Genomic DNA, 57,671 nt, shown 5'->3' on the forward strand with positions numbered 1-57,671 from the left:
CGGTTCTGATGTGGCGCTTTGGCACGCTTTGCGCAGGGCCGTATTTTCTCCAGGCGCGCTGGGTCAGGCGCCTGCTGCCGATACAGAGTCACATCCGGCACAGGTGGAATCTTGAACGCTGACTCGGCACCGCGTCCACCACAACCGGCTCCTGGTGCGGCCGGCAACAGCGATGCCATGCTGGTCGAGCGGGCGGTTACCGGCGATCAGGGCGCTTTCGAGCTGCTCGTCATCAAGTACCAACGCCGCATACAGCGCCTGATTGGCCGCATGGTGCGTGACGTCGATCTGGTCGAAGACATCGCGCAGGAGACCTTTATCCGGGCCTATCGGGCACTGCACCAGTTTCGCGGCGATGCGCAGTTCTACACCTGGCTGTACCGCATTGCGGCCAATACGGCCAAAAAATTCCTGCTTGAACTCAAGCGCGACCCCACCGTATCGGAGAACGCTTTCACAGCCGAGGACGACGGCGATGAAACTTTTTTGAGCAGAAATGAACCAATAGCAGATGAAACACCCGAGTCGCTGCTGGCGGCCAAGGAAATTGCAGCGGCGGTGAATATGGCGTTGGAGGCTTTGCCAGAGGATTTGCGGCAGGCGCTGACCTTGCGAGAAATTGAAGGATTGAGCTATGAAGACATCTCGGAAGCGATGGATTGCCCCATCGGCACTGTTCGGTCACGGATTTTCCGCGCCCGCGAGGCGATCTCGGCAAAGGTGAAACCGATGCTGGCACAACAGACCGACAAGCGCTGGTAACAACCTCAATGAAACTTGGCAAGACTGGAAAGACAATGCAGGAAACTGACAGAAATCGGGAGCTTGTCTCGGCGCTGGCCGACGGGCAGTTACGTGGCGAAGAGTTCGTCAGCACGGTCGAGTGGCTAGGTCAGGATGAAGAGGCCCGTTTAAGCTGGCAAGCCTATCACCTGGTGGGTGATGTGCTGCGGTCTGGGGAAACGATGGCCAGCGCGCGTGATGCGGCTTTCTTGCGTGGTCTGAAGCATCGTTTGCGGTACGAGCTGCCGCTTGCCCCCAATCTTGAGGCGGCCAATGGAGTGGCTGCCTATCCCCTGTCGGCTGACGCCGCTGCCCTGAAGCGTGCGGAGCACAGAGTGGCAAACGATGCCAGTTCCCGCTGGAAGTTGCTGGCCGGGGTGGCGTCACTAGTGGCCGTGGCGGTTATCGGGTGGCAGGTAGCGGGTGGCTTTGACGATCGGCGCGGCACGCCACAACTGGCCCAGGTGCCCATGCAGTCCGGCCAGCCCGAAGTCGCGTTGCCGCAGACCTTGACGGCGCAGGGAGAGCCGGCGCAGGTCATGCTGCGTGATCCGCAGCTGGATGCCTTGTTGGCGGCGCATCGGCAGTCTGCCGGCACCTCGGCACTTCAGATGTCGGCCGGTTTTCTGCGCAATGCCACGTTTGAGGGAGCAAGCCGTTGAGACTGCCCGAGGCCTTCGCGAGCAAGCTGTTTGTCGGTTTCGCCCTGGGGGCGCTGACCGTGGTTTTGAGTCCATCGGTGAGGGCACAAGCCAGATCGTCAGCCGGGGCCGGCGCAGTCATTGACGGCACGCTGGCGGATCGCAGCGTGAACCAGTGGTTGGTGCGCATGCACGAGGCGTCGCGCCGACGTGCTTACGTGGGTACTTTCGTGGTGTCGGCGGGAGGCAATCTGTCGAGTTCCCGCATTTGGCATGTCTGTGACGGCGAGCAACAGATGGAACGGGTCGAGTCGCTCACCGGCGCGCCACGCTCCACTTTCCGACTCAACGATCAGGTAATGACCTTTTTATCCGAGAGTCGGGTGGTGGTGGCCGAAAAACGCGAATCGCTGGCGCCGTTTCCGAATTTTCTGCAGTCAAACGAGGCGTCGGTGGCGGAGTTTTACCTCGTCAAAGCGTTCGGTACGGAACGTGTCGCAGGCTTTCAGGCAGATGTGTTGCAACTGCGGCCCAAAGACAATCTACGCTTTGGCTACCGGGTCTGGACCGAAAAAAAAACCGGCTTGGTGGTCAAGTTGCAGACCCTGGACGCGGACGGGCAAGTGCTGGAGCAGGCCGCGTTTTCGGAGTTGCAGCTTGACGCGCCGGTCAGCATGCTGAACCTGACCCAGATGATGGCCAAGACCGACGGCTATCAGCTGGAGAAGCCCGAAATCGTGAAAACAGTTGCTGCCGGGGAGGGTTGGGTTCTCCGGAATGCGGTGCCCGGCTTCAAGCCGATGAGTTGCTACAAGCGGGCCGTTGCCGCCACCGGCGAAGCCCGCCACGAGAACACTTTGCAATGGATTTTCTCTGATGGACTGGCGTCGGTATCCCTTTTCGTCGAGAGCTTTGATCCCCGGCGCCATGGGCAGCCAGGCGCATTGGCAATTGGCGCCACCCACACCCTGACGCGGCGCATGGGGGACTGGTGGCTGACGGTGATCGGGGAAGTGCCAGCGCAAACCTTGCTGGCTTTCGCCCAGGGTCTTGAGCGCATCAAATGAAACCTTATGTTCTGAATTGGTTTTGCATTTATTTTTTTATGGAAAGGTCGAAGATGATTCAACTCGATTGGAAGCAAGTTCGTAGCAGTGTTCTCGCGGGCGCCTTGGCCATAACGGCAGCGGTCGCCTTGTTGCCGCCGGCACCGGCGCTGGCCCAGACGCGTACCTTGCCGGACTTTACGGATCTGGTGGAGCAGGTTGGTCCTTCGGTGGTGAATATCCGCACGCTTGAAAAAGTGTCTCCCAGGGGCGGACCCGACGGTGCCGGACAGGATGAGATGTTCGAGTTCTTCCGTCGTTTTGGCTTGCCGATTCCGAATATGCCGCGCCAGTCGCCGCATCCGAGGCGGTCGCCGCCGCAAGAGGAAGATCAGCCGCGTGGCGTCGGCTCCGGTTTCGTGCTCTCGCCGGACGGTCTCATCATGACCAACGCGCACGTTGTCGATGGCGCCGATGAAGTGATGGTGACCCTGACCGACAAGCGCGAGTTCAAAGCCAAGATCGTGGGTGCCGACAAGCGCAGCGATATTGCGCTGGTCAAGATCGAAGCCACCGGCCTACCGGCGGTCAAGGTCGGTGACGTCAGTCGGCTCAAGGTTGGCGAATGGGTCATGGCCATCGGCTCTCCATTCGGTCTGGAAAACACTGTGACGGCCGGCATCGTGAGTGCCAAGCAGCGCGACACCGGCGACTACCTGCCTTTCATCCAGACTGACGTGGCGATCAACCCCGGCAACTCGGGCGGTCCCTTGATCAATATGCGAGGCGAAGTGGTGGGTGTCAACAGCCAGATCTATTCCCGCTCCGGCGGCTCCATGGGCATCTCTTTTGCCATTCCGATGGACGAGGCGGTTCGCGTCAGTGAACAGCTGCGGGCAACCGGCCGTGTGTCGCGCGGGCGTATCGGTGTGCAGATCGATCAGGTCACCAAGGAGGTGGCGGAATCGATTGGACTTGGCAAGCCGCAAGGTGCGCTGGTGCGCGCTGTCGAGGCCGGCTCGCCGGCTGAGAAAGCAGGCGTTGAAGCCGGTGACATCATCATCAAGTTTGAAGGAAAAGTGGTCGAGAAGTCCAGCGATCTGCCGCGCATGGTGGGTGGAACCAAGCCCGGTACCCGCAGTTCGCTGACCGTGTTTCGGCGTGGCGGCGCCAAGGAACTGCTGGTCACCATCGCCGAGATTGATGCCGACAAGCCGGTCAAGAAGGCGGCCGACAAGGAAGATAAACCCAAGGCTTCAAGCGCCGGGCAATTGCTGGGCCTGGCTGTCAGCGAGTTGACCGAAGCGCTCAAGAAAGAGCTCAAGATCAAGGGTGGCGTGAAGGTCGACGCCGCTACCGACGCCGCGGCTCGCGCCGGTTTGCGCGAAGGCGACGTGATCACTCAGATCGGCAACCTGGAGCTTTCCAATGTCAGGGAGTTTGAATCGGCGGTCTCAAAACTCGACAAAAACAAAGCCGTCAACGTGTTGTTCCGGCGTGGAGAATGGGCCCAATATGCGGTGATCAGGCCGACCCGCTAAATGTCAAGCGGCGCCGAAAAACACTGAGTCCGACTCAGGATTGACCGTCAAGAGACAGGTAAAAAAATATATTTTTGCCTGTCTTTTTTGCTTTCTTAATGTGTGTGTCTACTAACTTTTAATCATGACACTTGTTGTTTTGGTTAGAATAGACAGTGTTCACCGAGGATTACCGGCATATTGAAGTCGTCGCAGTCCACGATACGAGATGATTTGGATCGATTCACAGGCGGTCCACAGTTCACCCACAAGTTGTCCAGATAGTCGTTCCCGAATTTTGTTAATAAGTTGTGTATAAATTTCTTGTTGCTGTACTGCAACGACTGGTCATCCAGGTTTTCGGGGCTGTACCTTGCCATCTTTTTGCCTACAATGAAGTTCCAACCTTCGCAGTTGCCAATGATTGTTGGTTCAGGGCGCGTCAGCATTCGACGCGCCCTTTTTTCTTGGCCCTCCTCGTTTTAATTCAATCACTTAAGTGTTCTCGTTGATGAATCACATCAGAAATTTTTCCATCATTGCGCACATTGATCATGGCAAATCGACACTTGCGGATCGTTTGATTCAGCGCTGCGGCGGCTTGCAGGAACGTGAGATGCAAGCGCAGGTGCTGGACTCAATGGATATCGAGAAAGAGCGTGGGATAACCATCAAGGCGCAGACTGCGGCGCTGCAATACAAGGCGCGCGATGGACAGATTTACAACCTCAATCTGATCGACACACCGGGGCACGTCGACTTCTCTTATGAGGTGAGCCGTTCACTCTCTGCCTGCGAAGGCGCTTTGCTGGTGGTCGACGCCAGCCAGGGTGTGGAGGCGCAAACGGTGGCCAACTGCTACACCGCGCTCGAGTTGGGTGTCGAGGTGGTGCCGGTTTTGAACAAGATGGATTTGCCCAACGCGGATCCGGATAACGCCAAAGTTGAAATCGAAGATGTGATCGGCATCGATGCCACGCACGCGATTGCCTGCTCGGCCAAGACCGGCATGGGTATCGATGACATCCTGGAAGCCGTGGTGGCCAGAATACCCGCGCCCAGGGGCAACCCCGCGGGGCCACTGCGTGCCATGATCGTCGATAGCTGGTTCGACAATTACGTTGGCGTCGTGATGCTGGTGCGTGTCGTTGATGGGCGCCTGGCCAAGGGAGAGCGCATCAAGTTGATGGCCACCGATACGACCTACAACGCCGACGGCCTGGGCGTGTTCACGCCCGCCAACGAGTCGCGCGAAGCCCTCGAAGCCGGGGAGGTCGGCTACATCATTGCCGGCATTCGCGAATTGCAGGCGGCCAAGGTGGGGGACACCATCACCTTGATCAAACCCGGCACCGGTGGTGCCGCGTTCACGGCGACCGAGCCGCTGCCCGGTTTCAAGGAAATCCAGCCGCAGGTGTTTGCCGGTCTGTATCCGACCGAGGCGAATCAGTACGAAGGCCTGCGCGACAGCCTGGAGAAGCTCAAGCTCAACGATTCATCGTTGCAGTATGTGCCCGAGGTGTCGCAGGCCTTGGGTTTTGGTTTCCGCTGCGGCTTCCTGGGTTTGTTGCACATGGAGATTGTCCAGGAGCGTCTGGAGCGCGAGTTCGACCAGGACCTGATTACCACGGCGCCCAGCGTGGAGTACCAGGTCGTGCAGGTCGACGGCACCGTGAAGATGGTCGAGAACCCGTCCAAGATGCCGGACCAGGGCCGTCTTGATGAAGTGCGCGAGCCCATCGTCACGGTCCATCTGTACATGCCGCAAGACTATGTCGGCGCGGTCATGACCCTGGCCAACCAGAAGCGTGGCGTGCAGATGAACATGGCGTACCACGGCCGCCAGGTGATGCTGACCTACGAGATGCCGCTGGCCGAAATCGTGATGGACTTCTTTGACAAGTTGAAATCGGTCTCGCGCGGCTATGCGTCCATGGATTACGAGTTCAAGGAATACCGCACGGCGGATGTCGTGAAGGTGGATATTTTGCTGAACGGAGAAAAAGTGGATGCCTTGTCGATCATCGTTCACCGTTCGCAGGCGCAATACCGCGGGCGGGCCGTGGTTGCCAAGATGCGCGAGATCATTTCCCGCCAGATGTACGACGTTGCGATTCAAGCGGCCATCGGCGCCAACATCATCGCCCGTGAGACAATCAAAGCGCTGCGCAAAAACGTCATCGCCAAGTGCTATGGCGGCGACATTACGCGTAAACGCAAGCTGCTGGACAAGCAAAAACAAGGCAAGAAGCGCATGAAACAAATTGGTTCGGTTGAAGTGCCGCAAGAGGCATTCTTGGCAATTTTGCAGGTGGAAGACTGATGCAAGTTCTGACCTCTCTCATTCTGGCAGCCTTCGCCGGCTATATCGGTGCCTGGTATTTTGGCGTGGTCGAAGGCAACTTCGCGCTCCTGTTATTTTTGGCAAGCGTTGTAACCGGTATTTACTGGTTTCTGGAACGCTTTTACTTCTTGCCGGGACGTCAAAAAGCCGCCGCGCTGCTTGAATCGCAGACGCTGGAGCGCCGGCAAGAACTGGGCAAGATGGGCATCAGCCAGGTCGATGACAATGTCGCCGACGCCAGGGCGCGCATTCTGGCACAGCCCTGGTGGCTGGACTGGACCGCCGGCCTGTTTCCGGTCATCGTTGCCGTGTTTTTTCTGCGCTCGTTTCTGGTTGAACCCTTCAAGATTCCCTCCGGCTCCATGATTCCCACGCTGCTGGTGGGCGATCTGATTCTGGTCAACAAGTTTCACTATGGCCTGCGCTTGCCAGTGATCAACACCAAGATCACCGAAGGCAACAAGCCCCAGCGCGGCGACGTGATGGTATTCCGCTACCCGCCCAAACCCAGCCTGGATTACATCAAGCGGGTGGTCGGCACACCCGGTGACGAAGTAGCCTACCTCAACAAGCGCCTGACCATCAATGGCAAGGCAATCGAGACGGTGGCGGTTCCGGAGTTCTTTGATGAAGACGTGATGCGCTACTTCAAACAGTATCAGGAGACTTTGGGCCAGCACAAGCATCGCCTGCTCAACGACGATGACCGTCCGGCCTTTGTTCCGGGCGCGGACGACTTTGTTTTCAAGCAAAACTGCCGCTATAGTATTGAAGGCGTGGTGTGCAAGGTGCCCGAAGGTCACTACTTCATGATGGGCGATAACCGCGATAATTCGCTGGACTCTCGCTATTGGGGTTTTGTGCCGGACAAAAACATTGTTGGCAAGGCTTTCTGGGTCTGGATGAACTTCAGCAACTTGAAGCGCATCGGGTCTTTCGATTGAAGTTGCTATGCGATTGGGAAACTTTGTGGGACAAATGGTGGCACCGTCGCGCGGGCAGCCACTGTCTCTCGACTGATTTGGAGAATGTATGACGATTCAGTTCAGGTCCAGGCAGCGTGGCTTGTCTTTTTTGGGGCTTTTGGTGATCGGCGGTTTGCTGGCGGTGAGCGGCGTCATCATCGCGGAAATTGTGCCCACGGCGATTGAATACCAGGCGATTCTCAAAGCCGCTGACAAGGCCAAGGAAGGTACCTCGGTGGCTGAAGTGCGCAGTATTTTTGACAAGGCGGCCGCTGTCGACAACATCAAATCCATTACCGGCAGAGATATCGAGGTGACCAAGGAAAACGACAAAATCGTCGTCAATTTCGCCTATCAGCGCGAAATTCACTTGGCCGGTCCCGGGTACCTGACTCTCAAATACAGCGGACGCTCGAAATAGTGCGCCCCGGCAGAGGTATGGGCACGTGAAGGACGGTCTGGCGGCGCTGCAAGGCCGTTTGCAGCATGAATTTTCGAATCCCGGTCTGTTGACCCGCGCGGTGACGCACCGCAGTTTCTCGCAGGATCACAACGAGCGCCTGGAGTTCCTGGGTGATTCGGTGTTGAACCTGGCGGTGGCCGACTTGCTTTTTCAGCGCCTGAGCGCGCTGCCCGAGGGTGATTTGTCGCGGGTCCGTGCCAACCTTGTGAAGCAGGACACGCTGCATCTGCTGGCGCTTGAGTTGGGTTTGCCCGAGGTCATTCGTCTGGGCGAAGGCGAGGCCCGCTCAGGTGGTCAAAAAAGACCTTCCATTCTGGCCGACGGCCTGGAGGCCATCATCGGCGCAGTCTATCTGGACGCCGGTTTTGCAGCAGCGCAAAACCTGGTTCATCGTCTCTTCAAAGCCGTCGAAATCAATCCGGAGATGCCGGCTATCGGCAAGGACCCGAAGACCGAGCTGCAGGAGTGGCTGCAGGCGCGCAAAATGAGCTTGCCGCTGTACCGGGTGATTGGCACGCTGGGGGCGGCGCACAAGCAGACATTTGATGTCGAATGCGAGATTCTGGAGCTCAATTTTTCGGAGCGCGGGATTGGTGGTTCGCGCCGTGCGGGCGAGCAAGCCGCGGCAAGTGCCATGCTGCAAACCATCAAGGCCAAAGTCAAGACATGAGCCCCCCGTTTTTCATTTCGCACGGCGCACTGCCCTTGGGGACGCGCATTTTTCCTGGCAGCAATCCGGCGACAAAATATGACTACTGAAAAAAAGACAACGGCTTCAGCGCAGGCGACCGGGCCGGAAGGGCAGAATGACCTGGAAAGCATGCTCAAAGACCTGCGTGGAGCGGCCCCGGCGGGGTCGCCCGTTGCCGGCCAGCGCTGTGGCCTGATCGCCATCGTCGGCAAACCCAATGTTGGCAAATCGACCTTGCTCAACGCCCTGGTGGGCCAGAAAATCAGCATCACTTCAAGCAAGGCGCAAACCACGCGGCACCGCATTACCGGTATCCACAGCCAGGGCGCCAGCCAGTTTGTGTTTGTCGACACGCCAGGATTTCAGACCCGCCACCAGAACGCACTGAACCGTTCGCTCAACAAAACGGTGCTCGGCGCGGTGGGCGATGTGGACCTGATCCTGTTTGTCGTGGAGGCCGGCATGTTCAACCAGGCCGATGCCAAGGTGCTGGACCTTTTGAGCAAGGATATTCCCACCCTGTTAGTGGCCAACAAGCTCGATCAGGTGACACGCCGGGCCGACATTGCGCCCTGGTTGCAGGAGATGCAGCAGCGCCGCGCCTTTGCCGAGTTCGTCCCGATGTCGGCCAAGAACGCCAAGGACATTCAACGTCTGCTGGGCATTTGCGAGCGTTTCCTGCCGGAGCAGGCCTGGTGGTACGCCGAGGACGAGTTGACCGACCGCAGCGAGAAATTCCTGGCCAGCGAGACTGTGCGCGAAAAACTGTTCCGCCTGACCGGCGACGAACTGCCGTACACCTCGACCGTGGTGATCGACAAGTTCGAGGAAGAGCCAGGTCGTGGCAAGCAAAAACGGCTGCTCAAGATCGCCGCCACCATCGTGGTCGAGCGCGACACCCACAAAGCCATGGTGATTGGCGACAAGGGCGAGCGCATCAAGCGCATTGGCACTGAAACCCGGGTCGAGCTGGAAAGACTGCTGGACGCCAAGGTCTTCATCGAGTTGTGGGTCAAGGTACGCTCCGGTTGGGCCGACGACGAAGCGCGGGTACGCAGCTTTGGTTACCAGTAAGCGCATCTCTGACGAACCCTCCTACGTCCTGCACCGCTACGACTGGAGCGAGTCGAGCCTGATCCTGGAAGTGTTCACGCGCCACCACGGCCGCATTGCGTTGGTGGCCAAGGGCGCCAAGCGGCCCAGTTCCAGTTTTCGCCCGATTCTGCTGCCGCTGCAGCCGCTGCACCTGTCTTTCGGCGGTGATGCCGAGATTCGCACCCTCAAAGGCGCGGAGTGGCAGGGCGGTCATGTGATGCCCTGCGGCGAGGCGCTGATGTCGGGCTACTATCTGAACGAGCTGTTGCTGACCCTGCTGGCGCGCGACGATCCGCACCCGCGGCTGTTCGATGTGTATGCCATTGTGGTGCAGGTGATTGCCTCCGAGCATGGCGAGGCTCTCCAGTCCGCGCTGCGCGCCTTTGAACTGCTGCTGCTGCGCGAGATTGGCTTGCTGCCCCTGCTGGACGCCCAGACCATGACCTTGCTGGGGCTGGACCAGCAGGCGCGCTACAGCCTGGTGCCCGAGGGTGGCTTGCGCCAGACCAATGCGGCGGACCGCGCCAGCCTCAGCGGCGCCCAGTGGGTGGCGCTGCAACAGTCGCTGCTCAACACAGCGCCCTTCACCGCCACCTTGCGCGCCTGCTCGGAGGTGATGGCCGAACTCAAGCCGCAATTGCGCACGCTGCTGAATTACCATTGCGGGGTGACAAACTTGCGCACCCGGCAAATGATGATTGACCTGCAATCCTTATGAATACAACCGCTCTCTCTGTGAACCTGAATAAAGTGGCGCTGGTGCGCAATACGCGCCATCTGGGTATTCCCAGCGTCACCCGTGCCGCCACTTTGTGCCTGCAAGCCGGAGCCCACGGCATCACGGTGCACCCGCGCCCGGACGAGCGCCATATCCGCGCCGGCGACGTGCGCGAGCTGGCCGCACTGCTGCAAGCCTGGCCGGAGCGCGAGTTCAATGTCGAGGGCAACCCCCTGCACAATCTGATGGACTGCGTGCGCGACCTGCGCTCACGCAAGCTGCCGGTGCACCAGGTCACTTTTGTGCCCGACAGCGAGGGCCAGTTCACCAGCGACCACGGCTGGAATTTTCCGGCCGATGCCGACCGTCTGCGTCCGCTGATTGTGCGGGCCAAGGAACTGGGCCTGCGCGTCAGCCTGTTCATGGACGCCGACCCGGCGGCCATGGCGGCGGCCAAAGCGGTCGGTGCCGACCGCGTCGAGCTCTACACCGAACCCTATGCCGCCGCCTGGGGCGGCGCCCAGCAGCAGACCCAATTGGCACGCTTTGCCGCCGCCGCGCAAGCCGCGCTGGACGCCGGTCTGGGTGTCAATGCCGGTCACGATCTGAACCGCGACAACCTGGCCCAGTTCATCCGACAGGTACCGGGTGTCGCCGAGGTCTCCATCGGCCACGCCCTGATCGCCGACGCGCTGGAACTGGGCTACTGCGCCACCGTACAGGATTACCTGCGCTGCATTCATGAAGGGCGGTCGTGCCGTTCCTGAACCGGGGCCGTCAGGGCATTGCATGATTTACGGCATCGGTACCGACATCTGCGACGTGCGCCGCATTCGTGCCAGTCTGGCGCGACACGGCGAGCGCTTCGCGGCGAAGATCCTGAGCGAGGCCGAGTTCGCCACCTGGAGCGCCCGCAGCGCGCGTTGGCCCGAGCGTGGCGTGCGCTACCTGGCGACCCGCTTCAGCGCCAAGGAAGCCTTCAGCAAGGCCATTGGCCTTGGCATGCGCCAACCCATGAGTTGGCGCCTGTGCGAGATCGGCAAGCTGGCCAGCGGCAAACCGGTCGTCGTGCTGCATGGCGCGCTCAAAGAATGGTTTGAATCCCGTGGCCTGACCGCGCTGGTCAGCGTGACCGACGAAACCGATTACGCCGCCAGTTTCTGCGTGGTAGAAACCACGGGCAGTGGCTCCAGCGTTCATCAAAGCAGCGCAGCAAATTTTTGACAACATCCCATTGCGTTCCTATCGAGACCCCCATGACACAACATGCGCCCCTGATCATCGACATCGCCGCCCTCGGTCTGAGCAAAATCGACCGCCAGCGCCTCAAGCACCCCCTGGTGGGCGGCGTCATCCTGTTTGCCCGCAACTGGCAGGATCGCGCGCAACTGACGCAACTCTGCCGCGACATCAAGAAGCTGCGGCACGACCTGCTGATTTGCGTTGACCACGAAGGCGGCCGGGTACAGCGCTTCAAGACCGACGGCTTCACCCATCTGCCGCCGATGCGGGCCTTGGGTGAGCGCTGGCTGCACGATGGCAAAGGCGCTGCCGGCAGTGCCGCGCTGGAGGCCTGCAACATGGCCACCGCCTGCGGCTTCGTGCTGGGGTCCGAGCTGCGGGCTTGTGGTGTCGATTTGAGCTTCACGCCGGTGCTCGATCTTGATTTTGGTGCCAGCGGCGTCATCGGAGACCGTTCCTTTGGCCGCGACCCGCGTGTCGTCAGCCTGCTGGCTAAGAGCCTGATGCACGGTCTGCTGCAAAGCGGCATGGCCAATTGCGGCAAACACTTTCCGGGGCACGGCTTCGTCAAAGCCGATTCGCACACCGATATTCCGGTCGACCGGCGCAGCCTGAAAGCGATTCTGGCCGATGATGCCGCGCCCTATGGCTGGCTCAACACCAGCCTGTCCAGCGTCATGCCGGCGCACGTGATCTACCCCAAGGTTGACACTCGGCCGGCCGGTTTTTCGTCGCGCTGGCTGAACGACATCCTGCGCGGCCAGCTGGGCTTTGGTGGAGCCATTTTCAGCGACGACCTGTCGATGGCCGGCGCGCGTTCGATTGATGGACAACAACTCAGCTACACGCAGGCGGCGGTCATGGCGTTGAGCGCCGGCTGCGACATGGTGTTGCTGTGCAACCAGACGCTGGCCAGCAGCGCGGGCGGCGGCCATGCCGTGGACGCGCTGATCGACGGGCTGACCGAGGCCCAGCTCAAAGGCCAGTGGCAGCCCCAGGAGGGCAGCGAGGAGCGCCGTCGCGCGCTGCTGCCGCGCATTCAAACCCCGCACTGGGATGCCTTGATGGTGCAGCCGGACTACATGCACGCGCTCGATCTGGTGCCCTGATCCGACACTGGGTGCCGTCAGCTGTATGAAATACAGACCTGCAAGTAGTGGCCTGGTTTACTCCACCGAGAGTGGGCGCATGTGTCCGCGCTGCCGCCAGCCGGTGGCCGGTTGCCGTTGCAGCGCTACGCCGGCCGGTCCACCATCGGACGGTGTGGTGCGGGTATCGATCGAGACCAAGGGCCGCGCCGGCGAGGGTGTGACCCTGGTGCGGGGCGTCGCGCTGGAGGCGCAGGCCCTGGCGGCTCTGGGCAAGCAACTCAAGGCCGCCTGCGGTGCCGGCGGCACGGTGAAAGACGGCGTGATTGAAGTCCAGGGCGATCACCGCGACCGCGTTATCGAGGTGCTGAAAATACAGGGCTTCGTCGTCAAGCGGGCCGGTGGCTGAGCGGCGACAGCACGACGACCCCGGCGCCAGGGCAGCCGCCGCAATCTGTATCGGCCTGGCCAGAGGAGTCTTGCCTTTGGCCGCGTCCATCGTCAAAATGCCGACATGAACCGCCGCCTCCGTAGCCGACTCGCCATTCTTGCGCTATTGACGCTGCTCGCGCTGGCCGGATGCACGACGGCACCCTCGATGCGCGGCGGTCCGGCGTCGATCGATGCGGCCATCACTCCGTCGCGACTCTCGCCCGAACAGGCGATGGACATCACCATGTATGCCGTGGGTCTTGTCGGTACCCCCTATCGATATGGGGGCAACACACCCGACTCGGGGTTTGACTGCAGCGGTTTGATTGGCTACGTCTACCAGTCGCGGGCCGGGTTGGCGCCACCTCGTACCGTCTCGCGAATGCATGCTTGGGGCCTGCCTGTCAGTACTGAAAACGTGCGCTCGGGCGACCTGGTTCTGTTTGCCCAACAAAATGAAGTGACCCATGCCGGCATTTATGTTGGCAGCGGCCGTTTCGTTCATGCCCCCTCAACGGGCGGCGAAGTTCGGCTCGACCAATTGAACTCAAAATACTGGGCCAGTCAGCAAGTGGCTTTCCGGCGACCTTGATGCCGTGATCAGCACGCCTGCTCGTAGCTTGGGCGGTCGTGATGCGGCGCTATCGGCCGGTCGAGGAACAAGGCCGTTCAACAGGCAATTGTCAGAGCATTTGATAGCGGGCCACGCCAGCCGCGTCAAGCTCGCACCGCACCTCGCCACGATGCAGCAGATAGTTCAGGCAGGCCAGACTCTCACCGGTGGCCAGGTTCAGCAGGCCGTCGTCGGTCGGGTCGATACTGCGGCCAAACAGGGCCGCAAACACGTCGACGGCGCGCCTGGGTTCTCTCAGCGTCTTGCGCAAGCGCTCCAGTGTGCGCTCCTGCGACGTGGCCAGATAGTCCAGCCGGGCGTGCAAGCCGCGAAAGCAGTCGTTGTGCGATGGCAAGACCAGCACATCATCAGGCACCTCACGTTTGAGCTTGGCCAGGGACGCCAGCCATTGCTGCATCGGGTCGGCGTCGGGCTCGGTCGGGTGGACCGACACGTTGGAAGAGATACGCGGTAAAACCTGGTCGCCCGAAATAAGCAACTTCAGGTCGGCGCAATACAGGCAGGCGTGCTCCGGCGAATGGCCAGTGCCGACAATGACGCGCCAGCTATGGGCGCCAATCCTGATTTCTTCGCCATCCTTGATGCGGCGATAGCTTTCCGGCAAGGCGTGAATATATTTGCCAAAGTTGCCGAAGCGGGTCTGGTATTTTTCGATGGCCTCATTGCTCCAACCGGCCTTGCGGTAGAACATGACGCCATCCTCTGGCGCCGGGCGGCCGGTGTCGGCCGTCAGCACGCGGCAGTTCAGGTATTCCAGTTGCGTCATCCACAGACGGCAATTGAATTTGCGCGTCAACCAGCCCGCCATGCCGATATGGTCCGGGTGCATGTGGGTAGCCAGGATTCTGGTCAGCGGACGTTGCTCTGTCGTGCTGGAAAATATCTGGCGCCATGCCGCCAGGGTTTCGTCGGTTCTGATGCCGGTGTCCACCACGGCCCAGCCGTCGTCATCTTCAAGACCCCAGACATTGATGTGATTGAGCACAAAGGGAAGGGGCATGCGCATCCAGACCACACCGGGCGCGATCTCGATCACCTGGCCCATTCCGGGCGGCGCCTCGAACGGATAGATGAGTGCTGGTTTTTCCAGCCGCTCTCTTGGAAGCGGTGTTTCGGTCATGTTGGGCGGCCTTCGCAGGAATCGGTCAGGAACATGATAGTGCTTCCCCGGACCGGTAGTGGATGGCGCATCGAACGGGACGGTCGCTGCCGGCAACGGGCCGTGGCCGGCCTGGCACGGGGCTGGGCCGAAAAAAAAGAACCCTTCGCGGGGAAGGGCTCAGACTGGTTGGCGGAGAGACAGGGATTCGAACCCTGGATACGTTTGACCGTATACTGGATTTCGAGTCCAGCGCATTCGACCACTCTGCCATCTCTCCGGTGTCAAACAGGTGAAATTATACCAGCCGACCGACCCGCGTCGGGCCGCCTGATGTCGTGCGACACGGTCTGAAGGCACTGTAAATAAACTCGTATAGGGGGAGAACAAGCGATGAATCGAATGTTGCGCGCCGGTCTGTATTTCCTGCTCTTTGCCTTGCCGCTGTGGGCGGCCGCGCAGTCGCTGCCGATGCGCTTGCCCGATGGTGTTGCGCCCTTGTCGTACCGGCTGGCCTTGACGCTCGATCCGGCGCGATCCACGCACAGCGGCAAGGTGTCGATTGCGCTGGACATCAAAGCCGCGACCCGCACCATCCGCTTGAACGCCAGCGACATTGTGGTGACTTCCGCTGTGCTGAAGAGGGCTGGCAAGACCTACGCCGCCAGGGCCCGGGTGGCCGACAGCAACTTGCTCGATCTGGTGTTTGCCGCGCCGGTGCCGGCCGGGCCGGGCGAATTGACGCTGGCGTTCCGGGGCCGCCTCGATGACAAAGGCAGCCAGGGTTTGTTCCGGCAAAAAGAGGGCGCCGACTGGTACGTCTTCACCCAGTTTGAAGCGACCGATGCACGCCGCGCTTTTCCGGTGTTCGACGAGCCGCGCTGGAAAGTGCCGTGGACCTTGTCCTTGACCATTCCGGCCAAGCTGACGGCTGTGGCCAATACCGCGGTGGCCAGGGAAGTGGCGTTGGCCCATGGCCTGAAACGGGTTGAATTCCTGACCACGCCGCCCTTGCCCAGCTACCTGGTGGCGTTCGGTGTCGGGCCGTTCGACATCCTGGACGCTGGCCGGGTCGGTGCCACGCCGCTGCGCTTCATCACGCCGCGCGGACGCGCTGCCGAGGCGCGCTACGCCGCCCGCATGACGCCGCCCATCCTGGCCCAACTGGAGGCCTACTTCGGCATTGCCTATCCCTATGGCAAGCTGGACGTCATGGCGCTGCCGATCACCCTCAATTTCGGCGCCATGGAAAACCCGGGCCTGGTGACTTTTGCCGCGCGCTTACTGCTCGCCAGGGAAGCCGAGGAAACTGCCAATTTCAAACGCAGCTTTGTCGAAATACAGGCGCATGAATTGGCCCATCAATGGTTTGGCGACTACGTCACCATGGCCTGGTGGGATGACCTCTGGCTCAACGAATCCTTTGCCTCCTGGATGGGCGACAAGATCACGGCCCAGGTGATGCCCGAATGGCGTTTCGAGACCGGCACGCAAGAGGCCAGGGCCGAGGCCATGGCGGCCGATCGACTGCTGTCGGCGCGGCGTATCCAGCAACCGGTGAACGACCCAGAGTCGCTGGAGAGTGCTTTTGACAGCATCACTTACAGCAAGGGGCAAGCCACTCTGGCCATGTTTGAAAACTGGCTGGGGGACTCTCCATTCCAGGCCGGCGTGCAGCGTTACATGGCCCGGCACGCCTGGGGCAGCGCCACCGGCGACGACTTTGATGCAGCGCTGGCCGCCGGGCAGCCGGAACTCGCGGCGGCCTTCCGGAGTTTTACCGGGCAGCCCGGCATCCCGCGCCTGAGCGTCACGCTGGTCTGCCAGGACAAGCCGCTGCTGAGACTATCGCAATCGCGCTTTTTGCCTAGCAGCCTGTCGGGCTTGGAGCGCGGGATGCGTTGGAGCCAAACGGGGAGGGATGCTAGGCGCAGCGCGCAGCCAATGGCGGGCCCATTGGCAAGCGTTGCAACGCCGCAGACGCCCCGTTTGGCTCCAACCCAACGGGCCGGGGGTGAATTCGGCGCTTCGCGTCGTTGCGCCGACTCGCTTGGGACCCGCCCAAGCTTCGTCGACGCGCCTAGCGCTGCATCCGAATGCACCCCCGTCGCACCCACGTTCCAAGCCCGACAGGCTGCTCGCGGCTCGGCGGCAGCGCCGGCAGCGCTGTGGCAGATCCCCGTGACGGTGCGCACGCCGGCGGGGCGGACACGCATCCTGCTCAAGGAGGCCACCGGCAGCCTGCCCTTGCCCGACACCGCCTGCCCGGCCTGGGTCGAGGCCAACGCCGATGGCGTGGGCTATTACCGTCCGGTCTATGGCCCGGGGCAGTTACTCAAACTCATGATGGATGCCGATCTGAGCGTCAGCGAAATTCTGGCCGATCTGGACGATGCGCAAGCCCTGACCGAGTCCGGCGATCTGCCGGTGGCCGACGCCCTGGCGTTGGCGCTGCGCTATACCGGCCATGCGCGCCGCGAGGTGCTGGAGGCGGCCCTGGGCATCATCGCCAAGATGGAGCCCCTGATTGCGCCTGACCAGCGTGCCGCCTATGCCGCGCTATGGCAGCGTGCTTTTGGCGAACGGGCGCACGCATTGGGCTTGACCGGAAAGAGCAGCGACTCGGACGATGACCGCCTGATCCGGGCGCGCTGGCTGGGGCGCCTGGTCGAGGCCGGGCAGGATGGCGGCTTGCGCGCGCAAGCGCGCGAACTGACGCAGGCCTGGCTGAAGGACCGCGGCGCGCTGGAGGTGGCCAGCCGCGGCCTGGTGTTGCGCAGCGCGGCCATCGATGGCGACCGCGCCCTTTTTGATGCCTTGGTGCAGGCCGCCCGAGCCAGCAAAGATCGATCCGAGCGGCGCGACATCTATGGCGCGCTGGCCCGCTTTGTGGCACCCGAGCTGGCGTTGGCGGCGCATCAGTTGTGGTTGTCGCCGCTGCACGACATTCGGGAGCTGTTGCCGGCTGGTCGGGAGCACCAGGGCGGCGCTGCGCTGCGCGAGGGCTTGTTAGCCTTCGTCAGCGCCAATTTCGACGCCATTGCAGCGCGCTTGCCCAAGGAGTCGGTGGGCCGCTTTCCGAACTATTTTGCCAACTTCTGCGCGGCAGACAAGGCGCTGGCCGTGGAGCAGTTCTTCGCGCCCCGGCTGGGCTCCTACCCCGGCGGCAGCAACAGCCTGGCGCAGTCACTGGAGCGCATCCGCTTGTGCGCGGTCTACCGCGATGCACAGCGCGACAGCCTGACCGGTTTTTTGACGCAGCGCTGACGCGCCGAGGTCCGTTTGCTACTCGCTGGCGACCAGTTGCCGCAAGGCGGTGGCGATGTCTTCTGCGCTGACGCCGGCCACCTCTTGCAACGCGGGCTTGAGCCCGCCTAGCGCCGGGGCACCTTGTTCGCGCAGCAGCGCCATGGCACCGGCAGCGTCCTGGGGCGAATCGAAACCGGCACTTTGCAGCAGCAGGCGGCCGCCCGGCTCCAGCAGCTTGAAATAAAACTTGCCGTCGCGCTCACGGTATTGCTTGAAGGCCGGCAGTGCCGCCTTGCTGGTCTTGGTCGCCTTGGTTGCCGTGGTCGACGTGCGCAGGTCGCGCAGGCCGACGGCGCGGCGCAACTCGGCCGTGAAGGGCCTGGCCAGTTGGCGCGCCTTGTCGGCACCGGCCAGCAGGATCTGTTCCATCTGGGCGGGTGCCGCCATCAGCGCCGTGTAGTGCTCGCGCATGGGCGCTATTTCGCGGTCTATGCGTTCAAACAGCAACTGCTTGGCATCGGCCCAGCCGATGCCATCGGCGTAGGCTTGCCGCAAGGCGGCGGTTTCCTCGGCGCTGGCAAAAGCCTGGTAGATCTGGAACAGGGCCGAGCCTTCGGTTTCCTTCGGCTCGCCGGGCGCCCGCGAGTCGGTCAGGACGCCGGCGATCAGCTTGCGCAATTGCGCGCGCGGCGCAAACAGCGGAATGTGGTTGTCGTAGCTTTTGCTCATCTTGCGGCCGTCGAGCCCCGGCAGGGTGGCTACGTTTTCTTCGATGGCGGCTTCCGGCAGGGTGAAGTGTTCGCCATAAAGATGGTTGAAGCGCTGGGCGATGTCGCGCGCCATCTCGATGTGCTGCACCTGGTCGCGTCCCACCGGCACATGGTGCGCGTTGAACATCAAAATGTCGGCCGCCATCAGCACCGGGTACATGAACAGGCCGGCGCTGACGTTGGCATCCGGTTCCTGCTGCGCCGCCGTGTTCTGGTCCACCGCCGCCTTGTAGGCGTGAGCCCGGTTGAGCAAGCCCTTGGAAGTCACACAGGTCAACAACCAGGTCAGCTCGGTGATTTCCGGAATATCGGATTGACGGTAAAAGGTGACGCGCTCCGGGTCGAGCCCGGCGGCCAGCCAGCTGGCCGCGATTTCCAGCGTCGAGCGCTGGATGCGCGCCGGCTCGTCGACCTTGATCAGCGCGTGGTAGTCCGCCAGAAAATAAAAACTTTCCACCTCCGGGCGCCGGCTGGCCTGCACCGAGGGGCGGATGGAGCCGACGTAATTACCCAGATGGGGTGTGCCGGACGGAGTGATGCCGGTCAGAAAACGCTTGCAATTCATGGAGAAAAAAACTTTGCGGGTGATGCGTGAGTACTAGCCAAAGAGCATGGCAACGGGGGTCAACAAAAGGTCCAGCAGACCATAGGTCAGCGCCATCAGGGGGCGCATCCACAAGCTGCTGACGACGCCCGCGATGACCAGACCCATGACGATGAAGAAGCCCCAGGGCTCGACGCGGGAAACAAATTCGGCTTGCCGGTAAGGCAGCAAACCGACCAGGATGCGGCCGCCGTCCAGCGGCGGCAAGGGAAACAGGTTGAAGGCGAACATCACCACGTTGACCAGCACGCCGCCCTGGGCCATCTGGAGAAAGAAGGGCTCCGACACGCCGCTCCCCTTGAGCACAAACAGCAGCACGCCCCACAGCAGGGCCTGGATGAAATTGGCGGCCGGTCCGGCCAGCGCCACCCAGATCATGTCGCGTTTCGGGTTGCGCAGGTTGCCGAAGCGTACCGGCACCGGCTTGGCGTAGCCGAACAGGAAGGCGCCGGAGGTGGCAAAGTACAGCAGCAGCGGCATCAGAATGGTGCCCATCGGGTCGATGTGCTTGAGCGGGTTGAGCGTGACGCGCCCCAGCACGTAGGCGGTGTTGTCGCCGAAATGCCGGGCCACGTAACCGTGCGCGGCCTCGTGCACGGTAATGGCAAACAGTACCGGCAAGGCATAAAGGGCGATGGTTTGAATCAGGTGTGCAATGTCCATCAGGCTATTGTCTCAGAGGGTTGAAAGCCCGAGGGCCGCCAAGGCACCGCGCCCCTGCCGAAGCACCACCGGCTCTTCGCCGCTCAGGTCCACCACGGTGGTCGGTTCCCGGGCACAGGCACCGGCGTCGATGACGGCGGCAATCTGGTTCTTGTAGCGCTCCAGAATGATTTGCGCGTCGTTCAGCGGCTCGGTTTCGCCCGGCGCGATCAAAGTGGTCGCCAGCAAAGGCCCGTGGTGCAGCGCCAGCAGCGCCTGCAACACCTTGTGCTCCGGGACCCGCATGCCGATGGTGCGCCGGGCCGGGTGGCTGACGCGCCGCGGCACTTCCTTGCTGGCCTCCAGAATGAAGGTGTAGGGGCCTGGCGTGGCAGACTTGATGAGCCGGTACTGCCGGTTGTCGACCCGCGCGTAGTTGGCCAGTTCGCTCAGGTCGCGGCACAACAAGGACAACTGGTGTTTGTCGTCGATGCCGCGGATGCGGCGCAACTTGTCGACCGCCGCCTTGTCGTCCAGATGGCACACCAGGGCGTAACTGGAGTCGGTCGGTACCGCCAGGATATCGCCTTTTTCCAGCAAGGCGACGGCTTGCTTGAGCAGGCGCGTTTGCGGGTTGTCGGGGTGAACTTCAAAGAACTGGGCCATGGCCGTATTGTCGGCGAATCCCGGGGCGCTCAGCGGTCGGCCGGGTCGGTCCCGGCGCGCAGCGGCTTGGCCACTTGATGCGCCGGCAGCAGGGCGTTGCCAACGCCGCTGGCCGCAATCACGGCAATGCCCAGCCAGGCCAGTGCGTCCGGCACATGGCTGAAGAACAGCCAGCCCGACAGCGTGGCAAAAGCGATCTGGGTGTAGAGGTAAGGCGTCAGCACCGGCGCCGAGGCCCGCATGAAGGCGCGGATCAGCATCAGGTGGCCAAAAGTCCCCAGGAAGCCGATCAGCACAAACCAGGGCCAATGCGCCAGCAAGGCGGTCCAGCTCCAGCTGAACAGCACGATCGGGCTCATCGCCAGCATGCCCACCAGACCGGTGTAGAAGTGGGTGGTATAGGGGTTTTCTTCAGCGCTCAAGCGGCTGGTGAGAACCTGAAACCAGGCATAAGTGGTGACCAGCAAGACCGGAAACAGCAGGGCCCAACTGAACACCTGGCCGCCCGGACGCACCACCAGCAGGACGCCGCCCAGCCCGGTCGCCATCAGCAGCCAGCGTTGTTGCGAGACGTGATTTTTCAGGACCCAGGCGGCCAGCCCCGTGGCCACCAGCGGCGACAGCATCACCATGGCGGTGAACTCGCCCACCGGCAGGTATTGCAGACCGAAAAACGAGCAGGCGCTGGTGATCAGCAGCAACACCCCGCGCAAGGTCTGAAAGCGTGGATTGGCGGTTTTAAGCAGACCGAGTTTTTGCACCGGAAAGCGCAGGACAAAAGTCAGCACCGCCTGAAACGCATAGCGAAACCACAACAGCATCAGTACCGGTGCCAGCGCCACGGCGTATTTGGTGGCGGTGTCGAGCGCGGCAAAAGCCAGCGTGGCCAGCACAATGAGCAAAATGCCGCCGCCTTGGCGGCTACGCCAGAAGGACATCGGAACTCAGTGCCCGATGGCGGCCAGTGCCGCCGGGATCGGGTGGGGCCGGTTCTGGATCCGGTCCGCCAGCAGTTCCCACACCGGCGTCAATTGCGCCGGCAGGGGGGGCAGCGTGCCAAGCTCGGTGTGGCTCTCGTCGGGGCTGTGAAAGTCGCTGCCGCGGGAGGCCGCCAGGCCGAATTCGCGGGCCGTGTCGGCGTAGCTGAGGTACTCGGCGGCGCTGTGACTGCCAGTCACCACTTCGACGCCTTCTCCGCCGTGGCTTTTGAATTCGGTGAACAGGGCAAATTCCTCGTTGGCGCTGAACTTGTAGCGCGCCGGGTGCGCCAGCACCGCCACGCCGCCGGCACCTTTGATCCAGCTCAGCGCATCCTTCAGGCTGGCCCAGCGGTGTTCCACAAAGCCGGGTTTGCCTTCGGTCAGGTACTTGCGGAACACCTCATTGGTGTCGCGACAGACGCCGCGTTCCACCAGAAAACGGGCAAAGTGGGTGCGCGAGATCAAATCGTGGTTGCCGGCATACTTCAAAGCGCCTTCATAGGCGCCCTGGATGCCGACCTTGGCCAGTTGCGCCGACATGGCCATGGCGCGCTGCCCGCGGCCGCCCCGGGTCTGCACCAGTCCGCGCCGCAACACCGGGTCTTGCGGATCGAAACCCAGGCCCACGATGTGCACCGTCTGGTGAATGAAGGTGACCGAAATCTCGACGCCGCTGAGGTATTGCAGCCCGACCTCCTGGGCTGCCGCCAGGGCGCGCTGCTGGCCGCCTATTTCATCATGGTCGGTCAGAGCCCACAGCTCGACGCCATGGGCCTTGGCGCGTGCCGCCAGCGCTTCGGGAGTCAGGGTGCCATCGGAGATGGTGGAGTGGCAATGGAGATCGGCATTGAGGGGGGTCACAAGTCCATTTTAGGCTTTTGCGTTTTTCTGTTGACTGCGACGGGTCTTTATCGAACTACAACTCGGCCGCCTCAATCAAGAATCGGACCCGGCGCATCCCGTTCCAGGCATCGGCATCGAGCCGGAACGCCAGTTTGACGCGCGCCGGCAGCGGCTCGGTATGGCCAAACCAGATGCCGTCCACCGGCTGGCCCTGGTGCTTGAGTTTGAGCGCCAGGTGCTTCTCGCCGACCAGGCGCTGCGACACCACTTCCAACTCCTCGCTGAAGGTCGGTGGCGCAAAGCCCTGGCCCCATACCTCCTTGTGCAGCACGTCCACCAGTTCGACCCGGCGGTACTCGGTTTTCAGGGGGCCATCGGTGGCCAGGCGGCGCATCAGCGTGGCGGCGTCCAGCCACTCCTGCGCCACCCCACTCAGGCCCTGCGCAAAAGTGGTGAAATCCTCACTCGCAATGGTGCAGCCGGCGGCCATCGCGTGGCCACCAAAACGCAGCAACACGCCGGGATGGCGCTTGGCCACCAGGTCCAGCGCGTCGCGCAGGTGAAAGCCGGCGATCGAGCGCCCCGAGCCCTTGAGTTCGTGTTCGTGACCCGGTGCGCCGCTGCGGGCAAAGACGAAGGCCGGGCGGTGCAGCTTGTCCTTGATGCGCGACGCCACGATGCCCACCACGCCTTCATGAAAATCGGGATCGAAGACGCAGATCGCCGACGGCGGCTCCGCTTCCTCCTGAAACAAGGACTCGGCAATGGCCAGGGCCTGCTCCCGCATGCCGCCTTCGATCTCGCGCCGGTCGCGGTTGATGCCGTCCAGTGTTTGCGCCAGTTCGGCGGCGCGCGCCGCATCGTCGGTGAGCAGGCATTCGATGCCCAGCGTCATGTCCGACAGGCGCCCGGCGGCGTTGATGCGCGGCCCCAGCGCAAAGCCGAAGTCGAAGGTGGTGGCGGCCTTGGCTTGCCGCCCGGCCGCAACAAAGAGCGCCGCCAGTCCGACGGGCATGGCCAACTCGCGCACTCTCTTCAAACCTTGCGCGACCAGTCGGCGGTTGTTGGCATCGAGCTTCACCACATCGGCCACGGTGCCCAGTGCGACCAGTGGCAGCAGCGCATCCAGTTTGGGTTGTGTGGCTGCATCGAATTGGCCGCGCCGCCGCAGCTCCGCGCGCAGTGCCAGCAGCACGTAAAACATGACGCCGACACCGGCGATGGACTTGCTCTCGAAATTGCACAGCGGCTGGTTCGGGTTGACGATGACGTCGGCATCCGGCAGTCGGACCACGCCGTCCACGCTGGCGGGCAGGTGGTGATCCGTCACCAGCACCTGCAAGCCCAGGGCGCGCGCCGTCGCCACGCCGTCAAAGCTGGCGATGCCGTTGTCGACCGTGATCAGCAGATCGGCGCCGCTGTCCTTGACGCGCTGCGAGATCGGTGGTGTCAGGCCGTAGCCATCGACCACGCGGTCCGGCACGATGTAGCTCAGGTGTTTAGCGCCCAGCAGACGCAGGCCGCGCAGGCCCACGGCGCAGGCGGTGGCGCCGTCGCAGTCGTAGTCGGCGACGATGCAGATTTTTTTGTCCAGGCCAATGGCGTCGGCCAGCAGAGCGGCAGCGGCGCGGTTGCCCAGCAAGGTGTCGGGTGGGAGCAGCCGGGCCAGGCCGGCGTCAAGTTCCTCGGCGCTGTTGACGCCGCGTGCCGCATAGAGCTGGGCCAGCAGCGGGTGGACGCCGGCCTGTTCCAGCGCCCAGGCGCTGCGCGGCGGAATGTCGCGGGTGATCAGCTTCATAGTTGTTCCAGCACGGTGGCTGCCGGCGGGTTGCCGAACAGCTGCTTCAGTCGTGTCAGCCGGCTCGTTTGCGTTGGCCCAAAAGTCTGCGCGTGGCGCTCGCCGCAAAGTGTCAACTGCACGCTGTCCCCTTGCGCCAGCGCCTTCAGCAGCGTGGCGCATTCGGTGGCGTCCAGTGCCGTCCAGGCTTGCGCCCAGGCCGCCCAGTCTTCGTTCAGGGCGGCCTCGCGCAAGCTGTTCACCACCTGCGGCGCCGGGTCGGCGGCGGCTGGCTGGGGCGGCTGTGGCAGGGCTCCGGTGCCGCTCAGCCAGAACGAGTTGACGGGCACCGCGCCACGGGCCGCGCGGGCATCGTTGACCGGGTGGTTGTAGAGCAGCATCTGCATTTCGCTTTGCAGACGCAGCAGCTTGGCGGCGTTGCTGGTCGGGGGCAGCCAGCCGGCCACCTGGCGCCCGGCCACGCGGTCCAGCGATGCGCTGGCCAGCCCGTCGAATAGCTCGCCGTGGGCCAGCCAGGTGCTGGCTTGCTGGTAGTGCAGGCTGATGCCGTCTTCTTCAAAGTAGGGTTGCATGGCGGCCAGCAGCGCCTGCGACTCCGGCTCGGGAAAGTCCGGCAGGATGGAGCCGCTCATGACCACGTGCTTGCTGCCGACTTGCCAGTGGCACGGCGTGATGAAGCCCCAGGCGCCGCCGGCGCTCCGGCTTTGCCTGGCATCCAATGCTGCCCAGGCAATCATGCCGTCGGCCACCGGCAGGCCCAGGGCTCGGGCCAGCGCACGCTCATGCGGTGGCGACAGGCTGAACAGATCGCCCTGGTCCAGCGGCCCGGGTGCCAGGCGCGCCAGCAGTTTTTCAAGCTGTGGCAGCTTGAGGCTGCGCAGGGCCGTGGCGCAGCCCTCGGAACTGCAAAAAGCAAACGGAATCAGGAGGTGCATGGGCTGATTGTGCGGGATGCCACAATGGCGCCTGTTTCCAACCCTTGCGTTCATGCAAATTCCTTACGAACTTATTCTTGGCTGGCGCTACACGCGGGCCGGTCGGGCGACCCGGCGCAATGGCTTCATCTCGTTTATTTCGGGCGTTTCCATGCTGGGTATCGCGCTGGGCGTGGCGGCACTGATCATTGTTCTGTCGGTGATGAATGGTTTTCAGAAAGAGGTGCGCGACCGCATGCTGGGCGTGGTCTCGCACATCGAGATTTTCGCGCCCAGCGGCGCCGCCTTGCCGGATCTGGCGCGCACACTGGCCGAAGTGCGGGCCAATCCCGAGGTGCTGGGTGCCGCGCCTTTCATCGCCTCCCAGGCCTTGTTGGCAAGAGGCGAGGACATGAAGGGCACCATGGTCCGGGGCATTGACCCGGCGCTGGAGCCCAGCGTGACCGACCTCGCCGTGGAGTTGAAAAACTCCGCCCTGATGCGCCTGGTTCCGGGTGAGTTCGGCGTTGTGCTGGGTGGCGAACTGGCGCGCTCTTTGGGCGTGCGCCGGGGCGACAAGGTCACGCTGGTGTCACCCAGCGGGCAGGTCACGCCGGCCGGTGTGGTGCCGCGCCTGAAACAAATGACGGTGGTGGGAACTTTCGATTCGGGCCACTACGAGTACGACTCGGCGCTGGTGCTGATGCACATGGACGATGCGGCGAAGATTTTCCGCCTGGAAGGCCCGACCGGCGTGCGGGTCAAACTGAAAGACCTGCACCAGGCGCGTGAGGTCGGCGCGCAGCTGGCACGCAGCCTGAGCGGCGACCTGGTGGTGCGCGACTGGACGCGCCAGAACCGTACCTGGTTTGCCGCGGTGCAGGTGGAAAAACGCATGATGTTCATCATCCTGACGCTGATCGTGGCGGTGGCGGCCTTCAACCTGGTGTCTACGCTGGTGATGACGGTGACCGACAAGCGCGCCGACATCGCTATTCTGCGCACCCTGGGGGCCAGCCCGCACTCCATCATGGGCGTTTTTGTGGTGCAGGGCGCCATGGTGGGCGTTATCGGCACCTTCGCCGGTCTGGCGCTGGGCCTGGGGGTGGCGTTCAACATCGACGTCATCGTGCCGGCGCTGGAGCAATTGTTCCACGCCAGCTTTTTGCCTAAAGACATTTACCTGATCAGCCGCATGCCCAGCGAGCCGCAGCAGGCCGATATCGTGCCGATTGCCGTCATCTCGCTGGTGCTGGCGTTTCTGGCCACGCTGTACCCCAGCTGGCGCGCCAGTCAGGTGAACCCGGCGGAGGCGCTGCGCTATGAGTGACATGACCCCCACGCTTGTCGCTGCGCGTACTTCGCTGCCCCCCGAGGGGGCGCACTTCGCCTTGGGGCGGCCCGGCGGCGAAGCCGTTGTTCTAAGCGCCCGCGCGCTGACCAAGCGTTTTACCGAAGGCCGTCTCGATGTCACGGTGCTGCAAGGCGTGGACTTGGACGTGCGCGCCGGCGAGACGCTGGCCATTGTCGGTGCCTCGGGGTCCGGCAAAAGCACCTTGTTGCATCTGCTGGGTGGCTTGGACGCACCGACCAGCGGCGTGGTGCAACTCAACGGGCAAGACCTGGCCGGGCAGAGCGCCGCCGCGCAGGGCCGCTTGCGCAACCAGTACCTCGGTTTTGTTTACCAGTTCCATCACCTGCTGCCCGAATTCAGCGCGCTGGACAACGTTGCCATGCCCTTGTGGATTCGGCGCCAGGCGCGCCACGACGCGGCGCAAACCGCGGCACAGATGCTGGCCAGCGTCGGGCTGCAGGATCGCTTGCAGCATCGCCCGGCCGAACTCTCCGGCGGCGAGCGCCAGCGCGTGGCCATCGCCCGCGCCCTGGTGACGCGGCCGGCTTGCGTGCTGGCCGACGAACCCACCGGCAACCTGGACCGCGGCAGCGCCAACGGCGTCTTCGAGTTGATGCTGGAACTGGCGCGCACGCAAGGCACCGCCTTCATCGTCGTCACCCATGACGAGACTTTGGCGGCCCGTTGCGGCCGGCAATTGCGGCTGGTGCAAGGCAAATTGTCGGCGCCGGCAAGCATTGTCATTAGAAAATAACAGGCTTCTGATTGGGCTGATTGCAAGCAAAACCTGTTTCATGCTAACCTCATTTCAGTTCCGGGTGGGGCTGATCCGCATCGGCGCAATTGACCCAGCCTGAACTGGAATTTGCCGGGAGGCATAGGAGGAGGCTATGAGTTCAAAAAAGTCAGCCACCATCCTCGTTGTCGATGACGAGGAGCGCAACGTCAAGTTGCTGGAGACCCTGCTGAAGGCAGAGGGCTACCGCACCGTTACCGCTGGCAACGGGCGCGCCGCCCTGGCGCTGGCAACCGCCAATCCTCCCGATCTGATCCTGCTCGACATCATGATGCCCGACATGGACGGCTTCGAGACCGCGTCCCAGCTCAAGGCCGATCCGCGCACCCGGGCGGTGCCCATCATTGCGGTGACCTCGCTCGATGACCGCCAGTCCAAGCTGCGCACGCTGGAAGCTGGCGCGGAGGAATTCCTGACCAAGCCGATCGATCGGGCCGACCTCCAGGTTCGCGTGCGCAACCTTCTGCGGCTCAAGGAATATGGCGATTTCCTCGCCCACCACAACCGCATTCTCGAAGAACAGGTCCGGCAACGCACGGACCAACTCAACGACGCTTATCGGGAAACCATCTTCTCGCTGGTGCGCGCGGCGGAGCACAAGGACGAGGACACCGGCCGTCATGTGCAACGCATCAGCCATTACTGCAGTGAACTGGCCCATGCCCTGGAGATGCCAGCCGAATTCCACGACGTCATCTTCCTGGCCAGCACCATGCACGATGTCGGAAAGATCGGTATTCCAGACCACATATTGCTCAAGCCGGGCCCACTCACCGAGCAGGAGTGGCGCGTCATGCGAACGCACAGCGCCCTGGGCGCCAAGATTCTTTCCAATAGCAGTTCGCCCTACATTCAAATGGGCTGCGACATCGCGCTCAATCACCATGAACGCTGGGACGGCAGTGGTTACCCCAATGGCATCAGGGGCGAGGCAATTCCGCTCGCGGCGCGCATCATGCAGATCGCGGATGTCTACGACGCGCTGCGCAGCCGGCGTCCTTACAAGCCCGCGTTCGACCACACGCGCGCGGTCGACATCATCAGCCAGGGCGACGGACGGGTACAGCCGGGACACTTTGACCCGCAAGTGCTGACCTGCTTTGTGCAGCGGGCGGACCGGTTTGCCGTCATTTACGACCGGCTGCTCGATACATGAGCTGGCCCGAGCCCCCGCGCGGCCGGCTCTGCTGGCGATTTTCTGACCACCAGGAAGAGGCATGATGGACAGCAGCTCGCTCTTCCTGTCCACTTATGGCCCCGGGCGCGGCGCCCGTCGCGCAGCGCTGACCGTCTTCCTGGCCTCGCTGGCCGTGTTCCTCGCCGCGGCGCCGTTTGCAAAAGTCCCGCTGCCGCAGATGCCGGCCTTTCTGCCGATCTATCAATCCGCTCTTGTGGTCTGCGAGGCGATCACGGCGGTGCTGCTGTTCGGCCAGTATGGCATCCTGCGCTCCAGGGCGCTGCCGGTACTGGCTTGCGGCTACCTGTTCAGTGCGGCGATGGCCGTGGCCCACGCCCTGAGTTTTCCCGGTCTCTTCGCGCCCGCCGGCCTGCTCGGCGCCGGGACGCAGTCCACCGCGTGGATCTACTTCCTCTGGCACGGCGGATTTCCCCTGTTCGTCATCGGCTATGCGCTGCTCAAGGACGACCTTGGCGCGCCCGCCGTACCCAACGACCACCTGCTGCTGGCCGTGCTGCCTTATGTGATTGCGGTGCTTGCCGTGGCCGGCGGATTGACGCTTCTGGCCACCACCGAAGACGCCTTGCCCGTGATCATGGCGGGCAACCTGGATGCCCCGGCGAAGGTTGTCGTTGCCGCGGTGGTATGGATGTTCAGCGTCGTCGCCCTGGCTGTCCTGTGGTGGCGGCGACCCCACTCGGTGCTCGATCTTTGGCTGATGGTGGTGATGTGCGTCTGGATCTTCGATAGCGCGCTGGCCGCCGTTCTGAACCATGGCCGTTACGATCTCGGCTGGTACGCGGGTCGCATTTACGGCCTGCTGGCGGCCAGCTTCGTGCTGATGGTGTTGCTGCTGGAAAACGGCAAGCTCTACGCCCGACTGGCCCGCTCCCATGACCGGGAGCGCAGCAAGACCAACGACCTGCGGCGACTCACGGCCCAGCTTGAATCGGTCAACGAGCAACTGGCCGAAAAGAATCAGAAGCTGGAGGAGGTGAGTCGGCTGAAGTCCGAATTTCTGGCCAACATGTCGCATGAACTGCGCACCCCGCTGAACGCCATCATCGGCTTTTCCGAGGTGCTCAAGGATGGGCTGGTGGGCGAGCTCACGGCACAGCAGCAGGAGTTTGTCCGGGACATCTTCACCAGCGGCCAGCACCTGCTGTCCCTGATCAACGACATTCTCGATCTGTCCAAGATTGAGGCTGGCAAGATGACGCTGGACCTGGACCCGCTGGACCTGGATGGCATGCTGGCAAACAGCCTCGCTATCGTCAAGGAAAAGGCCGCGAACCAATCCATCGCGCTGCAACTCGATGTCGCCGGGCCACTGGGCACGCTGCTGCTGGACATGCGCAAGACCAAGCAGATTGTTTTCAATCTGTTGTCCAACGGCGTGAAGTTCGCCGCCAAGAACGGCCGGGTGATTCTGCGGGCGCGCAAGGTGGAACGCTCCGCCATCGAAACCTGGGCATCAGAGCAGCCGACCAGTCTGCGCCTGCCCCTGCCACCCAGCGCCTTCACGGAGTTCCTGGAAATCGCGGTGCTGGACACCGGGCTGGGCATCGCCGCCGAGGATTTGCCACGCCTTTTTCAGTCTTTTTCGCAGCTCGATTCTTCGCTGTCGCGCGTCACGGAAGGCACCGGACTGGGGCTGGCACTGGTCCAGAAACTGACCCACCTGCACGGCGGTACCGTTGCCTTGGCCAGCACACCGGGACAGGGCTCCAGCTTCACCGTCTGGCTGCCGTGGCGCAAGGTAGACGCGGTGACCGGCGGCGCGGATGAAACGGTGCCGCTGCCAGCACCGCCCGGCCCCAGCCGGCAACTGGCGCTGGTGATCGAAGACAACGAACGCGCCGCTGAGCTGATCCGTCTGCAACTGGAGCCCGAAGGCTTCGAGATCGTGCGCGCCGCCAGCGCGAAGCAGGGGCTCGAATTACTGATGCAGCGGGAACCGGCGGTCATCCTGCTGGACGTCGTGTTGCCTGACATGGACGGCTGGGATCTGCTGGCGCGGCTCAAGCAGCCGGGCTCGGCCGCGCTCCATATTCCGGTCGTCATCGTCTCGATCATCGCGGACCCGCGCAAGGGGTTCTTTCTGGGCGCCAGTGCCGTGCTGCAGAAGCCCGTGGCGCGTGATGAACTGATCAATTCTCTGCAGCGTCTCGGGCTGGCAAAGACCAGCCGTGCCCTCAAGGTATTGGTGGTCGACGACGATCCGAAGGCGGTGGAGCTGCTGTCAGCCTACCTGGCCGAACCGGGTTACACGGTGTTGCAGGCCTATGGTGGCAAGGAGGGTATTGCCATGGCGCGGCGCGAACGGCCCGATCTGCTGGTACTCGACCTGTTGATGCCGGAGGTCAACGGTTTCGATGTCGTCGAGGCCCTCAAGAGCAGTCCGGAAACGGCCGCTATCCCCGTCGTCGTGGTGACCGCCAAGACCCTCATGGAGGAAGACCACGCGGCCTTGAACGGCTCTGTCGCGGCCATCCTGGAGAAGGCCAGTTTCAACCACGCGCACTTCATCAACGAAGTTCAGCGCGTGCTGAAAACCAGTCACGGGGCGCGCCCATGACGGCGCGGGTGCTGGTGGTGGAAGACACTCCCGCCAACCTGAAACTGGTGAATATGTTGCTCGACAGGGCGGGCTACCAGGTGCTGCTGGCGGTCAATGCCCTTGACGGCATGGTGCTGGCCCGCGAACACCTGCCGAATCTGATCCTGATGGACATTCAGTTGCCCGGCATGGATGGTCTCACGGCGACCCGCCTGCTGAAGGAATCGGTAGCGACACGCCACATCAAGATCGTCGCGCTCACGGCTTTTGCCATGAAGGGCGATGAGGAAAGGGTGATCGCTGCCGGCTGCGACGGTTACATCGCCAAGCCGATCCAGTATCAGAGCTTTCTCGCCGAGGTGGAACGCATATTGGCGTCCGTGCCGGCGCCAACAGCGTCTTCGAGTTGATGCTGGAACTGGCGTGCACCCAAGGCACCGCGTTCATCGTCATCACCCATGACGAAACGCTGGCGGCGCGCTGTGGGCGGCAGTTGCGGCTGGTGCGGGGGAAATTGCCGGCGTTGGATTGAGGCGCTGCGGCGTTCGGTCATTGAACATCCCGTATTGCCGTCGAGTGCCAAAAGTCGGGGGTGATTACCGCCATTGAATGAATGGCGTTAGCACTATCGGTTCATCAGCAATAGCGGTGGGCGTTGGCAGTAACAATCTTCGTTAGCATTCAGTCGTGAATAGTGATGTTGAAATCAAACTCAAGCGACGCCTGATAGCAATGGTGCTGTCGTCCCATGAGCTGATGGCAGCACTAAGAGCAGTACGCGACCTTGAGCTGGTTTCCTGGTGTATCGGAGCTGGTGCGGTGCGTTCCATGGTGTGGGACAGACTGCATGGATATGCAGTTCCCACTTCCCTGGACGACATCGATGTTGTCTATTTCGAAGATTCAGTCGGACCGGAGCGCGATGCTGAACTAGAGAGACGCCTTCGCCTTGCCATGCCCAATTTGGTATGGGAGGTCACCAACCAAGCGACTGTTCACTGCTGGTTTCAAGAGCAGTTTTCGCAGGAAGTCGCGCCGCTGAAATCCCTTGAAGAGGGTGTCGCAACTTGGCCTGAATACGCTACCTGCGTTGGCGTTACGCTTAACCATGATGACTCGGTCGGTATTACTGCTCCGCATGGACTTGGAGACTTATTTGGATTGCTCGTGCGTCACAACCCGGTCCGTGCTGGCAAAGATATTTATTGGCAGCGTGTCGTCACAAAGCGATTCCGTGAGCGGTGGCCGCTGGTTTCCATCATTCCGGTGTAGACGCCCCACCTTAAAACACCCGGCCAAATGAATCTCCCCTCTTTCGCCCGGCGAGGCGAGAGAGGGGCAGGGGGTATGAGGAAAATGGAAGAGAAGACGAGGAAAAGTTTTACCTCCCAGCCTTGTTCCGCGACGCAGCCGTGGCGGCGCCAGGCAACAGCGTCAGTCCCCCTGCGAAGTGACCAGAATCAACCCTCATAGGGGCAGGGAAACTGGCCACGGCAACACGGGTTGAAGCATAGAATGGGCAGCGTGAGAGCCGGGTGTACTTGGCCATCGAGACTGATGGCCCTCTGCAGTTGAAAACAATATGCACAACCTCGATTTCCGCACGCTGAGTTTTCTCGCCATGGTCAGCAGCTTGCTGCCGGCGGCGGGCCTGCAACTGGTCAAGAAGCGGACCGGCGCCAAGGCCCCCGGCCTGCCAGAGTGGATCTCGGGCCTGAGCGCCGCCGGCGCCGCTTACGCCCTGCTGGCCCTGCGCGGCACGGTTCCCGATCTGCTCTCCGGCGTTGCCGCGGACACGCTGCTGATCGTGGGCGGGGCCTGGTTGTACCTGGGCAATGGGAGTTTCCGGGGGCGCCGGGATGAGTTCCCCTGGTACTGGGTGGTGGTGGTCGCCGCTGCCGTGCTGCTGGGCTATTTCAGTTACGGGGCACCCAGCCCGTCGGCGCGCAGCGTTACTTTGTCGGTGGCGCTGGCGGCAGTCTTGCTTCCCAGCGCCGTCGTGCTGCTGCGTGCGGGAGACGGTGGCGACCGGCTGCTGCGCGGCTTCGTTGCCGCGGCTTTTTTGGCCGGCGCGCTGTTCATGGGCGCGTGCGCCGTCATCACGCTTTTTCTGCCCTTGCCGGGGCAGGATTCGATGCAGATGGCGAGCACGGTCCAGACGCTGTCCCTGGTCTTCGGAATCGGCCTGAACATGGTCCTTGGCGTCGCTTTGCCGCTGCTGGTGTCCGGAAGAATGCAGCACCAAATGGAAATCCTGGAGCGCGCCGTCAATAGCTCCAACGACGCCATCTTCGTGCACGACCACACGCTGCGTTTCATCTACGTCAACGAAACCGCCTGCCGCTCCCTTGGCTATGGCCGGGAGGAACTGCTGACCATGTACCCGCCCGACATCGACCCCGGTGTGACGCACCAGATAGCCGAGGAAATGAAGCAGGCGATGTTGAACAAGCGCGCCGTCCACAAGTTCGAAACCCGGCATCGCAGCAAGGATGGGCGGGTGTTCCCGGTGGAACTCAGCGGTTCCATGTTCGAATACGAGGGCGATATCTTTGGCGTTTCGATTGTCCGTGACATCACCGAACGCAATGCCACCGAGGCGCAATTGCGCAAGCTCTCGCTGGCGGTGGAACAAAGCCCGGAGAGCATCGTCATCACCGACGTCGACGCCAGGATTGAATATGTGAACGAGGCCTTTGTCCAGAACACGGGTTATTGCCGTGAAGAAACCATCGGCCAGAACTCGCGCTTCCTGCACTCGGGCAAGACCCCGCCGGAAACCTATGCCTCGCTGTGGGATGCGCTGACCCATCAGAAACCCTGGCAGGGCGAGTTCCATAACCGGCGCAAGGACGGCAGCGAGTACATCGAATTGGCCAGCGTGATGCCGATCCGTCAGCCCGATGGCGTCATCAGCCACTACCTGGCGGTCAAGGAGGACATCACCGAGAAGAAGCGGCTGGGGCAGGAATTGAACCGCCACCAGCATCACCTTGAGGAACTGGTGGTCAGCCGCACAACGCAGTTGGCCGAGGCACGGGAACGCGCCGATACCGCCAACCTCGCCAAGAGTGCCTTCCTGGCCAACATGAGCCACGAGATCCGCACGCCCATGAACGCCATCATCGGGCTCACCCATCTGCTGCGTCGCTCCGACCCGACCCCGACACAGGTCGAGCGACTGGCCCAGATCGATAGCGCCGCAAATCACCTGCTGTCAGTCATCAACGACATCCTGGATCTCTCCAAGATCGATTCCGGACGACTTGAACTGGAGCAGTCGGACTTTCATCTGGCTAGCGTGCTGGACCATGTGCACTCCCTGGTCGCCGATCATGCCAAGGCCAAGGGGCTGGCGATCACGGTGGACCCCGATGCCGTGCCGGTCTGGCTGCGCGGTGACCCGACGCGCTTGCGCCAGGCCTTGCTGAACTACGCCAGCAACGCCATCAAATTCACCGAGGCGGGCTCCGTTGCCTTGCGGGCCTGCCTGGTGCAAGACACAGGCGATGAAATTCATGTGCGCTTCGAGGTTCAGGACACCGGCATTGGTATTCAAGCAGAGCAACTTGGCAAACTGTTCCAGGCGTTCGAGCAGGCCGATGTCTCGACCACGCGCCGCTATGGCGGTACCGGTTTGGGACTGGCCATCACACGGCGACTGGCCTTGCTGATGGGGGGCGACGCCGGCGTCGCCAGCGAACCCGGGCGCGGCAGCACGTTCTGGTTCACCGCCCGACTCGGGCGCGGCCACGGCGTCATGCCGTCCATCCCGGATGCGGGCTGCGGCAACGCCGAAGCCGACTTGCGTCAGCATCACGCCGGTGCCCGCCTGCTGCTGGCGGAGGACAACGCGGTCAACCGGGAAGTGGCGCTGGAACTGCTGCACGGGGTCGGCATGGCCGTGGATTGGGCCGGCAATGGCCGTGAGGCGCTGGACCAGGCGCGCGTCGCCGCCTACGACCTGATCCTGATGGATATGCAGATGCCCGAAATGGACGGCGTGACGGCTACCCGTGCCATTCGCGCCCTGCCGGGCTGTGCGACAACGCCCGTTGTGGCCATGACGGCCAACGCTTTTGACGAGGACCGGCGCAAGTGCGAGGCGGCCGGCATGAACGATTTCATCGCCAAGCCGGTCGATCCGAAAGCCCTCTTTGCCATCTTGCTGAAGTGGCTGCCGCCGGCGCAACCGCCGACCCGGCCAGCGATGACGCAGACGTCGGCAGACAGTCATCCGTTATCGCTGGATCGGCTGGCCGGCGTTGCCGGACTGGATTACCAGCTTGGGCTGCAAAGGTCCCTGGGCAACAGCCGAATCTATGCCAATGTGTTGGCCGTGTTCTGCGAGAGTCATGCGCCAGACGCAACACGCCTCGCCGCCAGTCTGGCGGCCCATGACCTGCTTGCCATCGGGCAGCTGGCGCACGCGCTGAAGGGCTCGGCCGGCATGGTTGGGGCCATGCGGGTATCGAAAATCGCCGACGCCATCCAGACGGCATGCAACCGGAACGAAGGGCTGGAAGCGGTGGCCGGCCGGTGCGCCGAGCTGATCAAGGAACTGCCCGCCCTGATCGACGGCATCCGCCAGGCCGGCGTGGTTGGAACGGCACCGCCCCTGGCCGGCGACAAGGTGCGCCAGGGCAAAGTGCTGGCGCGCCTGGAGAGTCTGCTTGAAGCAGGCGATATGGAAGCGGTTGACCTGGTGCGCGGCGAGGTGCCGCTGTTGCATGCCACGTTGGGCGAGGCGGGCGACAGGTTGCTGCGCTGTGTCAACGCTTACGATTACGAAGAGGCGTTGGTCCTGCTGCGTGCCGCGCTACCGGTTGTTCCTAAGTAGTCCCGGTAACTGCTTTACCACCCGCGCCTGAAGGCTGTCTTTGCGGCTCTTGAGCGGGTCGCGGTCGCGCTGCTGACCGAGCTTAATCATCAAATCCTTGGCGCTTTGTCTGGCGTGCAATCAGTAGTTGGTGTGCGTCCTGGAAATCAGGGGTGTCCAAACCTTCGGTGAACCAGCGGCAAATGGTAGACAGCAGGGTCGGGCGCTTTTTGCCCTGGCTGCGCAACAAGCCCGCCAGACTGGTGGCAGCGCGTAATTCCAGCGATTTCGCGCCCTGTTGCTGGCTGATGGCCAGCGCCTGGCGGAAACAGGACTCAGCCGCAAGCGCATCAGGCACAGGTATTCGCAGCAAGCATTCGCCCCGGAGCCTGAGGAATTCGCTTTCCTGAAAACGGTCTTCTTTGGCTTGCACCACCAACAGCGCCGTGGTGGTGCCCGACAGTGCCTCTTCCCACTGTCCCAAACGCATCTGGGCATCAATCAGCGGTGCCAGGAAGAAGGCCTCGATGCCACTCATTGCGGCGCGAACGGTGTCAACCCCCATCTGCAACTGGGCAACACCTTGTGCCTCGCCCTGCATGACCATGGTCCAGCCCTGGAAGGCCAGGCCTGACAGCCGCCACAGCGGAAACCCATGTTGATGGGCCTGCGCCAAGGTGCTCTCTGCCAATTCACGGGTGCTGTCGATTTGTCTCAGCCAGCGGGTGAGCACCATGACATGGGCACTGGCGTAACACTGGCTGTACGGGTGCTGGGTTTCACGCGCCAAGGCCAGCGTTTTTTCACCGATGGCCCGTGCCTGATCCGGGAAACCCTGAAGCCACAACACCCAGGCCAATTGGGAACCGGTAGAGACACAGATGTTTTCGCCCAGCTCGCGCACCATGATGTCGTGATGCGCCGCCTGGTACAGGGCCATGCCTTGCTCCTGGTGCTGCCGGGCTTGGCTGAGCTGCCCGGTCCAGAGCAGGCTGTTGCCCATGGCGTAGTGGGCTTTTTGAAGGTGCAGCGGGTCAAGGTCCCGCTGCGCCAGTTGCAGCATTTGGTTCGCCAGTTCGAGCGAGTGGACATGCCCGACGCGCGAACTTGAGCCCAGCCACAAACCCCATGTGGCCTTGAACAAGCCGTTGCGGTCGCCCAAGCCTTGCGCCAGTTGTGCGGCCCGGGTGTACTGGGCTGCCACTTCTTCCGAGCCATACCCCCGGGTGGCGATCAGGGTCGAACCCAGGCTGGTGCACAGCGCAAATTCCAGTCGGTCGCGCTCGGTCGAAGGGGGCAGTGTCAGCAACAGTTGCAGGCCGGTGTTGAAGTGCTCCATGGCCTCGGCATTGGCTGAACTCAAAGCGGCGCGTTGCCCGGCTTTGAGCCAGTAGTCGAACGCCTGGCGTGTTTCGCCGCCGGATGACAAATGCCGCGCCAACAATTCAGGCTGGGTGGCCACCACATCGGGAAAATGGCTCAGCAAGGCCTGTGCAATGCGCTGGTGCGCGGCAAGACGGGCCGGTTTGGTTTGCGATTGGTAGGCCGCCTCCTGAATCAGGGCGTGCCTGAATTGGCAGCAGGTGCGGTCGATTCTGGAGATCAAGCCGGCCTCTTGCAAGGCACTCAGCCCGTGGGTCAACTCAGGTGAGTTCGCCGGGAAAATTTTGCGCAGCACATCCAGATCAAACTCCCGCCCCAGTGTGGCGGCGAGTTGCGCGGTGGCCTTGGCCTGGCCCAGGCTGTCCATGCGTGCGGCCAGCAAATCGTGCAAGGTGGCGGGAATACTGGCTTGGCTGTGGGTGCAGGCCAATTTGCTCATTTCCTCGACAAACAGCGGTACGCCGTCTGCTCGTTCCACAATGCGTTCGATGGTGTCGGCTGGCATGTCGGTTCGCAGCGAGGCGATCATGCGCATCACCTCCTTCGCCGCCAACGGTGCCAGCACCAGGGTGCGCTCCAGTGATTGCGGCCAGGGGGGATCAAAGTCAGGCCGTGCGGTCAATATCGCCAGAATCGCATGACGGCCTTTTCGCTCAACGAACAGGGTCAACAGTTCCAGCGTGGACGGGTCGATCCAATGCAGGTCTTCCACAACGAACAGCACGGGTTGCCGCGTCGCCAGTGCATCGAAAAGCTCAAGCAAAATGAGCTGGGTCTGCTCCTTGTGCTTTTGCGGGGAGGCCTCGGGCAAGGTGTGGCGCCCGTCCTGCGGCAGCGAAAGCAGCGCCGTGAGCAAGGGCACTGCGGTGGGTGCCGAGGCCGGAAAGCGGGCTTCAAAATACGCCACCAGTTTGCCCGTGCGCACGGTGGGGGAATCTTCGTGCGCAAAGCCAATCACAGCTTCGAGCAAGGTCATCAGCGGATGAAACGGCGATTGGCTGAATTCCGGGAAACAACGCAGCTCACGAACAGCATGCGGCTGGTCTGCCAGGCGCTCTTTCAAGGTGTGCAGCAAGCGCGACTTGCCGATACCCGCATCGCCCTGAAGCAGCACCACATGGCGCGTGCCTTGGGTTGACTCTTGCCACAAGCCCAGGAGTTCGTCGATCTCGGCCTTTCGCCCGGCAAAGGGGGTGAGCTGTGTGGCGGCATCGAGCCGGGTGCGCGCACCACTTTCACGCACCACCTTGAACAGCTCCAGCGCCTGCCCGAATCCGGCCATGGGCTGTGCGCCCAGGCTGATGCAATCGAAATACCCGGCCACCACATCATGGGTGTTCTGGCTGATGGTCACCTTTTTCTGCCTGCTGGTGTGGCGCAGCGCCATCGCCATGCGCGTGGTCCGGCCCGAGGTGTCCGGCATGGCCGCATCACTGCCGGTGATGATCAAACCGGTGTGAACGGCGGCGCGAATGTCAACACCGGGAACGGCTTCTTGCGTCACGGCCAAAGCGGCCAGCACGGCGCGGTGGGCCGCGTCCTCGTGCGCTTTCGGGTAGCCAAAATAGGCCAGCAGGCTGCCACCATGCGTCTGCACCACGTGGCCTGACAAGCGGGCAATGATCGCCACGCAACGCGCCTGGGGGGCGTGCAGCAAGGCCATGGCCTCATCGGGGTCGTCGAACACGTCGTGCACCAATTCGCAGTACATCACGGTAACCTGGCACCGCTGCGCCGGCAATGGCAGCGGGGCTTGCGCATGCGGTGCAGGCAGCGCACCGGCCGATTTGCGTTGTGCGGTTCCTTGGCGAATACGCTCAGCGAGTTGCAGGGTCTCCTCACTGGGCAATACCCCCAGCTCCTTTTTCAGCTGGCGGCAACAAGCGTCAAACTGGCCGAGAGCCGCCATGATTTGCCCATTGAACGCATGCAGAAGCATGACCCGTCGGCAGGCATCTTCATTCAGAGGCTCCAATTCGCAGTACCGCAAGGAATATTCCAGTGCCTTCGTGTGCTTGCCCATCGATTCATATTGGTTGGAGAGTCGCTCCAGCAAGGCGAGTGCCCGCAGGCGCAGGCTTTCGCGCTGCATTTGCAGCCAATGCTCAAAATCCGGGCTGTCGGGTAAAGACATACCTGCCAGGAACTCACCCCGGTACAGGCTCAGGATGGATTCGTCATGGCGCAGAGCCTGGGCGTTGTTTTCGGAGGCTGTGGGTCGCTGACCCGTGAAGCTGCGCACATCGATATCCACCTTTGCAACAAAGCGGATACTGTCCTTGCTGGCAAAAAACAGCACCTCGCCCGAGGGTAATTCCAACACCCGGCGCAAATCCGCCAACGTCCTGCGCAAATTGCCGCGTGCCGTGGTGGCGCTGTTGTTACCCCACAGCAGATTGGCCAACACTTCCCGTTTGTGCTCCCGCTGCCATTCCACCGCCAGATAGGCCAGCAGGGCGCGCATCTTGAGATAAGACAAGCCAGTGACGGGACATCCGCTCAATTGAGCATCAAAACCGCCCAATAGCCGCAATTGAAGACCTTGGCAGGCGCTAGGAGGTGTAGTCATGAACGATTGGCGAACGCTGGAATGGTGTGTATTGAATCATGCCATTTTCAGGCATAGGAGGCTGCGCGACAGCGTGCCGGGCGCGAAGACCCCGATCGAGACCAAGATGGCTTGCGAACGATTGGCGAACGGTGGCTTCATAAGATTCAGCCGCGGACCCACCTGATGGGTCGGTACGAGGCGGTCGCCCACTTTGAGGCGTTGCCATTCGCTTTAACGTGGAGGAGTCATCCGTGTCCCAAAAATTTCGCCCCAGCCGCCGCAATGCCGCCGGGTTTACCTTGGTCGAAATGGCCATTGTGCTGGCTGTGATCGGTCTCGTCATTGGTGCCATCGCCATCGGCAAGGATGTTCAGCGCAACGCTGAATACACCAAGATCAAGAACAAATTCATTGACCAGTGGGAGCAGTCTTACAACCAGTATTACCAGCGCACCGGCGTGGTGCTGGGCGACAGTCAGACGGCACCGCGTCTGATGGTTAATGGTGAGCGCTATGCGCCTGTGGAGGTCCTTTCAATGTCCGGCGGCAATATGACTGGCGTGACCAGCCCTGGCAGCGTCTGCAACGGGGCCACCGGTGCCAACATGGGCACTGCGGCCACCAACGTCGCCATGCGCACGCTATTTACGCAGGCTGGCATCCGCATGGCACCGGGGCGTGCCGAAGGCTTTGAGGATCGCTATGTTTACCTCGACAGCAACGGCAACCCACAGGAAATCCAGGTTTGTTTTCAGTGGAATCCCCCAAGTAATGCGTCGGGTTCCGGCAACGTGATGGTCATCACCGGTCTGACCCCGGATTTGGCACGCATGTTGGACCAGATGGTGGATGGCAAGCCTGATGCACAGGAGGGTCGCTTTCGCATGCAGGGCGTTGCCAACGGTGTGGCCAATGCGCCAGGCGTGCCATGGAACCGAACCAACGACGACTCAATCGCCAGCCCAGCTGCCGCTGGAGATAACCTCCAGCGGGACGAGAGCCAGGTCGCGACGGTGGTGGCCATCTACAAGATGAACCAGTAACCCCCCAATTCCAGGAGAATTCTCATGCAACAAGCTACTTTGGGCCGCCACTTGCAGCGCGGCTTCACCCTGGTGGAGATGGCGATTGTGTTGACCGTCATCGGCCTCATCATTGGTGCCATCGCCATTGGCAAGGACGTTCAGCGCAACGCTGAATACCAGAAGGTCGCCAACAAATTCCTCTACCAGTGGAAGCAGTCTTATGACCAGTATTACCAGCGCAGCGGCGTGGTGGTAGGGGACTGCCAGCAGGCCCCTACCTACATGGTCAATGGCGGTGAAACCACGATTGGTGGTGCCGGGGCCTGCGCCCGCCCGGGGGGGCAGGCGGTGGCGGGGATTCCCGAAAGCTTTGGCAACACCGGTCTGAAAGTCTGCGAGGGTCAGGGCTACGCACCTGCCACAACCGGTGCCGGTGATGCGGGTCTGGCCGCTCAAGCCCTGCGCACCTTGATGACGCACATCGGCATTCGGCCACCGCCGGGGCGAGGCGAAGGGCATGAAGACCGTTACCTCTACCAAGACTCGAACGGCAATGCGGCCGAAGTGCAGGTCTGCTTTCAATGGAACCCGCCCGGAACCGCCAGCGGCGCTGGCAATGTGATGGTGGTGCGCGGCTTGACCCCTGACCTGGCCCGCTTTCTGGATCAGGTGATCGACGGCAAGCCCGACTCGCGGGAGGGGCGTTTTCGCATTCAGGGACGCGCTGCGCATGCAGGCGCGGCTACCGCCAACGGGCCAGGCACCGCCTGGGAGGCCAACAACACCATCGCCAGCGTCATCCAGACGGCTGATGCCGCGACAGGTGCCGCGGCCCCCGGCGCGGCCACTGCCACCGGTCGCCAGTTTGACGAGGATCGGGTGGTACTGCTGACGGCCCACTGGATCATGGAGCAATAAGCATGACCCAGCGCCGCCGTTCACTGGTGTGGCTGGCCGTGTCCATCGTCCTTTTGACGGCCGGCGCATGGCTGGCGCGCAGTGGGCTGAGTCAGTTGTCCGCCGAACGTCGTGCCACGGCAGAGCTCAACGCCAAAAGAGTGGCTCTGGAAAGCCTGTTGCCTGAGGCAGAGCGACGCGAAAAGTTCGCAGCTCTCTCTGAGAAGTTATCCGCGGAGGTTGCGCGGCTGGGGTTTCAATCAGAGCAATGGGCTGAACAACGCATTCAGCGCCTGCCTGGGGTGGCGGCACGTCGTGAGGCCGATGTGCTGTTGCACGAACTGGCGGGAGGAAACGGCCGCTTGTTCGCCGCTGACACGTTTGATATGGGCGTTTTGTCGCCCGAGGCGGGGCTGTTTTCAACACCTGCGACGGGTGAGCGGGGCATCAGCCTGGCGGCAACTGGCTCGCTGTATTTCAGGATCGGCAAATGAGCATGAACGAAGACATCTTCTATGTCAGCGATGAGCGATGGTTCAGGCTGACGGCGCAAGGCTTGGTCGAAACTCCTGCCTGGCCCAGGCTCACAGGCCCGGCACGGGTGGTCATTGATGGTGACACACTCATCATGGGCATTGAGCGCCAGGAAGGCAAGCTGGCCCATGCGGCATCACGCATCGAAAAGCGTTTGCGGCAGGAAGGGTTGGTTGAAGGCCCGGCACATGTGCGCATCGAGGCGCATCAAGCGGTTCCTGAGGGCGTACAGGCGTTTTACGGCGCGCTCTTGCTTGAATCCTGGCAGCGTTTGAGCCAATGGGCCAACGACCAGAGCGACCATTGCCAGTTGTTGCCACTGTCTTCACTGTTGCCGGTGGGCGCGGGAAAAGGACGGGCGTGCATTGTGCACAGCGGGTTGCGACTGCATTTTTATGCCCACGGCAAAGGTGGGCCGACCTACCTCAACGTGGCGGTCGCCGGTCGTGGCGACGCTGAGCTTGCTGCCGCTGTGCGCCTGTTGGCTGAGCGCTGCCGTGCTGAACTCGCCCGTGGCGTGGCAGCGCCGGTGGTGTGGTATTCGCTGTCCGAGACAGCGGCTGATCTCATCACCCGGCTGAGTGAGCAGTTTGCAGGTCGCACGGCGTTTGCGGTGCTGTCGGCAAGTCATACGACGCTGGCGCGGGGCATGAAAATGGCGTTGCCAGCCCTCGTGCGCCAGGCTGGAGTGCGTGTCGGTGGCATGACGAGCCAGGCGCGCATGGCCTGGATGATGGAGCGAAGCGCGCCCGCGGTGGCGGCCAGTGCGGCAACGATCGCCCTTGGCCTGGGTGCATTGGGCGGTGGGGCCTATCTGTGGGCGCACAAGGAAAAAAGCCAGCGCACGGAACCAGCCGTCCAGGTCACGCTGCTTGAACAGCGTATCCATAAGGCCGCCAGCAGGGTGTTGCCGCAAGACGCACAAGCCGCAGGTGCATTCGCGCGCCAGATGGCCGTGGGCACGGTTTATGACCCGGTGCGCATGCTGACCCTGCTGCGTACTACCGCGGGTACCGAGGTGCGCATCCTGCGTCTGCGCCTGGAAGCCGCGGGTGATAAAGGCAAAAGTTTCTATTTTGATGGTGTGGCCAGCGGCACCGAACCGATCGGCCGACTTCTGGCGTACTTGCGCAGCGAAGGCTGGCAAGCACAGTCGCTTGTGCCCTCCGATCAAACGCCAGGTTCGTTTTCTTATCGGCTGGTGCCAGCGGATAGTCCAAAGCAAAGGAAAGCAGCATGAAGTACTTCGCTTTGGTACTGAACGGCGTGGCCATCGTGGTGCTCGGTTGGGGGCTGGGCGGTGTGGTCGATCTGCTTGGGGATAAGACCCGGCAGGTTGCGCCGCTGGCCTTGCCGGAAATGCGTCCGATCACCCAGGACGCACTTGCCGCGCAACAGGAAACCGTTGCGGCGCTGGAGAAGATTTCGGCGGTGGACGGTGCACGCGCACCTGCGCAAGACCAGGCCGGTGCGCATCTGGTGACCTTGCCACCTGCAGGTGCACCTGGTTCGGATGGACCACAGCTACCCAGTCGGCACCTGAACCTTCTGGCCCGCATGGCCAATGAAGAGGTGGCCGTGATTGACGGAAACATTGTGCGCAAGGGGCAGCTTTTGCCGCAAGGTGGCCGGGTTCTGCACATCAAGCCCTCCCAAGTCACTGTTCAGGAAACCAAGGGCAAGCAGGACTTGAAGGTGGATATCGGCGGCTTGCGGGTTGGCACCTTGCGATGGGGCACGCCCTTGCCGCAAGACGCTTTGCCAATTTCAAATGAAAGCACAAAACCATGAATCGCAGTGTGCTGATCGGACTGGCAAGTGGACTGGCCATACTGACGCTGGGTGCGTTGTGGGTCATGACCGGCACGCAAGGGGACACGCTGTCGCCACCCAATCCCACGACGGCAGCCCCCCGTGTGGCGGCTTCCGGCGTTTCACCTTATTCCGTGATGGCCAGCGTACCCAACAAGTCGGTCGATGGCGCCGGTTCTGCCGGGGCAGGCCAGCCTGAATGGGCGGCATCGACAACCCGGTCTGCGAGCGCAACGGCACCAACCACAGGCAAGCCGGAATGGGCCATGCCAACAGCCCGGCCTGCCGGGCCAGCCAACAGCGCGGCGGCCCCCACCGCGGGCCAACCGGGTGCGCCTTCGATTGAGGCCATCCAGCAGCGTTTGCAGGCCCAGGTTGCAGGTGGAAAAGTGCCATCCCCGAAGGAACTGGATGCAGCGTTGTCAGACCTGCAACGCAACCAGGGCAAGGATGTGATCGGCGGGGTGAACATTGCCGCGCTGCGCGAAAACCTGGCACGCGTTGAGCGTCTGCGGCAGATCGCACTTGAGGTTCAGGCCATTGCAAGCAATCCGCAAAAGCAGGATCAGGCACGTCTGCAGGTCTTGATGACCGAGGTGCGTACCGTGCAGACGGCGATGCAAAGCTCAGCCAGTGCCACGGCGCCAATCGCCAAGTGAAACGCTCGTCAACATGCGCCAAGGTGGCTATTTCCTGCTGGAGCTTGTGGTTGTGCTGGCGGTGCTGGGTCTGATGGTCTCCGGCGTCTCCACCGCCTACGACAACGGCAATGCCCTGCGCGAACGCGGGCTGGCGGCGCGGGCTGGCGACACCCTGCGTGAAGCGGTACGTGCTTTTGCCTTGACCCATGCGCGCCTGCCCTGTCCTGACACCGATGGCGACGGCTGGGAGGGGGGGGGGGGGTGGGAACCTGTCCGCAAAACGTCGAAACGGGCTGGTTTCCCTACCGCACTTTAGGCTTGGACGTGCCTGATGCCGCCTACCGCGCTGCCTATGGCGTGTACCGTGCCGCCAATGTCACGGCTTCGCTGGATGCCGATCTGGCCATCCGGCTGGAGCGTGGCGCCGATCTGCCAGGAGACGCGCACTTTCAGGATGCCCGCGATCTGGTGATCGCGCTCAATAACCTGGCCCATGCAGCGCTTTCAACAAGCCACCTGCGGGTGAGCGGCAACAACGCGACAGAAGGTGCCGTGGACTGCGTCAATAACGTGCGCTCCCATCCGGCATTTTTCATTGTGTTTCCCTTGCAGGATCGCAATGGCGACAACGACCGCTTCGATTCAGTTCACGGCATGACAAGCGCCTGTGCCTACGCACCTGGGACTGCCTTGGCAGTGGACATGGACGATGTTGTGGTGGCGGAGTCGGGCACAACCCTGGTCGGGTGGCTCAATGCGCGCGCGCCCTGAACCCTATGAATATTCTGGAGAAAATTTGATGCTGTTTACGCCCCACCGATTCCACGCCGTCTCAGCCCCTGTCAAGTGGCGGCGGGGTATGCCCTTGATGATTCTGGCTGCGTTGCTGACAGCGGGTTGTGCCTCGCCCACGCCCAACGCCGCACCCAACAGCCTTCGCGGTCTCCCCGAGCCTGACCATGCCGCCATCGATAAATTGCGCCAACAAATGGCACTGGAGTCGAAGAAACTGCTGAGCAATCAGGACGAGCTGAAAAAGGAAATACGCAAGGAACTTGTATCGGCGGAAATCAAGCCTCTGGCACCGCGTCTTGATCCCCTGGAGGCCAGCAATATCTCGCTGACCATGAGCAATGCCTCCATCAGTAACGTGCTGTTGGCATTTGCCGATCAGGCCAATCTCAATTTGATCGTCGACCCCGCAGTTCTGAAGGAAGAGCGTCGGGCCGACATGTACCTGCGCAAGGTCTCCTTGCGCGAAGGGTTCAACGAAGTCTTGCGTGCGTTTGATGTCCTCGGTGAGATCAAGGGGCGAACGGTGCGGGTCTCTCTCAACGAGGAAAAAATGTTTTCCCTCGATTTTCTCAACACCACGGATAACTTGAGCCTGTCTACCGGTGGCAATGTGTTCGGCGCATCGGCGGGCTCCGCCGGCGGGGGCAGTTCCAACGTCCTGACCGGAAACCTGTCACTCACCGGCGGCGGCGGCATGAAGTCAGAGCCCTATGGCGAGATCGAAGCGGCCTTGAAAACGATGCTGGGCGATGGCAAGGCGCCAGCCTCCGCAGTCGGCCTCGGGGCAGCCTCGGGCACCGCGGCAAGAGGCGAGGACAGGGATGCCGGCTCCCTGTTTTCTCTCAACAAAATGACCGGTACGGTGTATGTCAAAACACGTCCTTCAAAGATGCGGGCCGTGGAGAAAATGCTCTCCCGTGCGCAAACCATGTTGCGTCGCCAAGTGTTCATTGAGGCGCAGTTGATTGATGTTCATCTTTCCGACAGCTTTGAATTTGGCGTTGACTGGACCTTGCTCCGCTCCAATGTGGCCTCTGGCTTTGGGACTTCACCCATGACCCTGGCCGGGGCCACCTCAACCCTGGCTGAGGCGACCCTTGCCGGGCGAACTCTGACCATTCCCTCCACCACCGTTGGCAGTTCCAGCGGCCCCGCATTGGGCCTTGGTTATCAATCGGGGTCTTTTGGCATAGCCGTGAATGCGTTGCGTTCTTTTGGCAACCTGAAAGTGCTCTCCAACCCCAACGTCCAGGTCCGCAACGGCACGCCGGCCATGCTTTCGGTCGGCAGCAGCCTGCGCTATGTCTCGCGGTCGAGTTCGGCGCAAACAACCAACAGTTCCACCGCAACGACGACCACGTCTGATGTGCAGACCGATTCCGTGTTCTCTGGCGTGATGGTTGGCGTACTGCCCTATGTTCGGGAAGACGGACGCATCGAGCTGCTCATCCACCCGATGCAAAGTGATGTGGATGCCAAGAGCCTGCAATTGGTGGAAGTCAATGCCTCCAACAAAGTGACGCTTCCCGTCGTCAACTACAAAGGCATCAGCACGACACTCAACGTCGGCGACGGCGATGTGGTGATGATCGGTGGCTTGATCGACCAGCGAAACAGCAACAGTGACCGTGGTGCGCCGGGCCTGTCAGACATCAATGTGTTCGGCCGCCTTTTTGGCAACCAGACCCAAACACACTCCAGCCGTGAATTGGTCGTTATTTTGCGGGCGCGCGTTTTATGAGCCTGATCCACAACGCCATCAAGGAACTCGACCGCGACCACAACCCACGGGAGACGTTTCAGCCCCTGGTGCCACGGAACAGCCATTCGTACCGCCCTCTGGGAATCGGCGTTGCCAGTGCCATGGCTGTAGTGCTGCTGGGGGTGGGGGCCTGGGCGGGATGGACGACCTACGGTGCTCAAGACAGGCCGGCAACGACTCGGCTCGCCATGCCAGCCGCAGTGGTTCCGCCACCTCCGCTGCCGCCGGTCGCCAAGATCACTGCGATTGAGCCGGCAGCCGCCGTACCCTCTGCGCCACGCACTACAAAAGTAGTGGCGGAGGTGAAAAACACCGCAACAGCGGTTCGTCCACGTCTGGCAATGAAGGCCGCCTCCAGCACGAGCCGCCCAAGCGCTGCAACCGCACCGGAAGCCGCGTCTGAAAATCAGCTGGCTCGCTTCATGCAGGCCATGGAGGCGCAACGCCTGGAAGAAGCGCAAACCCATCTTGCCGCCTTGCGCCGCCAGCTGCCCGAAGGCAGCGTGACATTGTTGCGCCTGGATGCCTGGCTGGCCTTGCGCACCAATCAACTCGACGTTGCGCGGCGCAACTACCACGAGATCATTGAGCGTTTGCCCGGTGACGAGGAAGCCAGCGTCAATCTGGCAGGCATCCTGCTCAAGGCTGGGCAACCCGAAGCCGCGCGTCGCGTTCTTGATGAGGCGCAAAAAGTAAGCCCGGATGCCATCGCGGTACAGGCTGCACTGTTGGTCCTTAACGGTAAAGGCCGCGCGCAATGAGTTCAAGCGCTCTTGCGAGTCGTCTGGGGCTGCACCGCAATCCTTTCCCGCCAACACCCGATGCCTTAAGTTTCTTTTTGACGCCGCACTTGGAACGAGAGTACGCGGAGGTTCGGCACTGCATCAAGGCCCAAAAAGGCGTGGTGGTCGTCATGGGTGAAGTGGGGCTGGGCAAGAGCACGCTAATTCGGCACCTGCTTGATGATCTGGGGACGGAGAACACGGTCTCGGCACTGATCCTCAACACGTTTCTTCAGGGGGAGGCGCTGCTCGACGCGATCCTGCGCGACTTCGGACTCTCTGTCGGACAGGGGGTTGATGGCGGGTTGGCCTGCCTGAATCAATTCCTCATTCAACAAGCCAGATTCGGCAAGCTGTGCGTACTGATCGTGGACGATGCGCAGAACTTGACCGAGGCCTCCCTTGAACTTGTTCGCCTGCTCAGCAATCTGGAGACCGGGCAGCAAAAACTGCTTCAGATACTGCTCGCCGGGCAGCCAGAATTGCTGGAGATACTCAAACGCAGATCCATGCGGCAACTCCACAGCAGGATTGTCAAGCATGCCGTTCTGATGGGGCTGGCAAAGACGGATGTGCTCCGCTATTTTGAATTCCGAATCACCGCGGCGGGTGCAAACGGGCGCATTTCACTCGATCCATCGGCCGCACATGTTCTTTATGGTGGCACACATGGCAACTTGCGCCGCATGCATCATGTGCTGGATCGCTGCCTCTACGGGTTGGCAGCCCTCAACAAAAGCGTGATTGACTCCAGTCTCATGCGTGCGGCACTGCGTGACATGGACATACCCGCCATCACGCAGCCGGCCCTGACGCAGCGGCGCCCGGGCGCCAAACGCCTTCTGGTCATCAGCCTGCTCGTCGGGATACCGATGCTGGCCGCGGCGGCTTACATGACGGCCCAAACCACCGCAGTGGTCACCCTTCCCGTGGTGCGGCAGGCAGAGGTGGCGTTGCCTGTTGCGTCGTCTGCTCCACTGGTTTCAGCGAATTCATCGGCGCGCAGCGACTGCTTGACACAACTGTCTCAGCGCTGGCCTGATCTCGTCATTACCCTGCGCACGCTGCCAGCTCGGCTCGGGCTTGTGGCGTTGGATGCACCGCATACCTGCATCTTTGAAGAGAGCGGTGCACGCTGGATTACCTGGGCCTCCCCTGCGTCGGCCAGCGAGACCTACGCCTTTGATCAGGTCAGCGAAGCCACTCGGCAACTGCAACAACGATTGGTTGATCTTGACCTGCTGGCACAAGACGAAGTCGACGGTTATCTCGGTGCCCGAACACAACGATCCCTGCGCGAATTTCAGACCTCCCATGGAATTCCTGTGACAGGAATTCCCGACGAATTTACCCGGATGCTTCTGGAGAACATCAATGCAACTCTCGCAAGAAACACAACAAGACGTTAATGAAGTCGCCGCGCCAACGATGGCACTGGGCCAATACCTGGTATCGGCTGGTCTGGTGCCCCCCGTCGTGATCGACTACGTGCTGCAAAAGCAGCGCGTTGAAGGCCGGCAACTTGGTGGCCTGCTGGTGGAGATGGGTTTTGCGACGCACCAGGACATAGCACGCTGTCTAGCCCAACAACGAGGGATTCCCTATATTTCGAGTGATCGCCTGTCGATGCCAGAACCTCAGGCCGCCGCTCTGTTCAATCGCAACGTCTGCTTGTCCAAATGTTTCTTGCCACTGTACAGAGATGGCGAGGAGATTGTTGTCGCACTCGGCGATGCCAATCCGCGGACGCTGGACAACTTCATTTTTCAGCGAACCGGGTTGCGCCCGCGATTTCTTCAAGGCGACTTTGGCCGCGTGATCCAGCTGGTTCGCCAGCACTATTATTTCTCGGAGAACCCGATTGAAAAGCTGCTCAAGGCCGAAATTAGTCGCCTGGAGGCAGACATTGACCGCGCCTACAGTCCGGAACGGCTGCTCGATCACATCCTGCATCTGGCCGTGCGTGAGCGAGCCACAGATATCCATCTGGCCCCCACTGCCAATAGTCGAACCGTGCTGATGCGCATCGACGGTGTCATTCAGCCGATGTTTGCACTCCCCCCGGCACTTGACCGGCTCATCAGCTTCATCAAGCTCAAGGCTGAAATGGATGTCGCCGAAAGCAGGCTCCCTCAAGACGGCAGCTTTACCGCCACCGCGCTCGACTCCCTGTACACCATTCGTGTTTCGACCTTGATTGCCGAATTTGGCGAACGCATGGTGCTGCGCCTGTTGCCCGAACGCAGTGATCTGGACAAACTGACTGATCTTGGATTTTTGCCCGACGATGTCAAGGCACTGGAAAAAGTATTCTCTCGTCCGCATGGATTGATTCTGGTCACAGGCCCGACCGGATCGGGCAAGAGCACCACCCTGCATGCGGCGCTGCGCATGCAATCCGTGATTGAACGCAACGTGCTAACGGTTGAAGACCCGATTGAGTACCGCGTCCCAGTGGCATGTCAGACCGAGGTAAACCGCCGTGCAGGCTACGAATTCGCGTCAGCCATGCGCCATTTCCTGCGCCACGACCCGGATGTCATTCTGGTTGGCGAGATACGCGACGCGGAAACAGCCCGCGCGGCGCTTGATGCTGCCTCCACCGGCCATCTGGTTCTCTCAACGCTGCACGTGGGTGGCATTTTTGGTGTCGTGCCACGACTGCGATTGCTGGGTGTTGACCATGAAACCATCGCTGAGAACATGGTTGCCATCATCAATCAGCGTCTGGTGCGGCGCATCTGTTCGCATTGCAGCACTGAGCGCGAAGCCACACCGGTCGAGAGGGAATGGCTGGGAAAGGAGAACTGCATGGTGCGTTACGGCAAGGGGTGCCCGCGCTGTCGTGGAACCGGCTATTTCAAACGCCTGCCGGTGTATGAAATGTTGGTGCTCAACAGTGCGCTTGCCGATGCCATTGCGATGGAAGCGCCACGACATGAATTGCGCCGCCTGGCCGCCTTGGCGGGCATGCAAACCATGGCTGAACAAGCCCGGCTGCTTGTGCTCAGGGGCGAAACCACGATAGAAGAAATTCGGCGCGCCGTTGGGACGGACTGAAGAGGCTGCCATGAACGCCATGCGAACTTATTTCTACCGTGTCCTGCTCCAGCATGGCGAGGTGCGTCAGGGCTTCTTGCGGCTGGCAGTGGAGCTTGATTTCTCCGCCCGGCTAAAACTCGAAAGCCAGAACGATGCCACCGTGCTCACACTGGTGCGCCTGCCAGACTGGACATCGGCCGCGATGGATTTGTTGCGCCGCCTGTTTCGTCACCATGTACGCCGGGAGGATCTGGCAGGTTTCCTGCGCGACTTGGGGCTGATGCTTGGCGCCGGAGTGCCCATCTTCGCCGCCCTGGACACCCTCGGTGAAGAGGCCCGCATAGCTGGCAACCAGGGCATTGCCAGTTTGTCCAAGCGCATTCATGACGACTTGAATGCCGGGTTGTCCCTGGGTACAGCCTTTGGCAGGAATCCCGATGTTTTTCCTGAAACGGTGCGCAACCTGATTCTGATTGGCGACCAGTCAAGCAGTCTTCCCACCATGATGCTGGAAGCTGCTCGGCATGTCGAGCGCATGACCGACATTCGGCGTGACATTCGCACGGCGTTGATCTATCCGGCCTTTGTTTTTGCCACCATCTTCGGCGTTGCCTTTTTCTGGTTGTACTACGTGGTACCCAACCTGGCGCAACTGTTCAAACAACTGCACGCCAAGCTGCCGCCCATCACCCTCATGCTGATTCAACTGGCAGACTGGCTCACGCAGTACGGTATTTGGATCCTCATTGCCACGGGGGTGTGCATTTTGGGTTTCGCGGTTCTGCTGCGCCGCAATCCCGCCGTACGTCATGCGCTGCACAAACTGCTGCACCGCCTGCCCATTGCCCGTGTTCTGATGTCATCTTCAGGCATGGCCCACATCACCGAGCATCTGGCCATTCTGGTGCGGGCCGGCCTGGACATCGTGACCTGTTTTGAAATTCTGACCCGCGCCACGCGCGATGGCTACTACCAATGGCGGTTGGGAAAAGTGCGCGAAGCCATCATGCGTGGCGACAGCATTGCGGTGGCCATGCGCCGGGTAGGAGGATTCCCCGCCATGGCCGTGCGCATGATCGCCGTCGGTGAGGAGTCGGGCGGACTTGACCAGCAGCTGTCGCAGCTTGCCGAGGAATATCGCAAACGGCTGGAGATCGTCGTCGGGTCGCTCTCGGAAATCATCAAACCGGCGGTTATTTTGCTGGCGGGCGGTCTGTTTCTATTTCTTGTTGTTGCCCTGTTACTTCCGGTCTATGACCTGATTCGTCAATCGGTGCAGCAATCGTTGGGCGGGTGAGACATGAAGCCCCTATCAGGAATACGCCGTCAAAGAGGATTCGGGCTGCTTGAAGTAGCGCTAATCACCCTGATGCTTGGCGGGGCCTTGATTGCCGGGTTCGCTGCTCTGAAAACAACCATGCCCTCGCTTGCGGCCGAGCAGCAATCAGCCCTGTTGTCGGATGCCGACCGTTTCCTGGTGGGGTTTGCCGCCGCGCACCATCGCTTGCCATGTCCCGACACGGATCGCGACGGTTGGGAAGACTGTGCGGCCAATGCGCAAAAAGGCTGGCTACCCTATCGCACCATCGGTCTGGAAGGCGCGGGCACACAAGCAGGTGCGGGCGAGCTGCGCTATTTGGTGCAGCGCCAGGCGGTGGATCTGGCGGTTGCCGGCGATGCCTGGCAGCCCATCAAATTCAAGGACAACACCGACCTGTACAGCGCACGGCGAACATTCACATCGGCCACCGGCGAGCTCATCCACAATATCGGTTCCCCTGACCTGTGCCACCAACTCACGCAAGGGGCCAAAGTCGCGTTACAGGCAGGACATGCACAAGTGAATGCGAGCCCTTCACGCCCAGTCGCCTATGCACTGGCTCATCCTGGCAGCCGCGATGCAGATGGCAGTGGCAGCTTGCATGATGGAGCCAATGCAGCCGCCGACAATGCCTTTGATGCCCCTGAGCGGCCAGCACTCTTCGCCAGCTACGACGACCGCGTGACCACCCGCAGTTACGCCCAGATGGAAGATGCTCTTGGCTGCGCGCAGCTCAATGCGTCGCTCGATCAGGTGTCCCTGGCCACCGAAGTGGTGGAAGAGGTGAACAGCCAAAAAATCACCAACACACTCACCGCGGCGGCCTTGACCGCCGTGGCCATCGTCAAGGCCAATGTGGCGGTGGCCAAAACTGTGATGGCCTTCACCGAGTTAGGCACGGCCATTGGCTATATGACGACCGCCGCCACCCTGTTGGCCAGTGCCATCGTCGGCTGCTTTTTCCTGGTGGGTTGCGCGGAGCTGCCGCATGCCATTGCCACAGTGGTCGCCGCGGGCATCTCGATTGTGGCCAGCTCGATTGCCATTGCCGCCAGCATTACCTCAACGATATTCAGCATGACAGCGGCCGTCTTGACCGCAACAGCGGCCATCATGGCCGGCGCATCCATCCCCCCGAACATGGACATATCGTCCGCGGTCAAACAGGCTCAAACGGTGCTGGCGGATGCCACCAGAAAGAAGAATGTGGCCTACACCGATTGGCAAGCCGCCATAGCCAAGGAAGCCTCGCTGCTGAGCCAGAAGAACATCGCCGTCAACAATGCGCATGCCGCAGCCCACGGCATCGTGAGCAACGCCAATGCAGCCGGCAACCCAGTCAACTACGCCATCATCATGCTTGATGGCTACATCGACACCGCCATCAGTCGTGCGGATGACTGGATGGCCGCCGAGAGCAACTACAACAATGCCGCGGACGCGTATAAAAACGCGCAAAGTGCAACCGGTGGTGGTGGCGCCGTGGGAAGCAACGTTGACATCAGCGCTGCACTGGCTGCCATTCAGACGCAAATAGATGCCGAAGCCGATCCCGTCAAAAAGCAAAAACTGATCGATGCCAAGGCCCAGCTCATTGCCAGCTATGGCAACTCGGCAAGCAATGCGCGGCAGGTCGAAAATGTAAACAAGCAAATACTGGCGCTGAATACTCAGATCAACGACCTGAACACCAGAATCGCCAGCAACCCATCCAATGTGGCAGACCTCACCACGCAGCGCGACCAGTTGGTGGCGCAGCGCGACAAACTCCAGGCGGCCTTGTCCGGTTTGACACTGGACGTGGCTTCTGCACTGGCGAACAAGAACGCCATGGACACGGCCCGCGCAAGCGCCTACAACAATTACCTGAATGCCCGCAACAACGCGATCAATGCCTCGCGGCTGCCCTATTCAGTCACCACTTGCACCACCACCACTGGAAACAATCCCGTGACCACTTGCACAACGACCCATAAAACCTATGACGGCAGCTCGGCCATGAGCAGCGCGCTGAACAATTTGTTTGGCCCATCCAATGACAACAAAGGGTTGTACTTTCAGTGGAAGCTCAAGCAACGGCAAACCGAGGTTGCAAAGGCCATCCATGACCAGGCGGTACTCAATGAAACACAGGCCGGCAATGCACTGAATTCACTGAGCATGATCAATGCGAATGGCACGGGAACGGGAGCCGATGTCAAACCCTGGAGCGACGCTGACGCGATTCTGCTGCAAGCCGATTTCAAAGGAGGTATGCAATGAAGTCTCCGCGCCGCGGCAGAGAAGGCGGGTTTTCACTGGTGGAGTTGGCCGTGAGTCTGGCCATTGTGGGGGTGGTGGGGCTGGCGCTATGGCGATTCATTCCCCTTGCACGACAGATCAGTCAAGGCAGCGCCCTCAAGGACGAGTTGGCGCAAGCCCAGGCCGCCACTGAAGGATTTGTACTGCGCGCGCATCGCCTGCCGTGCCCGGACACCGACAACGACGGACACGAGAACTGCGCCGCAGGTGCCCTGGGAACCTTGCCCTGGCGCGACCTGGGCCTGGGCGCGACGCAAGGTGCGCTGCGCTATGGCGTGTACCGTGCCGGTGGTCATGACTTGGCTGCCAGCGCCCTGACACATCAGGCTCCCCTGTTACCCATCGGGTATACCGTTAGTACGACGGCCAATGGGCTGGACTTTTGCACCAAGTTGCGCGGCGCAATCACAACCCCCGGCGCTGCTGGCGCGCTGACTGCGGGCAACGTGGAGGTGGCCTATGCCTTGGCCCACCCCGGCGCGGACGGCCAGTTTCAGGGGCTCAACACCCTGGGCTTTGACCTGCCGGGCAGAGCCCGCGACAACACGTATGACGACAGCGTGGTGGCGGCGGGTCTGAGCGAACTCTCCGGGCGAATGGCTTGCCCTTCCCGGCTGGGTGAAGCCACCGTGGCCGCGCGTGCCGCGATGGCAGCCTATGACATTGATCGTGATGCCAAGCAGTTTCAGGAGTTTCGTGATTTCGCGTCACAAGTGCGCACCACCAACAAGAACTTTGCGGCTGCCAATGTGGGCTTGACCATATTGGATCTGCTGGATGCCACGGCCACGACCGCCAGCTCGGTCTCCATTGCCGCCAATAGCGTCGGCGTTGGTGCCGCCACGGTCGTGGTGGCCGTTGCGGCCATGCTTGCGGCCATTGCGTCACAAGTCTCGGCAGATGCCAGCCTTGCAATGGCCATCATCGGGGAACTCAAGGCGCAAGCCCAAGCCACGGGAGCGGCACAGATCAAGGCGCAAACGGCGGCCGCGCTGATCCATGCTGGAAACAACGCAGTGGCCGTGGACAACAAGGGACTCACGCCATGAAATCTTCGCAGCGTGGTTTTTCTCTCATGGAAAGCAGCATTGCGCTGATTGTTCTGGGTTTGCTGACAACGGCGGCAGTGGCCTACCTGCGCCTGGCCGGGCAACAAAAGGTGGCTACCGTCGAGCATGACTTGCAGAGGCGGGCTCAGCAGGCGGTGTATGGGTTTGTGCATGCCAACTTCCGCCTGCCCTGTCCGGCAGCCGACACCAGTGGTATCGAAAGTTGCCACGTCAATGGGGGCGATCACAGCGTCGGGATGTTGCCTTGGCGCACACTGCAACTGCCCGATGCGACAGCCAGCACGCTCAAATACGGGGTCTATCGGGTCGCCAACGCCAATGGCTGGCAAGACACCGACCTGGCCGTCAGCCGCGATCGCATGCGCCCACTGGTGGCCATCGGTATCACCCCCGTCGCCACGGAGTCGCTGCTGGGAAACCGCAATTTGCTGGACTTTTGTTATGGCGCGACACTGGCCGCACAGGCGGGAACCAGTGCCACCGCACTGGCAGTGAAAGACGGTACGACAGCCACGCGCCGCCCCATGGCTTTTGTGATTGCGGCACCCGGTTTGCTTGATGCGGACGGTGATGGTGATCGTTTTGATGCACTGAACCACGGCGCCAGTGACGTGACCCCTACCTTCGAGGCCGGCAACCGATCCCGAAGTGACCTTTACGACGACCGCGTGTCTGCCATTGGCTTTGACACCCTGTTTACCCAAATGAACTGCGCGCAGGCACTGTCCGTCATTGACCACAGCCATTTCAATGCCGCCCTGAGCGCATCCGTCATGGAACGCGCGCTCAGTGATTACCACTACCAGCTTCAGGTGCAAGCCGTCCTGGCGGGTGCCGGAGTAGCCAGCGCCACAGCCGGGACGGCGGGTGCCACTGCGGGCCTGGCGATTGCGGTCACAACGTTGGTCAACGCCACCACCTTCACCGTGATCACGGTGGGCACACAGGCCGGGCTGATTGCGGCAGCTGCTGTCTCTGTCGTTGCCAACACCACGACAGTGCTGGCCTCCATCGGCACCTTGACCACCTCCATCCTCGTCACGGTGGAAGCCGCCCAACGCGTTGCCACCGGCGCGGAAATGGCCGCCAGCAGCGCCACCCTGTCCACGGCCATCAATGCCAATGCCCGCAACGCAGACGCGCTTGGGTTTTAAAAAATACGGGAAATAACTTTATGAAACCATCAGCTCACCCGCACCGCGAAAAGGGCTTCTCCCTGATCGAACTCACAATTTCTTTGGCCGTCATCGGGCTCATTCTGGGGACCGTGGCCATTGGCAAAGATGTTCAGCGCAATGCCGCCTACCAGCGCCTATCCAGCGACTTTGTGCAAGGCTGGATGATTGCCTACGACACATTTGTGACGGGCACGGGCACTGTCCCCGGTGACACCGCCGCTGCGCCAACAGGAAGAGTCAACGCCAGTGCCGTGGCCCTGTGCGGCAACAACCTGCTCAACGTCTTCCTGGCTGCGGGCATTCGGTTGCCCGAAGGTCGCGCCGAAGGCAGCAATGACCGCTACGCCTACCTGGACTCCAATGGCAACCCGCAGGAGGTGCAGGTCTGCTTTCAAAACGTCAGTTGGGCAGAACCCGGTGCAACCGTCGGCACTTACGTGTCCCGCTCGCGTAACGTCATGGTGCTGCGCAATCTCACGCCCTCACTGGCCACCATGCAGGATGCCCAAATCGACGGCCATGCGGATGCGCGCTTTGGCCAATTCCGGGAAGATTCCCAGGCCAACGCGGTCGCCACCACAAGCGCACAGGCCTGGAGTGTGGACGAACGCATGGCTTTTGGCAGCGCCGTTGCCACGGCACAA

At 61.8% G+C, this 57,671-nt stretch carries 50 protein-coding genes and 1 tRNA gene (1 of these 51 only partly in view); 41 read left to right on the forward strand and 10 right to left on the reverse strand.

Features of this window, described 5'->3' with window-relative positions; genetic code table 11:
- Positions 1-177 precede the first annotated feature (177 nt).
- The 15 genes from rpoE to PHS32_RS05125 all read left to right on the forward strand — a co-directional run bounded on the left by rpoE (position 178) and on the right by PHS32_RS05125 (position 13,620).
- Complete coding sequence (gene rpoE / locus PHS32_RS05055; protein ID WP_301077854.1) at positions 178-762, forward strand: RNA polymerase sigma factor RpoE; 585 nt, start codon at positions 178-180, stop codon at positions 760-762.
- A gap of 35 nt (positions 763-797) precedes the next feature.
- A complete protein-coding gene (locus tag PHS32_RS05060) occupies positions 798-1,445 on the forward strand; it encodes an RseA family anti-sigma factor (RefSeq protein ID WP_301077777.1) in 648 nt (215 codons plus the stop codon).
- Entirely contained in the window at positions 1,442-2,491 is a 1,050-nt protein-coding gene (locus PHS32_RS05065) for a MucB/RseB C-terminal domain-containing protein (protein ID WP_301077778.1), read from the forward strand. Before PHS32_RS05060 ends, PHS32_RS05065 begins: the two co-directional genes overlap by 4 nt.
- Before the next feature lie 53 nt (positions 2,492-2,544).
- A complete protein-coding gene (locus PHS32_RS05070; protein ID WP_301077779.1) occupies positions 2,545-4,011 on the forward strand; it encodes a DegQ family serine endoprotease in 1,467 nt (488 codons plus the stop codon).
- Positions 4,012-4,501: 490 nt separating this feature from the next.
- On the forward strand, positions 4,502-6,313 hold the full coding sequence (lepA, locus tag PHS32_RS05075) for a translation elongation factor 4 (protein WP_301077780.1): 1,812 nt from the start codon (positions 4,502-4,504) through the stop codon (positions 6,311-6,313).
- Positions 6,313-7,278, forward strand: a complete 966-nt coding sequence (lepB, locus tag PHS32_RS05080) for a signal peptidase I (protein WP_301077781.1) — start codon at positions 6,313-6,315, stop codon at positions 7,276-7,278. Before lepA ends, lepB begins: the two co-directional genes overlap by 1 nt.
- An 88-nt stretch (positions 7,279-7,366) precedes the next feature.
- Entirely contained in the window at positions 7,367-7,720 is a 354-nt protein-coding gene (locus tag PHS32_RS05085; RefSeq protein WP_301077782.1) for a DUF4845 domain-containing protein, read from the forward strand.
- A 25-nt stretch (positions 7,721-7,745) separates the two neighbouring features.
- Entirely contained in the window at positions 7,746-8,432 is a 687-nt protein-coding gene (rnc, locus tag PHS32_RS05090) for a ribonuclease III (RefSeq protein ID WP_301077783.1), read from the forward strand.
- 150 nt (positions 8,433-8,582) lie between these two features.
- Positions 8,583-9,527, forward strand: coding sequence for a GTPase Era (gene era, locus PHS32_RS05095; protein ID WP_301077855.1), 945 nt, complete (start codon positions 8,583-8,585; stop codon positions 9,525-9,527).
- Positions 9,514-10,266 carry a DNA repair protein RecO gene (gene recO, locus PHS32_RS05100; RefSeq protein ID WP_301077784.1) on the forward strand — a complete coding sequence of 251 codons (753 nt, stop codon included), beginning with the start codon at positions 9,514-9,516 and terminating at the stop codon, positions 10,264-10,266. Before era ends, recO begins: the two co-directional genes overlap by 14 nt.
- Complete coding sequence (locus tag PHS32_RS05105) at positions 10,263-11,033, forward strand: pyridoxine 5'-phosphate synthase (RefSeq protein ID WP_301077786.1); 771 nt, start codon at positions 10,263-10,265, stop codon at positions 11,031-11,033. Before recO ends, PHS32_RS05105 begins: the two co-directional genes overlap by 4 nt.
- A 22-nt stretch (positions 11,034-11,055) precedes the next feature.
- Positions 11,056-11,490, forward strand: a complete 435-nt coding sequence (gene acpS / locus PHS32_RS05110) for a holo-ACP synthase (RefSeq protein ID WP_301077787.1) — start codon at positions 11,056-11,058, stop codon at positions 11,488-11,490.
- Between the two features lie 32 nt (positions 11,491-11,522).
- A complete protein-coding gene (nagZ, locus tag PHS32_RS05115) occupies positions 11,523-12,617 on the forward strand; it encodes a beta-N-acetylhexosaminidase (RefSeq protein WP_301077788.1) in 1,095 nt (364 codons plus the stop codon).
- A 25-nt stretch (positions 12,618-12,642) separates the two neighbouring features.
- A complete protein-coding gene (locus PHS32_RS05120) occupies positions 12,643-13,005 on the forward strand; it encodes a translation initiation factor Sui1 (RefSeq protein ID WP_301077789.1) in 363 nt (120 codons plus the stop codon).
- Between the two features lie 105 nt (positions 13,006-13,110).
- On the forward strand, positions 13,111-13,620 hold the full coding sequence (locus PHS32_RS05125) for a C40 family peptidase (RefSeq protein WP_301077790.1): 510 nt from the start codon (positions 13,111-13,113) through the stop codon (positions 13,618-13,620).
- A 91-nt stretch (positions 13,621-13,711) separates the two neighbouring features.
- Here PHS32_RS05125 and PHS32_RS05130 read toward each other — a convergent pair whose 3' ends face one another.
- Complete coding sequence (locus PHS32_RS05130) at positions 13,712-14,782, reverse strand: MBL fold metallo-hydrolase (protein ID WP_301077791.1); 1,071 nt, start codon at positions 14,780-14,782, stop codon at positions 13,712-13,714.
- A gap of 169 nt (positions 14,783-14,951) precedes the next feature.
- Positions 14,952-15,041, reverse strand: a tRNA-Ser gene (locus tag PHS32_RS05135).
- A 113-nt stretch (positions 15,042-15,154) separates the two neighbouring features.
- On the opposite strand from PHS32_RS05135, the gene PHS32_RS05140 reads away from it, so the two are divergent.
- Positions 15,155-18,028: a M1 family metallopeptidase gene (locus tag PHS32_RS05140; RefSeq protein WP_301077792.1), complete on the forward strand. Its 2,874-nt coding sequence runs from the start codon at positions 15,155-15,157 to the stop codon at positions 18,026-18,028.
- 18 nt (positions 18,029-18,046) lie between these two features.
- Here the strand turns inward: PHS32_RS05140 and PHS32_RS05145 are convergent, their stop codons facing one another.
- From PHS32_RS05145 to PHS32_RS05175, 7 genes are read right to left on the reverse strand one after another with little or no spacing between them, the layout of a single operon-like run.
- Positions 18,047-19,345, reverse strand: a complete 1,299-nt coding sequence (locus PHS32_RS05145) for a tryptophan--tRNA ligase (protein WP_301077793.1) — start codon at positions 19,343-19,345, stop codon at positions 18,047-18,049.
- A 33-nt stretch (positions 19,346-19,378) separates the two neighbouring features.
- Positions 19,379-20,047 (reverse strand): site-2 protease family protein, encoded by a 669-nt coding sequence (locus PHS32_RS05150; protein WP_301077794.1) that lies wholly within the window; start codon positions 20,045-20,047, stop codon positions 19,379-19,381.
- Positions 20,048-20,059: 12 nt separating this feature from the next.
- Positions 20,060-20,692, reverse strand: a complete 633-nt coding sequence (locus tag PHS32_RS05155) for an L-threonylcarbamoyladenylate synthase (RefSeq protein WP_301077795.1) — start codon at positions 20,690-20,692, stop codon at positions 20,060-20,062.
- A 29-nt stretch (positions 20,693-20,721) separates the two neighbouring features.
- The gene (locus PHS32_RS05160) at positions 20,722-21,630 is read right to left on the reverse strand and encodes a DMT family transporter (protein WP_301077796.1); all 909 of its coding nucleotides are present in this window, start codon (positions 21,628-21,630) and stop codon (positions 20,722-20,724) included.
- Positions 21,631-21,636: 6 nt separating this feature from the next.
- On the reverse strand, positions 21,637-22,533 hold the full coding sequence (locus PHS32_RS05165) for a 3',5'-nucleoside bisphosphate phosphatase (protein ID WP_301077797.1): 897 nt from the start codon (positions 22,531-22,533) through the stop codon (positions 21,637-21,639).
- A gap of 55 nt (positions 22,534-22,588) precedes the next feature.
- Entirely contained in the window at positions 22,589-24,313 is a 1,725-nt protein-coding gene (gene recJ, locus PHS32_RS05170; RefSeq protein WP_301077798.1) for a single-stranded-DNA-specific exonuclease RecJ, read from the reverse strand.
- The gene (locus tag PHS32_RS05175; protein WP_301077799.1) at positions 24,310-25,248 is read right to left on the reverse strand and encodes a phosphoglycerate mutase; all 939 of its coding nucleotides are present in this window, start codon (positions 25,246-25,248) and stop codon (positions 24,310-24,312) included. The genes recJ and PHS32_RS05175 overlap by 4 nt, the downstream gene beginning before the upstream one ends.
- 52 nt (positions 25,249-25,300) lie before the next feature.
- Here PHS32_RS05175 and PHS32_RS05180 point away from each other — a divergent pair, with 52 nt between their 5' ends.
- The 8 genes from PHS32_RS05180 (at position 25,301) to PHS32_RS05215 (ending at position 35,954) form a co-directional block, all read left to right on the forward strand.
- The gene (locus PHS32_RS05180) at positions 25,301-26,557 is read left to right on the forward strand and encodes a lipoprotein-releasing ABC transporter permease subunit (protein ID WP_301077800.1); all 1,257 of its coding nucleotides are present in this window, start codon (positions 25,301-25,303) and stop codon (positions 26,555-26,557) included.
- A complete protein-coding gene (gene lolD / locus PHS32_RS05185) occupies positions 26,550-27,335 on the forward strand; it encodes a lipoprotein-releasing ABC transporter ATP-binding protein LolD (RefSeq protein ID WP_301077801.1) in 786 nt (261 codons plus the stop codon). The genes PHS32_RS05180 and lolD overlap by 8 nt, the downstream gene beginning before the upstream one ends.
- 136 nt (positions 27,336-27,471) lie before the next feature.
- Positions 27,472-28,533: a two-component system response regulator gene (locus PHS32_RS05190; RefSeq protein ID WP_301077802.1), complete on the forward strand. Its 1,062-nt coding sequence runs from the start codon at positions 27,472-27,474 to the stop codon at positions 28,531-28,533.
- A 61-nt stretch (positions 28,534-28,594) separates the two neighbouring features.
- Positions 28,595-31,132 (forward strand): response regulator, encoded by a 2,538-nt coding sequence (locus PHS32_RS05195; protein WP_301077803.1) that lies wholly within the window; start codon positions 28,595-28,597, stop codon positions 31,130-31,132.
- Positions 31,129-31,524 (forward strand): response regulator, encoded by a 396-nt coding sequence (locus PHS32_RS05200; RefSeq protein ID WP_301077804.1) that lies wholly within the window; start codon positions 31,129-31,131, stop codon positions 31,522-31,524. The genes PHS32_RS05195 and PHS32_RS05200 overlap by 4 nt, the downstream gene beginning before the upstream one ends.
- Positions 31,524-31,646 carry a hypothetical protein gene (locus PHS32_RS05205; RefSeq protein WP_366143461.1) on the forward strand — a complete coding sequence of 41 codons (123 nt, stop codon included), beginning with the start codon at positions 31,524-31,526 and terminating at the stop codon, positions 31,644-31,646. Before PHS32_RS05200 ends, PHS32_RS05205 begins: the two co-directional genes overlap by 1 nt.
- 155 nt (positions 31,647-31,801) lie before the next feature.
- Complete coding sequence (locus tag PHS32_RS05210; RefSeq protein ID WP_366143462.1) at positions 31,802-32,386, forward strand: nucleotidyltransferase family protein; 585 nt, start codon at positions 31,802-31,804, stop codon at positions 32,384-32,386.
- A gap of 310 nt (positions 32,387-32,696) precedes the next feature.
- On the forward strand, positions 32,697-35,954 hold the full coding sequence (locus PHS32_RS05215; RefSeq protein ID WP_301077805.1) for a PAS domain S-box protein: 3,258 nt from the start codon (positions 32,697-32,699) through the stop codon (positions 35,952-35,954).
- 82 nt (positions 35,955-36,036) lie between these two features.
- Here PHS32_RS05215 and PHS32_RS05220 read toward each other — a convergent pair whose 3' ends face one another.
- Positions 36,037-39,795 (reverse strand): AAA family ATPase, encoded by a 3,759-nt coding sequence (locus tag PHS32_RS05220; RefSeq protein WP_301077806.1) that lies wholly within the window; start codon positions 39,793-39,795, stop codon positions 36,037-36,039.
- 323 nt (positions 39,796-40,118) lie between these two features.
- Here PHS32_RS05220 and PHS32_RS05225 point away from each other — a divergent pair, with 323 nt between their 5' ends.
- From PHS32_RS05225 to PHS32_RS05305, 17 genes are all read left to right on the forward strand, one after another.
- Positions 40,119-40,910 (forward strand): prepilin-type N-terminal cleavage/methylation domain-containing protein, encoded by a 792-nt coding sequence (locus PHS32_RS05225; RefSeq protein WP_301077807.1) that lies wholly within the window; start codon positions 40,119-40,121, stop codon positions 40,908-40,910.
- Between the two features lie 24 nt (positions 40,911-40,934).
- Entirely contained in the window at positions 40,935-41,810 is an 876-nt protein-coding gene (locus PHS32_RS05230; protein ID WP_301077808.1) for a prepilin-type N-terminal cleavage/methylation domain-containing protein, read from the forward strand.
- Positions 41,811-41,812: 2 nt separating this feature from the next.
- Positions 41,813-42,283, forward strand: coding sequence for a hypothetical protein (locus PHS32_RS05235; RefSeq protein ID WP_301077809.1), 471 nt, complete (start codon positions 41,813-41,815; stop codon positions 42,281-42,283).
- Positions 42,280-43,563: a hypothetical protein gene (locus PHS32_RS05240; protein ID WP_301077811.1), complete on the forward strand. Its 1,284-nt coding sequence runs from the start codon at positions 42,280-42,282 to the stop codon at positions 43,561-43,563. The genes PHS32_RS05235 and PHS32_RS05240 overlap by 4 nt, the downstream gene beginning before the upstream one ends.
- Positions 43,560-44,114, forward strand: a complete 555-nt coding sequence (locus PHS32_RS05245) for a hypothetical protein (RefSeq protein WP_301077812.1) — start codon at positions 43,560-43,562, stop codon at positions 44,112-44,114. The genes PHS32_RS05240 and PHS32_RS05245 overlap by 4 nt, the downstream gene beginning before the upstream one ends.
- Positions 44,111-44,794, forward strand: a complete 684-nt coding sequence (locus tag PHS32_RS05250; protein ID WP_301077813.1) for a hypothetical protein — start codon at positions 44,111-44,113, stop codon at positions 44,792-44,794. Before PHS32_RS05245 ends, PHS32_RS05250 begins: the two co-directional genes overlap by 4 nt.
- A gap of 13 nt (positions 44,795-44,807) precedes the next feature.
- Positions 44,808-45,092 carry a hypothetical protein gene (locus tag PHS32_RS05255; RefSeq protein ID WP_301077814.1) on the forward strand — a complete coding sequence of 95 codons (285 nt, stop codon included), beginning with the start codon at positions 44,808-44,810 and terminating at the stop codon, positions 45,090-45,092.
- 8 nt (positions 45,093-45,100) lie between these two features.
- Positions 45,101-45,547, forward strand: a complete 447-nt coding sequence (locus PHS32_RS05260; RefSeq protein WP_301077815.1) for a hypothetical protein — start codon at positions 45,101-45,103, stop codon at positions 45,545-45,547.
- A gap of 28 nt (positions 45,548-45,575) precedes the next feature.
- A complete protein-coding gene (mshL, locus tag PHS32_RS05265; RefSeq protein ID WP_301077857.1) occupies positions 45,576-47,312 on the forward strand; it encodes a pilus (MSHA type) biogenesis protein MshL in 1,737 nt (578 codons plus the stop codon).
- Complete coding sequence (locus PHS32_RS05270; protein WP_301077817.1) at positions 47,309-48,094, forward strand: tetratricopeptide repeat protein; 786 nt, start codon at positions 47,309-47,311, stop codon at positions 48,092-48,094. Before mshL ends, PHS32_RS05270 begins: the two co-directional genes overlap by 4 nt.
- Positions 48,091-49,524: an ExeA family protein gene (locus PHS32_RS05275; RefSeq protein ID WP_301077818.1), complete on the forward strand. Its 1,434-nt coding sequence runs from the start codon at positions 48,091-48,093 to the stop codon at positions 49,522-49,524. Before PHS32_RS05270 ends, PHS32_RS05275 begins: the two co-directional genes overlap by 4 nt.
- Positions 49,490-51,175 (forward strand): GspE/PulE family protein, encoded by a 1,686-nt coding sequence (locus PHS32_RS05280; RefSeq protein ID WP_301077819.1) that lies wholly within the window; start codon positions 49,490-49,492, stop codon positions 51,173-51,175. The genes PHS32_RS05275 and PHS32_RS05280 overlap by 35 nt, the downstream gene beginning before the upstream one ends.
- Positions 51,176-51,185: 10 nt before the next feature.
- Positions 51,186-52,454: a type II secretion system F family protein gene (locus PHS32_RS05285; protein WP_301077820.1), complete on the forward strand. Its 1,269-nt coding sequence runs from the start codon at positions 51,186-51,188 to the stop codon at positions 52,452-52,454.
- 120 nt (positions 52,455-52,574) lie between these two features.
- Positions 52,575-54,740, forward strand: coding sequence for a hypothetical protein (locus tag PHS32_RS05290; RefSeq protein ID WP_301077821.1), 2,166 nt, complete (start codon positions 52,575-52,577; stop codon positions 54,738-54,740).
- Positions 54,737-55,828, forward strand: a complete 1,092-nt coding sequence (locus PHS32_RS05295; RefSeq protein ID WP_301077822.1) for a type II secretion system protein — start codon at positions 54,737-54,739, stop codon at positions 55,826-55,828. Before PHS32_RS05290 ends, PHS32_RS05295 begins: the two co-directional genes overlap by 4 nt.
- Positions 55,825-57,003 (forward strand): type II secretion system protein, encoded by a 1,179-nt coding sequence (locus PHS32_RS05300; RefSeq protein ID WP_301077823.1) that lies wholly within the window; start codon positions 55,825-55,827, stop codon positions 57,001-57,003. Before PHS32_RS05295 ends, PHS32_RS05300 begins: the two co-directional genes overlap by 4 nt.
- 20 nt (positions 57,004-57,023) lie before the next feature.
- Positions 57,024-57,671, forward strand: the 5' portion of a protein-coding gene (locus tag PHS32_RS05305; RefSeq protein WP_301077824.1) for a prepilin-type N-terminal cleavage/methylation domain-containing protein. 51 nt of this gene lie beyond the right edge of the window; only the first 648 of its 699 coding nucleotides appear in the window; it begins with the start codon at positions 57,024-57,026; its stop codon lies beyond the right edge, outside the window.

The sequence above is a fragment of the Rhodoferax sp. genome, assembly GCF_028714215.1.
Classification (GTDB): Bacteria; Pseudomonadota; Gammaproteobacteria; order Burkholderiales; family Burkholderiaceae_C; genus Rhodoferax.

Coding starts and splice junctions, on each gene's coding strand:
- rpoE (WP_301077854.1), top strand. CDS start 178: ATGCTGGTCGAGCGGGCGGTTACCGGCGATCAGGGCGCTTTCGAGCTG.
- PHS32_RS05060 (WP_301077777.1), top strand. CDS start 798: ATGCAGGAAACTGACAGAAATCGGGAGCTTGTCTCGGCGCTGGCCGAC.
- PHS32_RS05070 (WP_301077779.1), top strand. CDS start 2,545: ATGATTCAACTCGATTGGAAGCAAGTTCGTAGCAGTGTTCTCGCGGGC.
- lepA (WP_301077780.1), top strand. CDS start 4,502: ATGAATCACATCAGAAATTTTTCCATCATTGCGCACATTGATCATGGC.
- lepB (WP_301077781.1), top strand. CDS start 6,313: ATGCAAGTTCTGACCTCTCTCATTCTGGCAGCCTTCGCCGGCTATATC.
- PHS32_RS05085 (WP_301077782.1), top strand. CDS start 7,367: ATGACGATTCAGTTCAGGTCCAGGCAGCGTGGCTTGTCTTTTTTGGGG.
- era (WP_301077855.1), top strand. CDS start 8,583: ATGCTCAAAGACCTGCGTGGAGCGGCCCCGGCGGGGTCGCCCGTTGCC.
- PHS32_RS05105 (WP_301077786.1), top strand. CDS start 10,263: ATGAATACAACCGCTCTCTCTGTGAACCTGAATAAAGTGGCGCTGGTG.
- acpS (WP_301077787.1), top strand. CDS start 11,056: ATGATTTACGGCATCGGTACCGACATCTGCGACGTGCGCCGCATTCGT.
- nagZ (WP_301077788.1), top strand. CDS start 11,523: ATGACACAACATGCGCCCCTGATCATCGACATCGCCGCCCTCGGTCTG.
- PHS32_RS05120 (WP_301077789.1), top strand. CDS start 12,643: ATGAAATACAGACCTGCAAGTAGTGGCCTGGTTTACTCCACCGAGAGT.
- PHS32_RS05125 (WP_301077790.1), top strand. CDS start 13,111: ATGAACCGCCGCCTCCGTAGCCGACTCGCCATTCTTGCGCTATTGACG.
- PHS32_RS05130 (WP_301077791.1), bottom strand. CDS start 14,782: ATGACCGAAACACCGCTTCCAAGAGAGCGGCTGGAAAAACCAGCACTC.
- PHS32_RS05140 (WP_301077792.1), top strand. CDS start 15,155: ATGAATCGAATGTTGCGCGCCGGTCTGTATTTCCTGCTCTTTGCCTTG.
- PHS32_RS05145 (WP_301077793.1), bottom strand. CDS start 19,345: ATGAATTGCAAGCGTTTTCTGACCGGCATCACTCCGTCCGGCACACCC.
- PHS32_RS05150 (WP_301077794.1), bottom strand. CDS start 20,047: ATGGACATTGCACACCTGATTCAAACCATCGCCCTTTATGCCTTGCCG.
- PHS32_RS05155 (WP_301077795.1), bottom strand. CDS start 20,692: ATGGCCCAGTTCTTTGAAGTTCACCCCGACAACCCGCAAACGCGCCTG.
- PHS32_RS05160 (WP_301077796.1), bottom strand. CDS start 21,630: ATGTCCTTCTGGCGTAGCCGCCAAGGCGGCGGCATTTTGCTCATTGTG.
- recJ (WP_301077798.1), bottom strand. CDS start 24,313: ATGAAGCTGATCACCCGCGACATTCCGCCGCGCAGCGCCTGGGCGCTG.
- PHS32_RS05175 (WP_301077799.1), bottom strand. CDS start 25,248: ATGCACCTCCTGATTCCGTTTGCTTTTTGCAGTTCCGAGGGCTGCGCC.
- PHS32_RS05180 (WP_301077800.1), top strand. CDS start 25,301: ATGCAAATTCCTTACGAACTTATTCTTGGCTGGCGCTACACGCGGGCC.
- lolD (WP_301077801.1), top strand. CDS start 26,550: ATGAGTGACATGACCCCCACGCTTGTCGCTGCGCGTACTTCGCTGCCC.
- PHS32_RS05190 (WP_301077802.1), top strand. CDS start 27,472: ATGAGTTCAAAAAAGTCAGCCACCATCCTCGTTGTCGATGACGAGGAG.
- PHS32_RS05195 (WP_301077803.1), top strand. CDS start 28,595: ATGATGGACAGCAGCTCGCTCTTCCTGTCCACTTATGGCCCCGGGCGC.
- PHS32_RS05200 (WP_301077804.1), top strand. CDS start 31,129: ATGACGGCGCGGGTGCTGGTGGTGGAAGACACTCCCGCCAACCTGAAA.
- PHS32_RS05205 (WP_366143461.1), top strand. CDS start 31,524: ATGCTGGAACTGGCGTGCACCCAAGGCACCGCGTTCATCGTCATCACC.
- PHS32_RS05215 (WP_301077805.1), top strand. CDS start 32,697: ATGCACAACCTCGATTTCCGCACGCTGAGTTTTCTCGCCATGGTCAGC.
- PHS32_RS05230 (WP_301077808.1), top strand. CDS start 40,935: ATGCAACAAGCTACTTTGGGCCGCCACTTGCAGCGCGGCTTCACCCTG.
- PHS32_RS05235 (WP_301077809.1), top strand. CDS start 41,813: ATGACCCAGCGCCGCCGTTCACTGGTGTGGCTGGCCGTGTCCATCGTC.
- PHS32_RS05240 (WP_301077811.1), top strand. CDS start 42,280: ATGAGCATGAACGAAGACATCTTCTATGTCAGCGATGAGCGATGGTTC.
- PHS32_RS05245 (WP_301077812.1), top strand. CDS start 43,560: ATGAAGTACTTCGCTTTGGTACTGAACGGCGTGGCCATCGTGGTGCTC.
- PHS32_RS05250 (WP_301077813.1), top strand. CDS start 44,111: ATGAATCGCAGTGTGCTGATCGGACTGGCAAGTGGACTGGCCATACTG.
- PHS32_RS05255 (WP_301077814.1), top strand. CDS start 44,808: ATGCGCCAAGGTGGCTATTTCCTGCTGGAGCTTGTGGTTGTGCTGGCG.
- mshL (WP_301077857.1), top strand. CDS start 45,576: ATGCTGTTTACGCCCCACCGATTCCACGCCGTCTCAGCCCCTGTCAAG.
- PHS32_RS05270 (WP_301077817.1), top strand. CDS start 47,309: ATGAGCCTGATCCACAACGCCATCAAGGAACTCGACCGCGACCACAAC.
- PHS32_RS05275 (WP_301077818.1), top strand. CDS start 48,091: ATGAGTTCAAGCGCTCTTGCGAGTCGTCTGGGGCTGCACCGCAATCCT.
- PHS32_RS05280 (WP_301077819.1), top strand. CDS start 49,490: ATGCAACTCTCGCAAGAAACACAACAAGACGTTAATGAAGTCGCCGCG.
- PHS32_RS05285 (WP_301077820.1), top strand. CDS start 51,186: ATGAACGCCATGCGAACTTATTTCTACCGTGTCCTGCTCCAGCATGGC.
- PHS32_RS05290 (WP_301077821.1), top strand. CDS start 52,575: ATGCCCTCGCTTGCGGCCGAGCAGCAATCAGCCCTGTTGTCGGATGCC.
- PHS32_RS05295 (WP_301077822.1), top strand. CDS start 54,737: ATGAAGTCTCCGCGCCGCGGCAGAGAAGGCGGGTTTTCACTGGTGGAG.
- PHS32_RS05300 (WP_301077823.1), top strand. CDS start 55,825: ATGAAATCTTCGCAGCGTGGTTTTTCTCTCATGGAAAGCAGCATTGCG.